Here is a 57,671-nt window from a genome sequence, read left to right on the forward strand (position 1 = left end):
ATTTCTTTTGGATAGTGGTAAAGTCTTTTAAAAATTGTTCTTTTGGAAGTAGAAAGAAAGAGGCAAAATCATTGGCTTCCTTTTCAATTTTTTTATGTTCATCCTTGTTTAGACTATCCATATCAATTTTGTAATGGAGTAGTAAATGACCTAATTCGTGAGCTAAATCAAAATTTCTGCGCACAGCAGATTTCTTTTTGTTTCCAAGGATAATAAAAGGTTTTTCTTGATTTGTCCAAGTACTATAAGCATCTATACTAGGGCCCATATTTTTTTCTAAAATGTATATTCCTGAAAGTTCAAGTTTGTAAAGAAGCTCTGAGTTTGTCTCTACATCTAATTTTTTTCTAGCATTTTCAGCAATATTTTCTAGCTGTAAAAGTTTGTCTCCTGAGCCTTCTGATTTGTTATAAAGCTGAATAGACTCATCTCTTAATTGAGTAATAAAAGTATTTGGTAAGTTCAATTTACTTTCAAATTTATTTAAAAAATAACTAATAAAATCAATGAAAGAAGTTTCCATCTTTGTTTTTTTTCTTGCATCTCGATCTTCAGCACGATAAGCAATACTTTCAACTTTTGAAATGTTGGTTATAAATGGTTCTGAATAAAAAAATTGAGCTTTTACATTAAAAATCTTTTTTAACTTATTAGCAATTTCGAATTTAGGTACAGTATATTGATTTTCATACTGCCAGATTGCTTGTTCACTCACATTTAATTTATCAGCCAGTTCCTTTCTGGAGAGACCATTTAATTCTCTGACACTTTGTAATTTCTCTCCGAAAAACATTGTAATCACATCCTTGCTTAATTATAAAAAAACTAATTACCAGATTCTTCTTTTTCTTCTTCTGGAACTGAATAACCAAATGCATTATTATCAGTCGAGAAAATAGTCTGGTCTGAGACTTTCTCGTTTATGATTGGCTCAACATCCTCAGTTGTAATCTCATAGTCACTTTCTTGAATAAGATAGCTTAAATCCTCAATTAATTCTAAATTCATCGTTTGGCGATTGGGCATGGTTAGTTTAATTGATTCAACAAATTTTGTTTCATCATCAATTTCATAAGTGACGATGTAAAAACGAGAGTATGCTTGAGAGACATTAAGCTGAGTTCCTTCTAAAACAGCTTTTACTTCTTCAGGATCACTTAATTCGAGTTGGATTTGTTCTGGTTGAACAATATAATTCTTATTGGTATCTTTCAAGGCATCTGTATTTATATCTGCTAGGTTGACCAAGTAATTATCTTCTTTTGTTTTCTTTTTCTGATTATCAAAGGATTTTTTTACTCTTCTAGAATTTTTTACAATGACCATGTAATTTTCAGCGTTTTCACTTACCGTAAATTGTAAATACTCCCAAGTGTAACCAGCTTTTTCGATTTTAAACTGAACATGATGATTTTGTCCAATTTTTGAGACCTGATCATCAATATGATTCCCTTTAGTCCAAGCATAGGCGCCGCTAACATTCATTGAGTCCTTTTTTTCTTTTCTTTCTTCAAGGTATTGTAAATAACCTTTTAAAGTACCATCAACAATTGCCTTACTAATTGATTTATCTAGTTTAAATTCATCCATACATAAGCCTCCAATCTATTTGACTCTGTTAGTATACAACAATTTTAAAGTAAAAACATTAATTTCCCTATTTTTTTAAAGTTAGCTATAATTCAATAGATTTTAAAGAGACTGTATTGAATGGGTATTTTTGTGGCTAAACTAAACTAGACAGAAAAAAAGTGTGTGAAAAAAAGAGGATACTTAGAGAGTCTGCTATGCAAAGATATGAACATCCTGTCTTTGCAAAAGAAAATGTGTTTCATGATAAGCGTTGCTCCAACAGGTCTTTCTTTTAAAAAGAGCTCACCGTCCCATTGATGAAAAAGATTGAGAAGAGCTTTTTTGAAGCTCCTCTTTTTTGCTAAAATTTAGTGTGAAATAATATGTTTTATTATATAATAAGCTTAGGAACCTTCCTATCTGTTACAATTACGTGTCTATTTTGGGCAACCTAATTGTAACGGATAGGGAGGTTCTTTTTTGTTCTTGAAAAATCTATATCAAGGGCTGATAATTATAAAATTAGTCCACTTAGGAATAGAGGAGATTTTAAGCCTTAAAGAAAAGGATTGGAATACCATTTTTTCATATGTTTTTTGGCCTTTTTTAACATTAAAGGGATTATAAAATTTTTAGTTAAACAAACTCAATAATAGCTGGGATAGAGCGAGTACTTCACAATTATTTTACAGAATGTATATATTTTTTTGATATTGCCTGAAAATCAAGAGTAAATGATGATATAATCATTTTGAGAATAGTTGTGTATAGTGGATGAGAGGGTTAAAGAAGCAGCTAATCTAGGAGGAAATAAGTTGGATAGTATCTCTTCTCATTCTTTTGAGCTAGTGGGCTATAAGTAACATTACTTGCTTGGAACAGATAAGGAAAATAGAGCCCAGTCACAAACCTTTTACAAGATTTGCAATAAATAGTTAATCTGCTTTTGGGAGGTTTTTCAGTATGAAGAAAATTATGCCTGTTAATTATTTGACGGTAGAAAATTTTGAACGTTATCGACGAATTATGCGTTGTTTTTATCAGCGTCATCGACAGATGCAGGGTTCCTTGTATCGACCAGAAGTCATTGCTATGATGCAGAGCGAGTATTCTAAAGACTATGGTGATTTAGAAGTGGATCAAGATTTAGAAAATTTGGTACTATGGGGGAATTTAGAAAAGCAGCAGGAAATGATTCAACCCCGATCAATTGAAGAATATAGAAATAAAAATTTTCGGTATCAAATTACGGAGACAGGGGTAGTCGTTGAAGAGATGGTATATCAACTAACTCATGTCAAACAGGTAGCAAAAGGAGCACTGGACGAAAACGCTTTCCGTAGATTATTGAAGCTGTTAACAGACTTGGTTAATGAAGCTGATAATCCAGTCGATTTATGGTTGGCTATTCGTTCTGAGTTTGGACAAATTCGTGAAGAAACAGCGAATTACATTCGTTATATTACAAGTCCTGAAGTTGATAGTCGAATGAAGACTGAAGCTTTTCTGGTTTATAAAGATAATTTCGTAAACTATCTGCGGGATTTTATTGTCAGTGTCCAAAATGTTTACTTCCAATTTCAATTAGTGGTCAAAAAAATTTCAACAATTGACCAACAAACGTTAATTACAGGCTTGTATTTAAAGGAACAAGAGGTGCCTATTTTAGATGGGAGAACTGAATCAGAAGTAGCAGAGCAGGTATCTGGTGAAATGGCTGCACTATATAGTTGGTTTATTGGTAGTGATCAGCATCCCAGTGAATACGATAACTTGATGGATCAAACGAATCAAATGATTGCCAAAATTACTAACTTAATTTACTATTTTGGTCAGGAAATTCGCCAGTATCAAAGCCGAAAAAAGGATTATCTACATTTAGCGAAGTGGTTTGCTCTAACCGATGATTTAGCAGAGTCCCAGAAAATGTATGCGGGAATTTTTGGCTTAGAGCATTCTCGTCATTTTTATGTCACGGAAGGGACAGATGCAACCAATAACCGTGAGAATAGTTGGGATTTAATGCCAGGTACTCTTTTTCTTAATAAACGTGGCCGCGGAGCTAGGCAGGAACGGAGAGCTTCCAGCTTCAAAATGAATGGAACAGCTCAACTTGAAGAGCAGGAAAAGTATCGTCAACAAGTTTTGAGACAACGTGAACGTATCGAGGGTTATTTTGAAGCTGGGCTGCTGGATTTTTCAAAAATTGATAGTTTGGATGCAGCGTCTCGTCAAATGTTTCTAAAATGGATTAGCGGAGCGATTGCAACACTGGTACCTAACCGGCAGACTGTAGGGGGAAAGCTACGGCAGAGTATTATGACCGAATTAGATTTTGAAGTTATGGTTCAGATTGACTTAAGTAAGCATATTATAGTGGAATGTGAGGATGGTCAACTGACAATGCCTTCTGTGATGATGGAAAGGGTGGAACGATGAAACCGGAAGAATTTGGGTTGGCGGTCAAGCTTTTAGTAGAAAACTTTTGGATTATTCGAGAAGATCAGCCGGAAAATTACAATTTTTTACGTCGCCACCAACAATACATACAGAGAGAGTTTCGGAGCCGCTTCGGATTAAGTATAACGATTCGTCCCCAGTATATTCAGCTGTTGAAACGTCCGTTTGAACTAGAAGCCTGGATGGGAAATAACGAGTTTAGTGCACCTATGGATTTTTCGTTATTTTGCTGCGGTATGGCTTTTGTGGAGGAGTTAGAAGTAGAAGCACCGTTTATGATGGAGGAGTTAATACAAACTATTCAATTGATGGTTCCTGTGGAATTGGTCGTGGATTGGAATAATTATAATCATCGTAAGAGCTTAGTGCGGGCGGTAAAAAAAATGGAACGTTTACGTATGATTAAGAAGATAGAAGGGGATGTTTCAGCTTTTGAACAATCGGAGCAAAATCTGGAAATTCTATTCACCACTACACCGATGGCTCGTGCATTTTTGGCAAGAGCCCCACAGTCTTATACTCAGTATGAGACATTTGATGCGTTCAAAGAAGATTTCGAGCAAAGTCGTAGCAGCTTAGAACGGAATCAGGTAATTTACCAACGCCTGTTAATGACGCCACAAATAAGAAGAACTCCTGAGAATGAGGATATTTTTGCATTGATGCGTAATTTTTATCGGTTTACACAAGATTATGTTGAAATTAATACGCCATTCCATTTCGAACTTTACCGAGATTATGCAGCATTTACATTGGAGCAGCGAGATAACTGGCAGGAGTTGTTCCCTAGTCGTCAAGTAATAGATGAAATACTAATTCAATTGGCTACAATTTTAAGGCAAGACGAATTGGAAGTGACGGCCTATGGAGAAATTCATTTGACAGAAAACCAATGGCATAAGCTTGTAAAAGAGTTGCAGGTTAACTACAGTGATTATTGGTCAAAGGAGTTTAAAGAGTTGTCTTTAAACCAGCTCTCTACTGCATTGCTTGTTCGAGGTTCCTATTGGAAGCTTATTGAGAGTGCTGGAAGTAAAATCATTATTCAAGCTGCTTTTGGTCGATTGGTAGCGGAAATGAGGAAAGAAAATGGCGAATAGATGGATAATCAATCGAGTCGGTTTATTGAATTTTTGGTATTACACGAAAGAAACATTTGAGTTAGCAGATGGCCGAATGCTATTGAGAGGAACCAATGGATCTGGAAAGTCGCTGACTATGCAAAGCCTATTTCCTGTATTATTTGATGGAGATACTAGTGCGTATCGTCTGGATTCTTTTGGCTCTCGAGATCGAAAGATGGAGGATTATCTGTTAGGCGAAAAGGGTGTTTCTGAGCGAAATGAAGGAATTGGTTATTTGTTTTTGGAAGTGAAACGAGAAGCGCGTGAAGAATACCTGACAGTAGGAGTTGGCATGCATGCCAATCGTGGAGGGACTTTAAAGAAGTGGTATTTTTCTATTGAAAATAATCAACGAGTGGATAAGGAGTTTGACCTTTATGAAGAACTTCGACAAGGCGAACTGACGCCCCTTACTAAAGCTAAATTAAAGAATCGCTTAGAAGGAAAAGGCCGAATCTTTGAAACTCAAAGAGAGTATAAATTGTTTGTCAATCAACGGATTTTTGGATTTGATAATCTAGATCAGTTTGATGAACTAATCACGTTGCTTTTGCAGCTGCGTTCACCAAAATTGTCTAAGGATTTTCGTCCATCAGTAATTTATGGTATTTTACGTAACTCTTTGCCGAAGATGAAAGAAGATGAATTATTAACATTATCGAAAACGATTGAACAATTGGATCTTCATCGGGAGCGGTTGGAAGACTTAAGTAACGAGATTAAAGAGCTAGATCGTTTCGCTAAAAACTATCATCGCTGGCATGGTGAGCTGGTATCCCAAGTTGGAGGAAAGTGGCAACAGCTCTTTGGCAAGGTCAAGCGAGTAGAGAGGCAAGTCGCTGATTTTAATCATCAATTAGAAAAAAACAATAGTGCTTTAATGGAAAATCGACAAGTCTACGAAGAAAATGAGCAGCGGTTGGAGGCCTTAACAGCTACGATTACACAGCTAAGCCAACATGAAGGAATGGATTTGGTCAATCATGGATTGGAATTAAAGAAGCGATTAAAGCAAACCGAAAACCGTTTAGAGCGAACTAAAGACCAGTTGTTGAGAAAACAACAGTCCCTTCAGGATCAGTTAACTGATTTGAAGAAACGGGAATTATTGGAGGAGAGTCTCTATCGTGATTTGGAAGAAATTATTCAAGATAATCAGCAATATCTTACCTATCTCCGTTTTGAAGAGCTTGACAGTGTCTACTCTGAAAAGTTACGGCAAACAATTACTGTTGCTGAACGCAAGTATTGGTTGGAACAGACGCATAAAAGACAGACTCATTTCCGTAAAATTCAGCAATTGCTTTTGGAAACGAAGCGATTGCAGGAGCAGTTGGCAGAGTTAGAGCGGATTGTGGGTAATTTGCAGCAGGAGTTCGATGAACTACAGCGCGATCTCCGTCAATGGCAGCAGACACGCGCCGATGAATTGGAAAGGTGGAAGCTAGCCATAGATGATTGGCTAAGTGCAGCTCCTTTTCAACTATCAGCTAAGCAATATAGTGAACTGCTTTATCGTATGGATAGCCTTTTGGAAGAGGAAGAACGTGAAGAAATCGTATTGTCATCCATAACCGTATCTTATCAAGAGGCGTTGAAGCAAGAACGAATAGCCTTAGTACCTTTAGAAGCTCGTCTAAAAGAAAATCAACACCAAATTTTAAATATACAGCAGGAAATTGAGGAGTGGCAGACACAGAAAATACCTGAGCCGCGCCGTAATGAAGATAGAAAAGCCAATCGAAATGCTTGGGCAGAAACAGCTGAACATGTCCTATTTTATCAAGGAGTTGATTTTCAAGCTGGGGTCACAGAAGAGGAAAAAAATAACATTGAGGGCGCTTTATTTTCATCCGGTATTTTAGATAGCGTTATTAGTCAAGAGGAACTGCAATTAGCAGATGATCTGATGATTAAACCGAACCCACAATTAATGGCGTCCACTTTATCTGACGTCTTGACCGTGAACTCAGAGTTATCCCAAAGCTTACAGAATCAGGTAGTGAATGTGTTGGACAGTATCTTCTATAATGAAGCAGACAGTACATTAAATTTGCCAGTTATCAATAAAGACGGCAGCTATCAGATAACGAATTTGAATGGTGAAATGCCCATAGAATACAAGGCTTCCTTTATAGGAATTGCCAGCCAGGAGCGATATCGCCAAGAAAAAATAGAGCAGTTAAAGGAAGCGATTCAGCTGCTGAAAAGTATTAATTTGGAGATAACCGCTCAAATTGTCAAGCAAGAACAACAGATTCAATTGATCGAGTCTGCCTATCAAAAGATGCCAAGAGGAACAGAGGTATATCAAACCTACGTGGAGACTAAAAATCTAGAGCTAATTTTGTTAACTAAAGAAAAGGAAATACGCATAAAGACAACTGAAGCTAATGCTTTACAACAACGCTTTTTAAAATTGAAGACATTAATTATGCAGGAAACAGCTGAGGATCAGCTGAGTCAAAGCTTAAAAACTTACGAGGACGCACTACAATATGCGATGAATTATGAACAGAACCTTCATGATGCTTTCAGTAAGTCAATTCAAATCGAGCAACAGCGGGAAATGCGTCAGGCGATTTCTACTCATGTTGCTAATTTTCAAGAGGAGGAGGCTGATTTATCGTACAATGTAAATGCATTAATCGGAGAGACAACAAAATTGGCGCGTTTAATCAAGGAGAATCAAGCTCAGCAGCAAATCATCAATATTGCTGAACTAACTGCTAAATTAACGAAGGCAACAGAAGAGCAGCTGCGGCTGCAGAAAAAAAATAAGCAGTTGAATAATGAGCAAATTGTTTTAGTAGAAGCTGTCACAAAAATCACTGGAGAGCTGAAGCATGAAGAGGAACACTTTGCTTCATTAATCAAGCAGGAAGAGAAATGGAGAGCCTTATTTGAAGTAGAATTACAAAGAGGGGGCACTCCAAGTAATGAACTGCTAACTCGTGCAAAGGAGCTTGGGAAAGAACTAAATATTAAAGAGCTAAAAAGACTGGAAGATCGTTTTTCCAATAATTTTAGCTTTATAGCAGACCAGCTACAAAGCTACCAGCCTAAATTGATTAGTGTCAGTGGTGTAGATTTGTCATCGGAAGAAGAACAAGAATTAGGGGAGTTTGCCTCTTTTAACAATCATAATGAACCGCAATTTTCAGAGGATGGTCAACGAACAACGACAGTTGATTTACTGGTCCATTTAAAAGAGCAGCGGTTGACATTAAGTGAATTATTAAAAAAAGACGATGAACGACTTTTCAAAAAGATTATTTTGGAATCTGTTGGTAAAGTACTTCGAGTAAGAATTCAGCAGGCACAGCAGTGGGTTGCTCAAATGAATGAATTGCTGCAAGAACAAAAAAATTCCTCTGGTTTATCTTTAAGTATCAGCTGGAAAGGTGTTTCTGCTGCTTCTGAACAAGACCTTAGTACGAATCAACTTGTCAGCTTATTGCAAAAGCCGACGGAGCTTCTTTCAGAACATGATCGAACAGCTATTTCTCGACATTTTCAGGAAAAAGTTCGCTTGGCTCAGGAGCAATTACAAAATGAACCAGATGATCGGAGTACATTATTTCAAGCAATTGCTAAGGTATTGGATTATCGAGATTGGTTTGAATTTGAACTGAAATATAAGCGGGCAAATGAGGGGTATCAGGCTCAACCATTAACAGATCGTCGTTTTAATCAATTCTCCGGCGGGGAAAAAGCTATTGCCATGTACCTGCCGCTATTTGCAGCAACCTACTCTCGCTATGAAGATGCTGGAGATCAATGTCCGCGAATCATTACATTGGATGAAGCCTTTGCGGGGATAGACGATCAAAATATCGCTGAGCTTTTTAAAGCGTGTGAACAGCTAGGATTTAATTATGTGATGAACTCACAGGCGCTATTTGGAGATTATCCTACGGTTTCTAAATTGGCGATTTATGAGTTGCTGCGGCCGCAGAATGTTAATTTTGTTACTACAATCCGTTATTACTGGGATGGGCATAAAAAGCACCTATTAATGGGGGGCGAAAATATTGTCTGAAGCTGAAGCATACATTAAGCAACCAGTCTTTCAAATTTTGGCCAAGGAATTATGGCGGCGGTATTGGCTGAAAGGAACATTTGGTAGTAGTATCGGGCTAAGTTTATTCAGTCAAACAGACACCGAGCCCTTGCGAAGCTTTCTGGGTATTACTGTATTTTCCTGGGATCGAAAGAAGAGAATTCGTGTTGTAGAACTAGATCATGCTTTTGTAGAAAGCAGCTTAAATTTGACATTAGCAGATTTTGTCGTGCTTGTTATGAAGAAGCCTTTGGTTCTAAAAATAGACTATGAAAGATTAGAAAAAGATGCTTTCGAACAGTTTAAAAAAGCTGTAGCTAAGGTTGATTCAACATTCACTTCATTATTAAGTGAGCGTCAGCTGAAAGAATGGTGGAAGAAGCAGCTGCCAAATCTGATTATTTTTGAACAAGTGTCAGTTGGATTACAGTGTTTACCTAAGAAAGAATTTGTCAGACTACCCGTGTTTGCTTATAAAGTCACTGGAAATCCACATGCGTTTGATGAAAACACAGAAGGAGGACAGCTCCTTTTACAAATGCTGGCAGCTCTGTCAAATCAGGAACCAAACAGTTTGACAGAGCTGGAAAAAACGGAACAACGTCATGGCTTGTTAAATGAATTTCACTTGTTGAAAGATGATATTATGAATTATGCTGCAATTAGAGGGCTAGCAGCACAGGATTTTGAAAAAAGAGAAAATCAAATGTGGCGACAGGCGTGTATTGAAGGAATTAGCTGGAATGTTCCTTTAAAAGAAATTCTGAGGACGGCTGTTATACGTCCCTATGTGGGTGAAAAGGTTTTGGTAGTGGAAAATTCTGGTATTTATTCTATTTTGGTGGAACTACTCCCAAAGGTGCCGATTCTTTGCTCCAGTGGGCATTTCACCTTTGCTATTTGGCAGCTATTACGCAAATTGGCAGATACCGGAACAATCATTTATTATAGTGGTGACTTAGATCCAGAAGGGCTAGGAATGGCTCAGAAATTGAAAAATACCTTTGGCTCTCAGTTGCAGTTCCTAGGAATGGAACAGCGGAATTTTCAGATAGCTAAAACCAAAGTAGCGCTTAGTTCCAGTCGTTTAAAGAAGCTGCAAGCTCTTGAAAATTATCAATTAGCTGAGTTAGGAAAGCTAATTGATGAAAGCAAGCAGGTTGCTTATCAAGAGGGCTTCTTACAAGAATTAATAAAGGAAATTGAATGCGAGTTTGTGATTGAAACAGTTGAACAAGACACGTAATACAAGTTAAAGAAGTATCAGATTCACTAATCTTCCAATGGGTTAGTGCTCTAATTTTTCTTTGAAAAGAACGAGATAACATTCTTTTGGTTCTATGTCAAATAGTGTTGGTAGGACAAAAACTGAAAAAGATAGAAGGACTTGGAACGAAAAAAATAGAGATTCTCTAACTTTGTTCCAAGTTTTTTTGAAAAAGGGAGAATAAAGCGAGTGATTTGGGCAGCTAAGCCTATAAATTTATTATGCTTTGCCTCGAGTAATCGCAGAGGCAGGCTCCACAAGGTATATTCGTAGCTGGACAGCTAGCTCTAATATAAGGTATGAATGTTACACATTCATCTATCATCGTACGCATACCATCCCACTAAATGTTCCTACACAAGTGGAACTGGTAATTCCCGATTTGCCTATAAAGCTGCGGAGATATTCGCTTGTTTCTCTTTTTCATATGGTGATGATGTTCTTCAATCAGCTCTGTATGAGCATGAAAGGTTTTTCCACATTCGCGACAAAGAAATCGGGAGCGCTTCAGTTTTAAGAAGGTCAAGCGCTCATTAAACACAGAAGTTGAGCGTTGGTTAGATGATGACCATTCTTAATTATTTGCCCTTGATTTTTTACCCCACATTTCTCACAATGTGTGGGTCGATAGGTAAGGGTTGCTTTGATTACCTGGGCCTGAACACTTTTCATTGATCTATATTCAAGCCAAGCTTCTCCAAAGGAGAGGTGTTTATCTGTTCGTCCAAGTAATTTTCTAGTATTCTTATCTATAGGGAACAACCATTCTGATGATTTGTGGTTTTGGACGATTTCATTTTATCAGTTTGTTGTTCCTTTTTTGTGTTTGAACACTCAAAAAAGTGTTGGCAGATTTTCCACCAATGTAGTGACCCCCAAAAGTTAGACTTTTTGTAGAGTGGATTTTTCCACTCTATTTTTTATGCAGCTCTATATTTTAACGATTTCACAGAAAAACAAATGCTGCTATTTTAGCAATCCAAATTTCGTCTCTCTTGCTCTGCTAAATCTTAAGTTTATATTAAGAGGTATTTCTTTCAAATAGAACTATTCTTGCTTCAAAAAAATCCGTTACTCATTATTTTTTAATCTAAATACGGTATGAAAAAACCGTGTTTATTTGTTGTTTATTTAGTTATTTTAATTTGATGAATTGTTTAATACAAGGCGTTTTCGATATTTTTTTCTGTTCTATTTTGTTTTTTGATAGATCCTCATTTCACTCTGTTTTCTGGCTCTCTTTATTAATTTAAACCATTTTCTAACATTAGAAAAAACTTATTTTTCTTTTTTATTGAATTTATATGAAATTCTAAAATGCATTCATGCAATTTTATCTAAAAGAATGCATATATGCAGAAGTTTTGCATAATGAGAAGAAATCTACATTTGTAATGAGTGAAAGCGACTTTGAAAGCGCTTTATTTTTTGTTAGCATGAGGGTGTACAAAAGAATAAAGGGAGGCTTTCATTTATGGAAAAGGCTATTAACGTTTTTTCAGAAATTGGCAAGCTGAAGCAGGTAATGCTTCACAGACCAGGTAAGGAGTTAGAAAATTTGATGCCTGATCATCTGGAACGTTTGCTTTTTGATGACATTCCATTTTTAGAACAGGCAAGAAAGGAGCATGACTTTTTCGCTGATACACTGCGGTCAAAAGGTGTTGATGTATTATATCTAGAGGATTTAGCAGCAGAGTCGCTGACGTCTGAGGAGATTAAAGACCAGTTCCTGACAGAATATTTGAATGAAGCGAATATTAAGGATGCCAATATTAAGCAGGCAATTAAAGAATATTTCCTGTCGCTTGATTCTAATCGTGAACTGATTGATCAATCGATGGCAGGCTTAAAGAAAAATCAGTTATCAAAAATTCAATCTACTTCATTAACAGGCCTTGTTGATGACCACTACCCATTCTTTATTGACCCGATGCCGAATCTCTACTTTACCAGAGATCCATTCGCAACCATCGGTCATAGTGTTTCCCTAAATAAGATGTATTCAGAAACGAGGCGGAGAGAAACCCTATACGGCAAATACATTTTCAAATATCATCCAATGTTTAAGGATAATCCAGTTGACTTGCTTTACAATCGTGAAGATAGTACACGGATTGAAGGCGGCGACGAGCTGGTTCTATCAAGCAAAGTATTAGCAGTGGGTATTTCACAAAGAACAGATGTGGTTTCCATTGAACGGCTGGCACGTAATATTTTTGAAAGTGAAACAAGCTTTGAGCATGTACTGGCTTTCAATATTGGTGAAGAAAGAAAGTTCATGCATTTGGATACGGTGTTTACAATGGTGGATTATGACAAGTTCACAATTCATCCGGAAATTGAAGGAGATTTAATCGTTTACTCGATTTCAAAGGAAAACGGCGAGATAAAAATCGTTGAGGAAAAAGACACATTGGAACATATTCTATGCCGCTATCTGGATTTGCCGGCTGTTGAACTGATTCGCTGCGGCGGCGGAGATATTACTGCAGCTGCCAGAGAACAGTGGAATGATGGTTCTAACACATTGACAATCGCTCCAGGAGAAGTAGTAGTTTATGACCGTAATGTGATCACCAATAAACGATTAGAAGAAGCTGGCGTGAAGTTGAATTATATCCCAGGTAGCGAGCTGGTTCGCGGTCGTGGCGGTCCACGTTGTATGAGTATGCCGTTTGTCAGAGAAGATATTTAAATTAGGAGGAAAAAAAATGACATCAATTTTTCAAGGAAGAAGCCTATTGGCAGAAAAAGATTTTACAAAAGAAGAGCTGGAATATTTAATTGACTTCTCTATTCATTTGAAAGACTTAAAAAAGAGAAATATTCCTCATAGGTATCTTGAAGGAAAAAATATTGCATTGCTTTTTGAAAAAACATCTACTCGTACAAGAGCAGCTTTTACAACAGCTTCAATAGATTTAGGCGCACATCCAGAATTTCTGGGAGCAAATGATATTCAGCTGGGTAAGAAAGAATCAGTTGAAGATACTGCGAAGGTTTTAGGCAGTATGTTTGATGGTATTGAATTCCGCGGATTCAGTCAGCAGGTCGTTGAAGACTTGGCAAAATATTCAGGAGTTCCTGTATGGAATGGTCTGACAGATGAATGGCATCCAACACAGATGATTGCGGATTTCATGACAATTAAAGAAAACTTCAAAACATTGGATGGAATTACCTTGGTATATGTTGGTGATGGCCGCAACAACATGGCAAACAGTTTGTTGGTTACAGGAGCAATCTTAGGCGTGAATGTTCGCATTTGTGCACCGAAAGAGCTTCATCCAGAAAAATCAGTGGTTGATTATGCAGAAAACTTTGCAGCAAAATCCGGCAGCAAGCTAATGATTACAGATGATGTTGCTGAAGGTGTGAAGGGTGCAAATGTTCTTTATACGGATGTATGGGTTTCAATGGGTGAAGAAGACAAGTTTGAAGAGCGTGTCAGCATGCTGAAGGATTACCAAATCAATATGGATATGGTAAAAGCAACTGGCAATACCGAAGGTGACTTGATTGTACTTCACTGCTTACCTGCATTCCATGATACGAATACAAGCTATGGAAAAATGATTAAAGAGAAATTCGGTATTGATGAAATGGAAATTACAGATGAAGTTTTCCGGAGTAAATATGGCAGACAGTTTGAAGAGGCTGAAAACCGGATGCACTCAATCAAAGCAATCATGGCAGCGACTTTAGGAAATCTGTTCATTCCAAAAGCGTAGGCAGAAAGGAGTACAAAGTGTGACTCAACAGAAAAAACGACTACTCGTAGCTTTGGGTGGTAACGCAATCCTTTCTAAGGACGCTAGCGCCAAAGCCCAACAGGAAGCATTGGAAATGACTTCTAAACACTTGGTTAAGCTGATTCAGTCAGATGTTCAGCTGATTATCTCACATGGGAATGGACCTCAGGTCGGCAATCTGCTGCTGCAACAACAGGCGTCTGACTCTGAAAAAAATCCCGCAATGCCATTAGACACTTGTGTCGCAATGACACAGGGAAGTATTGGCTTCTGGTTACAGAATGCATTAGAAAGAGAAATCAGAAACGCAAATCTGGAAAAAGAAGTTGCAACGATTATTACTCAGGTCATTGTCGATAAAGAAGATGACGCTTTCAAAAATCCAAGCAAACCAATTGGTCCATTCCTTACACATGAACAAGCTCAAGCGATGGAAAAAGAAACTGGAGCTGTTTATAAAGAGGATGCTGGTCGCGGCTGGCGCAAGGTTGTACCTAGTCCAAAACCAATATCCATCCAAGAGCAGTATAGCATAAATACACTGATAAATAATGACATAATTACAATTTGTGCAGGCGGCGGCGGTATTCCAATTGAACGGCAAACGTCGAGAGGAGTTGAGGCTGTTATTGATAAGGATTTTGCTTCTGAAAAATTAGCTGAACTAATTGATGCGGATGTGTTTATCATTTTGACAGGCGTCGATCAAATTGCCTTGAACTATGGGAAGGAAAATGAAAAGTGGCTGAATAAAGTTACCGTGGCTGAAGCAGAACAATATATGAAGGAAGGACACTTTGCTCCAGGAAGCATGCTGCCGAAGGTTGAAGCGGCTGTCCAATATGTGAAAGCGCGGCCAGGAGGCAAAGCAGTCATTACTTCTTTAGAAATGCTTGCAACTATTAATGAAGAGGGCGTGGGGACAGAAATCGTCTTTTGAGTCAATCAATAGACCAGCGTGAAAATAGTTTTTTGGAGTGATTCTTATGGAACAAAATGATCGGTCTTCTAAGATGTTAATAATTAATGAGTATCCTTATTTCTCAGCTTTAGACGAAGAAAATCATGAACTTCTGGTTGAGAATATGTATTGCCGCTCGTATAAAAAAGGTCAGGTTCTTTTTGATGCAGGTGATAGACGAGACAGAATCTTTTTCTTAAACAAAGGACTGGTTCGGATTGAACGATTAGACGACAGTGCTTCATACAATTTCCTGGAGATTATCAGTGAAAAGAAACTATTTCCATTGCTGGGTATGTTTGAATCAGAGAAATACTATTTTTCTGCTGTTGCCGCAACAGATATTGAGGTGTGCTACATTCCATCTAGTATTTTTGAAAAAGTCCTTCAAATGGATATCAGACAAATGCAGCTTTTCACTGTCGATTTAACAATCCTCCTTGAAAAACAGCTAAGAAGAATTCAGTACTGTATTACTTCTAAAGCAAAACAACGCGTGAAAAACACCTTATCTATTTTAGTCGAGGATCTGGGGAGATGGGAGGATGACAAACTGGTCATCCCCTATCCCATCCTGATTAATGATATTTCGAAATACAGCGGCACAACGAGAGAAACAGTTGGTCAAACCATTAGAGAATTAGTTAAGAAAAGAAAAATAACATATGAGTACAAACAATTTGTTTTTCTGGATAAAGACTATTTTACATTGGGAAAATGAGTTGACTGACTCAAATAGAAAGGAAAAGTATGAAAAGAGCTCTAATTCAAGTTTGAGGTTCGAAAGAATGTTTTTCTATAGAGCTCTTTTATATAGGAGCGAACTATGACAAAGAAGAAAGAAAAAAAATCCATTTCATCCTTTAGTATTCTGTTCATCATTCTTATTCTTTTAACCATTGCCTCATGGATTTTTTCCGGACAGTCATTTTCACCGACAATCCCCTCAGGAGGGACGGAAGAGGTTAGCAGTGTTGTGGGAGCAAAGCTTTCAGATTTAGTGATGTCTCCGTTTAACGGATTTAGAGATGCGATTGATATCTGTGTCTTCATTTTAATCTTAGGCGGATTTCTAAACATTATTAACAAAACAGGTGCTTTAGAAGCAGGAATTCAGCATATTGTCCGTAAGCTAAAGGGCAATGAGTTAATCTTGATTCCCATTTTAATGATTCTGTTTTCTATCGGCGGTTCAACTTATGGGATGGCGGAAGAAACGATTCCATTCTATACGCTTCTCGCAGTAACAATGGTCGCCTCGGGCTTTGATACGATTGTTTCAATAGGAACGGTTATGCTGGGAGCTGGCGCAGGGGTAATCGGGTCCACAGTGAATCCATTTGCCACAGGTGTTGCGATGGATGCCCTTAAAAGCGTGGGAATTACACCAAATACAGGAATTGTCTTAGGTATCGGATTTGTTTTATGGCTGGTAACGACGGCTTACTGTATCTATTGTGTGATGAGCTATGCTAAAAAGGTAAAAGCAGATAAGGGCTCCACTATACTGAGTCTGCAGGAACAAGAGGATATGGAAGAATCCTTCGCGAAAACTGGCTCACAGGAGTTGGAGTTTACTGGTAAGCATAAAGCCATTCTATCTGTTTTCGCTTTTTCATTCGCAGTGATGGTTATCTCTCTCATTCCATGGGGGTCATTCGGCATTACGATTTTTGACGGCTGGACTTCCTTCCTAACAGGAGAAAACTTTGGTGACTGGTATTTTGGAGATTTAGCTATGTGGTTCTTCATCATCAGTCTGGTTGTCGCGTTGATTCAGCGTTTCTCTGAAAGGGAAATTATTGCTACCTTTATTGATGGCGTGAAGGATATTTTATCTGTTGTTCTGATTATCGTCGTTGCCAGAGGAGCATCTGTTTTGATGCAGGTTACACATTTGGATCTGTTTATTCTGGATAAATCTGCAGGACTGCTGCAGGGATTGTCTCCAGTGCTGTTTGTAATTGGAGCCTACATTCTGTATCTGTTCCTGTCATTCCTGATTCCTTCTACTTCAGGACTGGCATATGTATCTATTCCGGTAATGGGTGCGTTAGCTCATAATATTGGGCTGAATCCAAACGTAATGATTATGATCTTTACAGCCGGCTGTGGATTAGTTAACTTAATTACACCGACTTCCGGAGTTGTAATGGGCGGACTTGAAATATCCAAGGTGAACTATTCTACCTGGACGAAGTTTATGTTTAAACCGCTCATTGTGATTGGGGTCAGCAACTTACTGATTTTAATTGCGGCAATGCTGCTTCTGTAAATAAGAAAAGCTCCGGGAGTTGGCCAATTGTTAATTTCCGGAGTGATTATGAAGATAAAGCAGGTGAACATTAATATGAGGAAAATTGATCGCCACAAAATTATTAAAAAAATAATTGTTGAAAATGAGATTGAAACACAGGACGAGCTGTTGGATTGTCTTAAAAGCAAGGGCTTTACCTTTACTCAGGCGACTATTTCAAGAGATATGAAGGAATTGAATATTGTAAAATCCTATACAAAGGATGGAAAGAAGAAGTTGACCCTTTTAGCTTTTGAAAAAGGCGATTCAGAATTGGATCAAAAGCTTAAAAAGAGCATGAAGGATTATACAAAATCAATTGAAAAAGTAAAATTCATTGTGATTATTCGCACGTATCCAAATGGCGCTGATATTATTGCCAATTATATGGATGAGATAAAATTTTCAGAGGTTGTTGCTACCGTTGCGGGCTACGATACCCTAATTGTCGTTACTCGCTCAGATGAAGATTCTGATACTTTTTGCTCTAAATTGAATAAGTATCTTAATAAGTAATAGTATAATAATAAGTATAAACATAAAAAAGAGCTTGATTTGTAGTGTTTCCGAACGTTAGATGTGTTTCTAATTTTGGGGAATAGTATGTTTCAAGGCTCTTTTTTATTATGAGAAAGTGCGGGGAGGTACTGCTGCAAATATGGGTACTTTTGAGCTTAGCCAATTAAAATTCGCTTCTTTGTTTATACACATGATTCAGAGGTTTTTAACTAGCAATGGTTGTGAGCACTCAGGTCAGGAGTGTATATTTGTCGTTTTTCAATAAAAATTGAAGGGGTACTAGCCAGTGGCAAGAATATTCAGAGTTCTGTAAGTCTCCAGTAAGTGTTTAGCAAGGTTTGCTTGATAGACTTTAAGTAGAGGATAAGAAAGAAATCCCATGTCAAAGTCAGAGCTATGTAGAACTATAATAGAGGGATTATAAAAAAATGTTGCATCTGGCTAAGAACTGAAAAATTGTTTCTATATAAATAGGAGGAATCATTATGGCTAAGAAAATCAAAAAAATCCTGCTGGCTATCCCAATTTTAATTGCCGCAGCAGTAGCACTACTGGCAATTTATGTATTCTGGATTCAACCAGTAACTACAAGAACTGCAGGCACAGATATTGATATTGCCAGAAGAGTTGAAGCAAATCAGCAGAATGTAGAAAAACTGACCAAGCTTCCTAGATACGATGAAACTGCTGCTGAACCTGTTCAGCTTGACTTTCGCTCAAAGGACCTATCAGATCTTAATCTAGAAGGAAAGCTACTTGAACTGGAGCATGGGATGTTTTCTAATGAAACTATCTGGCCGACTGTCTTGCCTCAGGAGTATAATCCAGATATTGTATTTGAAAATGGAAAAAATCCTGGATTGAGTATTCGAGCTCTTCATGAAGCAGGAATTACAGGTGCAGGTGTGTCAATAGGAATCATCGACCAGACATTGTATACAGAGCATAGTGAGTATAAAAGCAAGTTAAAACATTATGAAGAAATTCATGCACTGTCAAAAATACCTGAAATGCATGGCGCTGCAGTTGCTTCATTAGCAGTGGGAGAAACGACAGGAGTATCGCCAAGTTCAGACCTGTACTTTATTGCTTCTGCATTATCAGATAATCTTGGAACTATGTTATGGGCGCGGGGGCAAGATTCGAAGGGAATCGATTACTCTAGAGGAATTACTTATCGCTATTACGCTGAAGCTATCCAGCGATTTCTTGAACTGAATGAAACTCTTTCTGAGAAAGAAAAAATACGTGTAATTTCTATTTCTCGCGGTTTTAATAAACTAGATGATGGGTACAAAGAGTTTCACGCTGCGGTAAAGAAAGCCAAGGATAAAGGAATCTTTGTAGTGACGGCAACACTTCTAAATGATTATGACGTAGGACTGGCTGGGTTAGGAAAAACAGCAATGGGCGATCCTGATGAGCTTGCTAGCTACTCTGTTGGTTCGTGGATGAAAGAAGACGCGGAAGACTATCAAAACTATCTCTTTGTTCCCATGGATGGACGAACTTATGCAGGAACTAATGGGGCGGTTAACTATCAGTACGATCCTGTTGGGGGCTTGAGCTGGACGATTCCTTATCTAGCTGGTGTATATGCGTTAGCCTGTCAGGTTAATCCAGCTATAACGCCGGAATTGTTTTTAGAGACAGCAGTAGAAACCGCTGATTCACTGATAGTTGATAATAATGGAGCATCTTTTCAAATAAAATATCTGCTCAATCCCACCAAACTGATTGAAAAGCTGAAAGTACAGGATACAATCAGCAGATAGCTCAATTCAATGAGGCTTTACTGGCTGATAAGGATAAATAGTGCGTCACAAGCTGTAGCCTAAAAATCAAGCAGGTATTAATCAATAGCCACGCATAGCAGCCTGTACTTTTCAATACATGAAAGCTTGTAAGGACATTGCAATAGGAGTTTCAAGGGATGAGGCAAACTGATGCCTCATCTCTATTGCTTCTGCATACAGTACTTGAAAAAGAGAATAACGTCTTATTTGATTATTTAGTATAGTTGTTAAGCCTAACTTAGTAATTTTTTGCAGATTAAATAACTAAAATTAAAAAGTATTACAAGCAGTTTCTGCTTTTTTTTATTATTTCTTAAGTAAAACGCATTCATTTTTAAATTTGAAGCAATTGTGTTGACTTCGACTGCTATCTGCGTTAATATCAAACAGCATTAGTTACTAACAGTGTTAGCAATTGATAAATGAAGTAATTATTTTGGAAAGGGAGGAGACCTATGACATTCGCAGAAGAAGCCGAACAAGAGCTTGTTCGTTTGATGCTTCAAAATCGTGATGGTGCATTCAGTAAAATAGAAAAGAGTAATAAGGGTGAAAACATTGTGATCAAATTACTTGACCGTATTGGCGAGCCAACCAGTCCGAAGTTTATTGCTGAATCGCTGAATCTGTCTAGTGCTCGTATTGCAGTTGTCTTGGGCAGCTTAGAAAAGAAGAAACTGATTGTTCGGACGATGGATCCAGAAGACCGCCGTCGAATCAATGTGACGTTGACAGACTGTGGTAAAAAGGCAGCACATGCAGAGAAAAAAGAGATGCGCGATAAAATCATTAAAATATTTTTACAAATGGGAGAAGAAGATACGAAAAAGTTCATTGAGCTGACTGCAAAATTTGTCGAATACTCCCGAAAATTATCTCTGGAAGAGGAAGGTGACCAATAGTGAAGATTTTTAAGCATCTTACAAAATACTGGTATGCCGTCATCGCAGTCGTTGCGCTTTTAGTCGTACAGGCTTATAGTGATTTGAGCTTACCAAACCTAACATCAGAAATTGTTGATGTCGGTATTCAGCAAGGAGGGCTTGAATATTCTACCCCTGAAAAAATTAGAAAAACAACGCTTCAGGGAATCGAGATGTTCATGACCGAAGATGAAAAACAAACAATTGAAGACAACTATACGCTGACAAAGCAAAAGATTGACGGCAAAGAAGTTGAAGTCTACAAATTAAAGCTTCAAGATGGTATGACGAAAGAAAAGCTGGGCAATATTTTTAATCTGCCGATGATGATGCTTGCTTCAACACAAGCGAAGGACTCTTCAGAGGCTGCTGGAGCGAAATCAGTCATTGAAGCGTACACCGCAATCTCCGAGGATGCTGCCAAGGCAAAGACACTTGGTGAAGAGGCAGCTAGTTTAGGTGAACAAGCAAAGGCATCAGGAGAAGCAGCTGCGGCTGCAACAGATCCGGCGACTGCGGCTGCAAGTGCGGCTCAAGCACAAAGCTTAGCAGAACAGGCACAAGCAAAAGGAGCAGACGCACAAAGCTTAGCAGATTCAATCAAGACAGCAACAGACGAAATTCCTGCTAAAGTTGAAGCAGCTCGTCAAGAAACAAAGGACAGTCTTGGTGACTTAGGTGCAGATTCAATGAAAACAGTGGGGATTCAATTAACCTTAGCTGAATACAAAGCCTTGGATATGGACACACAACAGATTCAAACTGATTACATGATTAAGACCGGTTCAAAAATGATTGGCTTAACACTTATTTCAGCAGTTGCTGCGATTATTGTTGGTCTGATTGCTTCATTAGTTGCTGCTTCCGTAGGTCGAAATTTGCGTGTCGGTCAGTATGAACGTACACTGCAGTTTTCAAATACTGAAATGGAAAAATTCTCACCAGCCTCATTAATTACACGTAATACCAATGACATTCAGCAAATGCAGATGGGTATTGTAATGATTATGAGAATGGTCTTGTATGCACCAATTCTAGGGATTGGCGGGATTTATGAAGTGTACAAAACTGGAACTGGTATGGGCTGGATCGTCGGCGTCGCCGTCGTGGCTGTTTTAGTTCTGGTGCTGACTTTATTACTGTTTACTATGCCTAAGTTTAAAGCATTGCAGAATTTAGTTGATAGAGTCAACTTGGTCTCCCGTGAAATTATTACTGGACTACCGGTTATTCGTGCCTTTTCTCGTGAAAAATATGAAGAGAAACGGTTTGATGTTGCCAATACTGATTTGATGAAAACACAATTATTTGTTAACCGTTCTATGTCAATCATGATGCCGGTAATGATGCTGATGATGAATGGTATCTCCGTGCTGATTGTTTGGGTCGGCGGACATAATATGGATAATGGGCAGCTTCAGGTTGGTGACATGATGGCCTTTATCACGTATACAATGATGATTGTTATGGCGTTTATGATGCTGTCAATGGTTTCCATTATTCTACCTCGTGCCAATGTTGCCGCTGGCCGTGTGGAAGAAGTGCTTGAAACAGTTCCAACCATTAAAGATCCGGAAAAACCAAAAGATGATCATGACTTTAAAGGAGAAGTGAAATTTGAAGGCGTTCAGTTCCGTTACGGCGACGCTGATGAAGACGTTCTTCACCATATTAACTTTACGGCTAAGCCTGGTCAGACAACGGCCTTAATTGGCTCAACTGGTTCCGGTAAATCGACAATTGTTAATCTGATTCCACGTCTTTTTGATGTGACAGGCGGACGAATTACCATTGATGGTATTGATATTCGTGAGCTGAGCCTGCATAAGCTGCATGAAATTATGGGCTTTGTTCCCCAAAAAGGCATTCTGTTCTCAGGAGATATCGCCTCCAATATTAAATTCGGTGATGCTGACATTTCAGATGATCAGATGAGAAAAGCTGCTAAAATTGCACAGGCAGAAGAGTTTATTGACTCTAATGAAAAAGGCTACACGCGGGAAATTTCTCAGGGTGGAACGAATGTTTCCGGAGGACAAAAGCAACGTCTTTCAATTGCTCGTGCTTTAGCCAAAAATCCTAAGATCCTGATTTTTGATGATTCATTCTCTGCACTTGATAATAAAACAGATGTGGCATTGCGTAAGGCCTTGTCTGAAAACATTAAAGATGCGACACAAATCATTGTTGCCCAAAAGATTTCTACTATTCTTCATGCAGATAATATTATTGTGCTTGATGAAGGACGGGTTATGGATCAGGGAACGCATGATGAATTAATGAAGAAATCGAAAGTCTATCAGGAAATTGCCCAGTCACAATTAAGCAATGCTGAATTAGGCATCGAAGAAGCTGAGTAAGGAGGAGCAAGAATAATGGCAGAAGAAAAACAAAACCGCCCTCGTCGCGGCGGCGGTCCTGGACAGATTGCTCCAGTAGAAAAAGCAAAGGATTTCAAAGGAACAATAAAGAAACTGGTTTCCTATATTGGCGCCTATAAAATTCCTGTATTCTTTGTAATCATTTTTGCAATCGCCTCAACTGTTTTTAATATCTGGGGTCCAAAAATTTTATCAAAGGCCATCACTGAGCTGTTCAATGGTCTCATTAAGAAATATCAAGGTACTGGCGGTATTGACTTTGAAAAAATCGGCGGTATCCTGCTCTTTATGTTAGGTCTTTACCTCGTTGCAGCCCTTTTTGGAATTATTCAAGGATGGATCATGTCAACGATTTCGCAAAAAATTACGTACCGCATGCGTAAAGAAATTTCTGAAAAAATCGATCGTATGCCAATGAACTACTTTGAAAGCCGGACTACCGGTGAAGTATTGTCGCGGATTACGAATGACGTAGATACACTTGGTCAGTCACTGAACCAGTCAATCACGCAGTTGATTACCTCAACCTTTACTATTATCGGGGTTATCGTAATGATGCTGTCGATTTCTGTGCAGATGACAGGAATTTCTATTCTGATTGTACCTATCTCATTTATCCTGATTATGATTGTTGTGAAAAATTCTCAAAAATACTTTAAGACACAACAGGAATATCTTGGTGTTATCAACGGGAAAGTAGAAGAAACAATCGGCGGCTACAACATTGTACGTTTGTTTAACGATGAAGAAAATTCTTTGAATGAGTTCAAGGAACAAAACGATGTACTGTTTAAATCAGCGTGGAAATCTCAGTTTCTTTCTGGGTTAATGCAGCCGATTATGAACTTCGTCGGTAACTTGGGTTATGTAGCAGTTGCTATTTTTGGCGGAATTATGGCTTATAACGGCTCGATTACAGTAGGGGACATTCAGGCCTTTATCCAATACGTACGTAACCTGACACAGCCAATTGCTCAGCTGGCACAGGTCTCTAATATGCTGCAGTCAATGGCAGCAGCGGCAGAGCGTGTTTTCGAATTCCTTGGTGAGGATGAAGAAGCGCAGTTTGCTGAAAACCCTGTTAAGCTTGAGAAAGCCAAGGGTATGGTTGACTTTGAACATGTTCATTTTGGTTATACTGATGATAAAATCATCATTCATGATTTTACTTCTCATGTGGAACCGGGACAAACTGTTGCGATTGTGGGGCCAACAGGAGCAGGTAAGACAACTATGGTTAAGCTGCTGATGCGCTTTTACGATGTAAACTCCGGAGCGATTAAGATTGATGGTTACAATATTAAGGACTTCAATCGGGCTGACTTACGGAAAAATATCGGGATGGTGTTGCAGGATACTTGGTTATTTAAAGGAACCATTATGGAAAATCTTCGCTATGGTCGCTTAGACGCAACGGATGAAGAAGTGTATGCTGCAGCAAGAGCTGCCCATGTTCATCACTTTATTCAAACATTGCCTGGCGGTTATAATATGGAATTGAATGAAGAATCTTCCAATATTTCTCAAGGGCAAAAGCAGCTGCTGACGATTGCCCGGGCAATTTTAGCTGATAAGCCGATTCTGATTCTTGATGAAGCGACCTCCTCTGTTGATACTCGGACAGAAGGGCTGATTCAAGAAGCGATGAATAACTTGATGGCTGGTCGGACCTCCTTTGTTATTGCCCATCGTCTCTCAACAATTAAAGATGCTGATAAAATTCTTTACATGCAGGATGGGGATATTAAAGAACAAGGAACACATGATGAGCTATTAGCCGAAGGCGGCTACTACGCATCACTTTATAACTCACAGTTTGAAGAATTAGCTGAATAAATATAATGGGTTCATTATTTGAAGATAGGGCGTATGCCCTATCTTTTTTTATATATGCTCAAGTTCCTTTTGAGAATAAGCAAATAAACATGACATACAGAAGGGAAATTCTAGCATAATATTTTTATTATACTTAATGATTATAATAAATGCGCAAAGTATACGTTTTTTTAATGTTTTTTGTATGTAATAAATATTCATATGTTATAATAAATTTTAGATATTGATTAATATATTTGAAAAATAAGGAAGGATGAGCTAAGTGACAAGCGCTTTAGTGAATTATCAATTTAATGACGTAGAGATTGAAAAAAATTTTTGGACAGAATTGAACGTGAATTACGAGCAGATTATTTCTGAAAGTGATAAGAAAGAAAAACTAAAAAATAGTTTGTTAGTAATATGTAGTTTATCTGCAATTGATGAAATACTACAATTGAAAAAAATAGAAGCAGCAAAAGAAGAGGATACCAAAGAAAAAAAATTGAATATTATTGTTGAAAGTTTAACCGAAAAGGAAATTAATTATTGGTTATTATTAATTAATTTCTATGCAAGAAAGCAAAAGTCGATAGCACGAGTTTATAAGGCTGAGATTCAAGGAGATTACATTGCTGCTATTACTCAACTATTAGAAATATTTGAAAAAAGTGAGAAAAAAATTGTAAACATTTTCATAGATTATTTATGGACTCAAAAAGGTTCTGGAGATTTCTATCAGATAAACGGAGACAAAAAAATTCTAGAAAAAATATTTCAGACATTTAATGAAATCAAAGGGCTTGAAAAATTTACAGAAAAAATTAGCAATAAAAATAGGAACCTATTTTATAAAGTACATTCTATATCTATAGTAAACAAGATTATTATTTTGCATATTTATAGACAAAAAGGAGACTTAACAATTCCTGATTTTGATGAAGCAGTTAGAAATAAAGAAGTAGAATCCTTGCTGTTGTCGCTGGATATGAAAAAGAAATTGTTAGAAATAAAAAAAGCAACGCTTACTGATAAGGAAAGGTTAATAGAGTACTTTGAAAACGAGTTTGATGCAAAGATATCCAATATAGAAGAAGAGGTCTTCAATAATTATTGCGAGCATAAAGTACGAGAAGCTTTTTTACAAGGTAAACCTGTAAATAAAAATTTTGAACAAGCTTGTGAAGAATTTTATGTTAATGAAATTACATTTCATAATTCCAGTTTAGTAAATATGCCAGAAATTAGTCTTAAAAATGATTCAAGAAGCATTATAGAGGCTACAAAGGAATTAGATGATAAAGGAATTATTTCTTTTAAAAGTCTTAAAAATATAAAATCTCTTTCAGTCAATATAAATGGACATAAAAGGATTATTCGTCCAACGAGTACTAATGATGGTGATGTTATTTTTTTATATAATGATGGGAAATTTGATAGAAGAATCAAAGAGAAATTTGAAAATGTCTTTCAAAGTTATTTTGGAATTCCTTTGTTAAGAAGAATATCAAACACAGTTTTTGAAACTGGTAAAGCTGAAAAAATTGATTATTTAATGGGGATTTCAAGAGAAGAAGATATAGATAAAGCTGATAAACTAATGTTGGAAGAACTAAAAGCTTTAAAATTTTTATTTTCGGTTTTTAAGACTGAATATTTCTGTAATACTTGTAAGGAAGACTTTTCTGAACTTAATCCTTCAAAAGAATGTTTCTGTGGTTCCAGTGATTATATTACTAAAGAAACTAATGAAATCGAAATAGATAAAAAAAATGTTACTAAATCTGCCATTACGCAATTATGTAGTGCACTTAAGTTTCATGATGAAAAAACTGAGAGTAATATAAAAGTAGGAGAACGGCTCTTCAACTTTAAATTATTAAGACGGGTTGATTCTAATGAATTAATCCAATTATTAATAGTATATTCAAGTTTATCTCGTAAAGAAACTGAATATTTAGTGAAATCATTAACTCCAATAATAATAGTAACTGTGGGAGTTCAGCGTCGTGAAGTAGATAATTTAAAAGAGAAAGGATTGTTTGCACTTAGTTTTGGAGAACTGTTAACTATGAAACAGGAGGCTGAAGCTTCTGTAGAGATAAAAGAGTTACTAAATGATTTCTTTTTACAACAGAAAAAGAGATCTACGATAGCTGCAGACTATGCAATCAAATCTTTGAAGAAGGTATTTATTAATGATCAGAGAGAGGGGTATACAGAAGACGACTTTGAAGATGATGTATTCGCTATACTAAAGGATATGATGCCAAATAGCTTGAAGTGGGGGAAAGAAAAAAAAGGTAAAGCATACCCAGAAGGTATTTTTGCAATTTCAGCACGTGATACCGAAGGAATAAATGCAAGTGAAGCATTTTCTTTTGATTGCAAATTTAACAAAAAAGATGATGGATATAATTTGAATAGCAATGAAAAACGAAAAGCTAAAGATTATGTTGAAAAAATTAATAAGAATAAATATATCCATTCATTTTGCGATTCTAGGTATTTAAGTAAACATATTTTTATTTCAAATAATTTTAAAGAAGGTCAAAAGGTGACTCTAAATGAATACTTTAAAGATAACTTAGAAGATAAAATTCCTACAAGAGTTACTTTCTTAACAGTAGAGTGTCTAATCCACATATTTGATATATACAGGAGTAATTATGAAGAAATTGTAAAAGAACAAGAGCTCTTCTATAGTTGCTTATTAGGGATATTTAATTCAGACATATTAAATATAGAAACGATTGATGAGATATTTGATGATTTAGTTTCTAAATTGATACCAGTAAACAAATCGTTAAATGTGGATAAAATTGTTCTGATGAAAAAGGGAAAAAAATAAATAGAAATAGTGGTATGAACAATATTTCATGTTTGAGGATAGGGCGGTATGCCCTATCTTTTTTTATATACATTATTTATTAATTAAAATGATAATGATTATTTTTTCAAAAAAATATCATAAAATTACAATTTTTGGAATTTATTTCATGTAATAAGTGTGGTACGCTTATCTTAGATAAAAGAAAGGATTGATAAAATGAATATGAAAAAAGTGTTTTTCAGTAGTGCGGCAGCAGTTGCATTATTTACGGTTGGGCTTGGAGTAGCTGGTACAGCAAATGAGACGTATGTTTCTATTCCAAATGAGGATGTAAAGAACAGTGTATTGTCTGTTTTAGAAGCAGGAGATCCCGAAGGCAATGAAATAATTACTCAAGAAGAGGTGTACAATTTTTCTAATTATCACTATTTACCTAAACGACTACTAGAAACGTCGGATGTTTTTGATTCTTTTAGCATTGATGTCAATGAAGTCAAACCAAAAAGCTCAAGCTTAGAAGGAATTGAGTATATTTCAGCTGAAAGTCTTCAAATTAATGCTCCTCTAATTGATGTAACTCCCTTAAAAGAAATGCAAGGCGTGAAGTCTTTATCTTTAGAGGATCAATTTGCTGATTTAGGCTATACTCATGGGATTAAAGACTTGAATGTATTAAAGGGTTGGACAGAATTGAAAGACTTATATTACGTCAGCGGAAATATGAATGGCATAGAGGATGTGAAAGAGAAGCTTCCATTGCTTGATATATCAGCATTAGATGAAATTGCTTCATTGGAATCTATCTGCATTGAAACTGCTGGAAGCTTGCCAACCATCTATCTAAGTGAAGAGAATAATGACTATGAAACCACACTGCCTATTATACTTTCCCATCACTTTGATGGAGAAGAATGGAGCGGATATTCAAATAACCCATCTTTTGACCAAAATTCTGAAATGACGAAGAAATCAGATCGGATGAAATGGGAGAATATTGAGCCAGGCACAGAATATTTGGATATTTGGATTCAAATTCAGCCTCGTGGACACTATTATATTGCCGATTTAAGAATTCCAATTATTTGGGAGTAAAGCTGAAGTCGTGAGAAAAGTGTCAAGCTTAAAGATACAAGTTAGTTAATCTAGGTTTAATGCTTTGTGTTCAATAAGTGCTCTGGGACCTCCAAGTAAAAGGAACACAGCGGTAAAGTCTTGACGCAACTGGCTTATGAGAAAACTAGGATCTTTATCAAAGGCAGTTAAGCTTTATTTGTATAAAATAAGATTATTTTAAATAGCAGCAGGGATTTTGATTGTGCTTAATCAAAATCCCTGCTGCTATTTTCTCTAAAAAAGAAAACCAGTATTTGATGACCATTTTGTCAGGAACAGGCAAGATTTCTGCAAGAGTTTGGTAAGAATTAATTGATAAGCTTTAATTAGCCTAAAAGCTGATATAATCTGCAAATAGTATCAGCGGTGGTTGAGGCTTTAGAAAAAATCATTTTTTCACTTCTTTTCAGCTTGCTTTGTTTTTACTAGTAAAAGAGGTGAGTATGGGAACAGGAGCGGTTAGAGAATGTTTAATGTAGATCATGTAAAAATTTCAACAACGGAATTAAATACTTATTTTCAGCGGCAGTACCCGAAAACAAGTGAGAATCAAGGTAAATATTCAGATCTTTTTGAAGAAAATGAAATCATGGAAACAGATCAGGAAAAGCTTGATTTCCTTAAGACAGCTGGCTATCCAATTGAAAATATAACTATGCAAATTGGTTCTGCTTCAAGGGATAAAATCATGACTCGCATCTTCTTAATTTTATCCAAATTAGATTTGATTTATTTATTAAGGGAGGATATTTGAGGTGACAATTAAAATTGCGATGTTTTCAAAAGCGGACACTGTGCAGGGGCAAGGAGTCGGAAGTGCCTATGAAGATTTAATTCAAATGTGGAAAAAGCTATTTTCCGATGACTTTGATATACATATTAATAAATATTCCAAATCAGATATCTCTCATTATCATACAATTAATCCGCTGTTTTTTCTGGCGACCTTTCAAAAAAAGAAACGAGGTGTTCAGGTTGGGCATGTTCATTTTATTCCTGAAACCCTGGAGGGGAGCTTAAAATTGGTTTGGCCGCTAAAAGTATTGTTTGTACGCTACCTTCTGTGGTTCTATCGCAGAATGGATATTTTAGTCGTAGTCAATCCTGAGTTTATTCAAAAGCTGGAGGTACTGGGATTTAACGGGGATTCAATTAAATACATCCCTAATTTTGTTAATTCAAAAGAGTTTTACAAAATAGTAGACATAGAAGAACGTACAAAAATAAAAGCAGAGCTAGGCTTTACCGCAAAGGATTTCATCATACTTGGTGTGGGACAAATTCAATCCAGAAAAGGAATCGCTGACTTTATAAAGCTTGCTGAGGAAAATCCGACCCTTCAATTTGTTTGGACCGGCGGCTTTTCTTTTGGAAGAATGACGGATGGATATGGTGTCTACAAACAAATTGTAGAAAAACCACCTGCTAATTTATACTTCCCAGGCATTGTTCCTCGTACTGAAATGAACAGTTATTATAATAGCGCAGATCTTTTTTTACTGCCGTCTTATGCAGAATTATTTCCAATGAGTATTTTAGAAGCCTTCAACTGTGGGGTTCCTGTGATGTTAAGAGATTTGGAGCTGTATGCAGGGATTCTCGAGGGCTTCTACATGAAGGCTGCAGATTTTGATGATATGAATCGGCAATTAAAGGATCGAGTAGGCTTAGCCGAAAAAATTCAGATTTATCAGGAGAAATCAATAGAGGCTTCAAAAAAATATTCAGAAGTAAATATCGTCAAAGAATGGATGGAATTTTACAAGTATCTGGTTCGTTAAAATAACTCTATTTTTAAATAATGATAATCATTCTTACTGCGATCTTTTTGTGCTATACTTAGCAAAAGGACTGTTAGAAATGCATTATTTCTTAGTTGCTGTTTGTTAGCTGAACAGCAATGTTTCGCATACGAAGCTTTCTGTAGAAAACAGTCAGAGTCTCAACAGTTGCGATAAGCAGAGAGGATACGAAGAAATAAAATGAAAAAATATCTATTTATTGGGCTGGGAGCTATTTCTTTCGCCTTAGGAACACTGGGGATTTTTCTACCTTTTTTACCAACAACTGTTTTTTATCTTTTGACAGGTTTTTTATGGCTGAGGAGCTCGGAAAAGCTTTACAGCAAATTTATTCAGTCAGAGAAATACCGGAGATATGTGAAAGACCCGATTCTTGATAAGAATATCTCTACACCAAATATGATAAAAATGTTTTTAGTTATTTTTATTGTCTTTTTAATTCCTTGTCTTTTAGTTGATAATCTAATCATGCGAATGACAATGGCAGCAATTTATGTTATCCATGTGATTGGATTGAGCTGGTATCTAAAGGGAAAGAAACAGCGGCTGAATAGTTCTATTGAGATTGGTGATATTAATGATCGATAAACGTCTGTTTTGTTATACAGGATGAGCCAATCAGTAATTTGGATTACGTGAACAAACAGGCAATTTTGAGAACACTGCAGGCTGGAATGAAGAATAAAACCGTGTTGCTGGTTTTACATCGTGCAACAACCTTGGCCATTGCCAACCAACAATATGAGCTGAAGCAGGGCCGGTTGAATCTGATTGAGGAAGAGCTTGGAGCAGAAGGTGTCAGCTTCAAGCAATAAAACCAAACTTATGGAAATTGCTTCGTAATGATGTTATGGTGCCGATGTATAGAACAAAAGAAGCAGGTAATAGTAGGTGGAAATAATGTCTAAACGAATGAAAGCTGAAATAAACTATTCTTAGTTATTACTTATTCAGTAATAAAAGTGTGCGCTTGTCCATTCGACAGGCGCACACTTCTTTATTTTTTTAGTACTGTTCGTTTCAAGTAAACCGTTTGTAGTAATACAGCACTGATTAACGTTCCTAAAATAATCGGCACAATGCTATGAATAACTGTACTGATTATGGCCAAAGCTAATAGGATAAAGAAAATAAGCCCTAAAAGCTTCATAAAAGAAACTGTCATTTTCTTTAGATAGTTTTCAGCAATGTAATGTGTTACTAAAATGACTAGCATATATAGAAAATAATTCATAGCTTTTACTCCTTACACAGTAGGCTATTGCTCTTCAACAGCGCGCTCTTCAGCAGCCGTTTCCTGTTCCACCTGCATTTTTTCAAACGCTTTGAAAAACGGATAGTAAATTAAAAGGGAGACGATGAAGCAGACAAACACCATGACACAGGCGACCCAGTTCCAGTTGGAGGTGATTAATGCTCCGAGAGGGGCTGGGATTGAGAAAGGCGGCTTGACCATCATTTTTGGCATCCAGCCTAAAACGGTAACGATATAAACAAGAATCGTATTTGCAATCGGCACTAAGATAAAAGGAATTGCAAGCAGTGGATTCATTACAATTGGCGCACCGAAAATCACAGGCTCATTGATATTAAATATTCCCGGCAGGATAGACAGTCTTCCCAGCTGTTTTAAATATTTAGAGCGTGAGAAGAGGAATAAAACAACCAAGGCTAGCGTAGCGCCGGTACCACCCATTTGTGCATACCACTGATAAAACTGCTCGGTAAAAATGTTTGGCAAATGGAAAGCATCAGTACCATTTTGAAATAGCTCGGCATTTTCAATGATTGCTTGATCCCAGAATGGGCGAATGACTGGACCTAAAACTGCGTGACCGTGAATTCCCAATGCCCAGAAAAGACAAATCATAAATTGAGTAATAATTCCGCCGAATAAATTGTTTCCTGTTAAAAAGCCTTTCAGCGGTGAAATGGCTAAGCTTAGCAGCTCATTTAAATTGAAATTAAAGAAGTGTCTTGGAATCCAAAATAATAAAATAACTACTAGGGTTGGTAAAAGTGCCGCAAAGGATTCTCCAACAACTGGCGGTACGCCTGCCGGCATTTTGATTTCCAGATTTTTTTCTTTTGTAAACCGGTAGATTTCTACTGAAATAAGTGCTGCTACAATTGCACCAAAGAGTCCTTGAGAGCCCAAAGGCGTGATAGGGATATACCTGCCGGCGGTTACAGCATTTCCAACTGTATCGACCCCTTCTTGAAGATTTATCGGGACAACCATCAGTAAAGTTGCCAACATCGATAGAAAGCCGCTGGTGATTTTATCCAGCTTGTAAGTGCTGCCTAGAAATGCACCGATTGTAAACGAGGCATATAGAGACATCAGCCCCACGGTAAAGCGGAAAGGAACGTCCAGAGCCTGCAGATACGGAGCAACCATGTCCGAGTAGCCTTCAATTGGCAGATTCAGTAATATTGTAAAGAATGAGCCGACGATTGTTAATGGAAGAATTGAAATCAGTCCATTTCGAATCGCCTGCAGATGACGCTGATTGCCAATCGCGTTCGCAATTGGCAGCAGCCTTGTTGCAAGATTATCAAACATTTTCATCATTAGAAATCACTCCTTTTCTAATCAAACCCATGTTGTTCAGTCACTTGTTTAAACCAATAGCCGGATTTTTTACAGTTTTTCTCTCCGGTTTCTAAATCCAAACGGTAAAATCCATAGCGGTTTTTATAAGCATTTCCCCAAGACCAGCAGTCAGCAAAGGTCCACATATGATAGCCTAAACAGTTGGCACCTTCTGCCATTGCCTGATGGAGGTAGGTCAGGTGTTCCTTTAAAAAATTGATCCGGTAATCATCCTGAACAACACCATCCTCAATAAAAGCTTCTTCATCCTGAATGCCAATACCATTTTCTGAAACAAACCAGTCGATATTCCCGTATTCATTTTGAATTTTTTTTGCAATATCATAGATTCCCTTTGGATAAATCTCAATCCCGCGGGAGGTATTCATACGGCGTCCCGGCATTTCATAGTTATCAAAAAACCACTCAGGAGAAAAAACACCATCGGGATTCGGTAGACTTTCTCTGGCTTTGACTCTTCTCGGCCGATAATAATTAATTCCCAGCAAGTCAATAGTTGTTGCTGCAATCAGTGAAAGATCTTCCTTGGTAACATTCGGCAGCTGATCATAAGCGGTTAATACTTCTTTTAGCTTTTCCGGATACTTCCCTTTTAAAATAGCATCATTAATACTCTTGGTATAAAAAAGGTCTGCCATTTCCGCTGCCAGTAAATCAGCAGGATTCTGACTGCGTGGGTAAACAGGAATCACATCCATAATAATACCAATCTTTCCTGTCAAATCCATTTTTCGATACACATTGACTGCTTCGCAATGAGCAAGAACAATATGATGAAGAACTGTAGCTGCTCGCTTAAAGTCAACAATATAGGGATAATGCCGATCATGGAGATAACCAGCTTCAGCCGGAATCATTGGCTCGTTAAAGGTAAACCAGTACTTCACACGGTCGCCAAACAGCTGGAAACAGGTTTCAGCGTAAGCTTTGTAGGCTTCAATTACCAGCCGGTTTTCAAAACCGCCGATTTCCTGAAGCTTCATAGGCATATCGAAATGATAGAGATTGATAAATGGTTCAATTCCCTGCGACAGCATTTCATCAATCATGTGATTGTAAAAGGCAACAGCCTTTGGATTGACTTCTCCTGTACCTTCAGGAAAAAGTCTGGACCATGAGATAGAGGTTCTAAATGAGTTAAAGCCAATGTCTTTCATTTTTTGGATATCTTTCTGATAATCTCTGTAAAAATAAGAGGTATGCTCGGTAGTAACGCCGTCATAGAAACGGAAGTTGAATTCCTTTGAGGCGTAGTCCCAAATGTTTTCGCCCTTACCGTCGTTTGCTTCTCGTCCTTCAGCCTGTGTGGCACTACTGGCTGCTCCCCAGAAAAAAGTGGGGGGAAATTCTATATTCATATAGTTCCTCCTGTATATTGCAGATTTGATGCGCGCCATCTATAATGGAGTATACCACCATAAAATCACAATGTTATACGCTTTCATAGGGTTGTCACATCTATCGTTTTCTTGATATATTTGACAAATCTGTCACAGCCTGTGACCGAAAGGACGGAGATAGAGGGATGTTATTTTTAGATTATATTCCGGAGTTAAATCCTTTAGAATATGAAATTTATCACTACGTTGCTAATAATTTGAAAACAGTTTCCTATATGCGGATTAGAGATTTAGCTGAAGAAACCCATACAAGCACTGCCAGTATCCAGCGTTTTTGTCACAAATTTGAATGCAATGGTTTTTCTGAGTTTAAAGTAAAACTGCAGCTTTATACAGAATCTCTTCATAAGGCAAAGGTAGCTGACGTAGATGAACGGCAGTATATTCATTTTTTGGAACGGGTCAATGAACCTTTTTTGCAGGGAAAGATTGAGCGGGCAGTGGAGTTGTTGTCTGATAAGGGATTAGTTTTGTTTTTAGGTTCAGGTTCTTCTGAAATGATTGCAGGGTACGGTTCGTTATATTTTACTAATTTGTCTCAGACTGCCCTGCGGATTGAAGACCCGTCAAATTATCCCATTGAGTGGTTTCCTGATGATATTTTGCAGAATACTTGTGTGATTGCTTTATCTGTCACTGGAGAAACAAAGGAAATCATTCACTATATTAAGCGGCTGAATACAAAAAAATGTCCGATTATCTCCATTACCAATAGTGATAGCTCAACGATTGGCAGGCTGTCGGATTTAAATATTCCTTATGGGATCAATCGGGAAACTATCTATAAAACAAGTGATAATCATGACAAAACAATTGAGTTGACGTCCCAGCTGCCAGCCTTATTTTTGATAGAAAAAATTGCCAAACGTCTGCGCTTGAAGAAAAATATTTAAAAAGAAAGAACAGGTGACTATCTCCCCAGATTATTCTTTAACTAAAAGAACTTGAAATAGCATCATGGAATTCCTGCACTTGTTTCAAGCTTTGCGATTTTATTCAGTTTGTTTGTCTTACCAACAAAATTTGAAATAAAATCTTTTTTATCAGGATTTTAGCTTGTTTTACCCTAGTCTAATAAAGAAAGAGATGACCGATTTACCGGTCATCTCTTTCTTCTGTTTCATCATTATAATCATAGTATTGTGTTTGCTGGTTGTACAAGTTATCAGAAGGATTCTCAGGATGAGAATAGTAATCAGAGGAGTGATCCGGATACTGTTCGGAATTGGCAAACGAGTCATAGTGCTCACTACTATGACTATTTTCTTCAGTATAATCAGCTGGCTGATTTTGATTTTCATAGGAAGAATCAGTGTAATTATCCTCCTGACCGTAATCATCGCTGTAGTAGCTGTTTTGATAGTCATTTTCAGTTGTCTGATTCGGTTCATAATAGTTTTGCTTCTCTGGATAATCCTGATAGCTGTCTTCTGGATAATTTGTATAATAAGCATCCTGATTAGTATACTCAGGTGTCTGAACTGATTCATAGTCAGCTGGTTCATTATAGGGGTAGCCATAATTTTGTTCGGTAGAAGGAGCTGCTGAAGTTTCACCAAATCGATTGGCAATTTTTGCTCTCAGCTTCGCCTGTTTTTCTTTTCTTCCTCCAGTAAGCGTCAGATAAATAATTAAGACAATCATCAGAATGGTTAAAATAATTAATCCGATATACTGGCCAAATGAAATAAACATGATGACCTCTCCAGTCGTTGAATTTTCTTCTAGTGTACCAAATGTTTCTTTTTACGTCACTCTTTTTACAATGAAATTTTCAAAGTCTTAATCATTTATGTAAAAAACAAAGCAGCAAATCAATAGGAAGGTCCGGATTGATTTGCTGCCTGTTCTATCATGCTTAACGAACTCTAGTAAATTCCATCGTCGTATCAATTTCTAAAATATTGCCTTCTCTTAAAACATAATTTTTCAAGCTGTCGCCTTCTGGATCGTCTTCGTCAGCAGGGAAGAGCCATTCAAATTTGTAATCCCCTTCTTCACGAGCCGCTTCATCCTTATAAAGCTTAAAGGAATCGCTGCTGCTGCTGACTGGAATAATGTCATAAGCTCCTGCATCTAAATCTTCTCCGATAATAATTTCACCAGAAAATTGGCCAGTTTCACCAACGTCTAAAACAATAACATCGTCAGCAGATTTCTTGGAGGCTGTGTTGGAGCTTTCCTTAGTCGATGATTCTGTACTTGAACTAGACTCTTTTGAAGAACTCTTTGAACTGCTTTCATCTGTACTGCTTTCTTCTGGCTCACTTTCAGAGCTGCTTTCGTCACTCTCATCTACAAGAAGATTATCATCCCAACGGCTGCTTTTCTGCTCAAGCTTTTCAATCCGCTCTTCCAGTGCATTTATTTTTGCATCATCCGTCCGGCTGCACCCAGTAAGCATTACCCCACATAATGCTGCAAAACTTAAAATTATACCCTTTTTCATTTGAACTCCTCATTTCTATAAAATAATCGTTTTGAAGCTGACTACAGAAATGTGTAGTCAATCCAATCACTTCTAATTACTAAGTAACACTGTGGAATAAACAACAGTTTTATTTCTAGAATAATGATTAGAAATCAGTTGTATGAATGACAGGAGTTGTATCTGCCAGTGTTCAACTTCATATTATTATAACATGCTTCTTTCTTAAATAAACAGTTGTTTTATTATTTTCTCATAGATAAAAATAATAAAATATAACAAGCTATTGGATTTGATAAGTTGACTTTATGTTCGTATGGTGTAGAATTTACAAGAAGCTTTAATTATTTATAAATACAGATAATATGTTTGGTGAGTAAAGAGTGAATATGGTAAACTATAGAAAGTAAGTTTTTTGGAGGAATCATGTTGAAATCAAAAGAGATGTTAAAAACCATTGCGTTTTTTGTAGGCCTTGCAGCAGTTTTATTTCTGCTTAGGCAATTTGTATTTACCCCTGTTGTCGTAAAAGGACATTCAATGGATCCAACACTGGCTGATGGTGAACGGGTCATCGCCTTGAAAAATACAGGAATCGATCGTTTTGATATTGTGACGTTTCCGGCACCTGACAGCTCAAATAAGATTTATATAAAACGAGTTATCGGTTTGCCAGGAGAAACGATTGAGTATAAAAACGATACGTTGTATGTAAATGGTGAAGAAGTAAAGGAACCTTATTTGGATAAGTTTAAATCAGAACTGACTGACGGCGGACCGCTGACGTACGATTTTTCTCTTGAACAAATCGATGCTGAAAAGGTACCGGAAGGGGAATATTTTGTTATGGGAGACAATCGAAGAAACTCTAAGGATGGACGAATGATTGGCTTCGTAAATAAAAAAGATATACTTGGCAATGTAAAATTTGTCCTTTGGCCGTTTGACCGCTTCGGAACTATTTAAGTAGACAGACAGCAAATACTTTGAAATGAGAAGTGATTGATAGTTTGGAGAATAATTCTGCTTATCATGAATAAATAAGTTTTTTTGGCTGGGGCAGGTTAAGGTCCCAGCCAATTTTTATGATTTTTATCAATTTTAACTGAAAAAGCGTATACTTTTAATGAGGCTCTAGATAGATACGCAGAATCCCGTAAGCGCAGATTCATATGTGAAAAGGGTGCTAGGATAGAAGTACAGGCGTTTGTGCATCAAGTAGGTACTGAGTAACATCCAGATGTTTTTGTGGTGTGTTTCGGCAATAAGAAGGACTTTTTATCAGTAGGAAATGAGAGAGTAATTTATTCGGTGCCTACTACATCTTTCTAGTTGTTGGACAAACATTAAGGAACATTCTTCTTATTACCTCAAGCATTGTTTTTTAGTTATTCAAAACAATCGGGTATTGATGTATACCGATTTTTATTCAGATAATTAGTAAAAGAAGTATTTGGGCGTTACTTTATATCACAAGCTAAAATAAAGAGTAGAGCTTATAGAAGCTGATTTCATAATAATGAGGGGGAAATGGACAATGTCGCTGCAGTTTATTCGTGGAACCGGAGAAAAGAATCTTGAAGCCCCCTTAGTCGATAAGGCGCTGGAATGGTTGGCGGTTCATCCGGACAATGAAGTTTTTTATATAGTACCCAACCATATAAAGTTTGAAAAAGAAGTTGCTATCTTAAAAGAAATGAGAACTAAATCGGCTCATCCAATAGGAACGACTGCCTCTATGCGTTTACAGGTTTTTAGTTTTCAGCGCTTAGCCTGGTATTATCTTCAGCATACGCAGTATTATCAGCAGGAGATACTTTCCGACGTGGGTGCAGCAATGATTTTTAGAAAAATTTTATCTGAGAAGGAAGATCAGTTAACCGTTTTTCGCGGAGAAGTGAATAAAGCTGGTTTTATTCAACAGTTGTTTTCTTTGTATCAGGAGATGCAGGATGGAAATGTAGCACTGATGGATTTAGAAACATTTCTGAATGACAAACAAGCCTTTGAGGATTTGGATGTTGAACAAAAACTTGCAGACATCCGCTGCCTGTTTGAAGCGTTCGAAAAACAGCTGGAGCAACATGGTATTGAGGATATTGAATTTCTAAGCGTATTGTCCAGTTATTTAGAAACGAAAGATTTAAGTAACGTTCTTTTCATCCTTAGCGGTTATGATCGTTTCACTGCTAAGGAACACCTGCTTATTCGTACGCTGATGAAGCAGGGAGCAGAGCTCAAAGCATCCTTGATTTTGGATAAGCCTTATCCAGGAGAAAAACCACAGTCGGGAGATTTGTTCTTTGGTACAGGAACGACCTATTTTCAGCTTTATCAAACCGCAAGAGAGCTACAGATACCTGTGCTTTCTGACTATATTGAAAACAGTCGAGAACTCGTTCAGTCGAAGGAAATTCAGCTAAGTGCAGCTTATTGGCAGCAAGCCCAAACAAGTGTCAGTCAGGAAAAGAAACGATTGAAAGCTGAAAAGGATATTGAGATTTGGTGCGCAGAAACACCTAAAGAAGAGTTGGGGGCCGTTGCCAAAGAGATTCGGCGATTAGTTGTGGAGGACGGGTACCGCTTTAAAGATATTCAGCTTGTAACTAGAGACTTTGAAGCCTACGCATCTATTTTGAAGCCAACACTGCAGCTTCATGATATTCCATTTTATATTGACAGAGATATGTCTATGGAGCAGCATCCTTTAGTTGAATTTATCCAATCCTTGTTTGCTGTATATAATTACCATTACCGTTATAGGGATGTTCTGCGGTTTCTGCGGACTGAGCTGTTTTTCCCACAAGCCTCAACAGATGAAGACTGGTTATTGCTCCGCAATGACTGGCGTAGAAAAATTGATATCGCGGAAAATGTTGTATTGGCTTATGGATATGAGGGGAGCCGCTGGACTCGTAAAGAAGATTGGACATTCCTCCAGTACAACTATGAAGAAGAAAAGCCTGATGATACTAATTCGTTGGAAAAAGAATCAAATGAGGTCAGAAATGCTGTCCGTAGTTTGCTTCCTGATTTTTTTAAGGCTTTTGAAAAAACGAAAACAGGGGAAACTGCTGGTTTGCTGTTTTACCGCTTCCTAATCAACTGCGGTGTAGAAGAACAGATGAAGAGGTGGCGTAATCAGGCGATTGCCAATGGGGCTTTAGAAGAAGCCCGCAACCATGAACAAACATGGGATGCACTAATGACGCTGATCGATGAATATGTCATGATTTATAAAGAAGAGCCGTTTGAATTCTCCGCTTTTCAGGAAATCTTCTCCAGCGGTTTGGAGGGACTGACTTACAGCAAAATTCCAACAGCAATCGATCAGGTACAGATTAGAAATATTGATACTCTCCATCCAGGTCAAGGAAAGATTACATTTGCCATTGGTTTGACTGATCAGGTTTTTCCTAAAAAGATTGAAAACAAGACACTTTTGTCCGATGAAGAACGAAGTCGTATGAATGAAACATTAGCTGATGGAAAATACTTTATGCAGGATACCCGGCAAAAGCTGGCCCGAGAACCATATGTGGCGTATATTATGCTGCTGTCTGGAACTGAAAAAATCTATTTATCCTATCCGCGAATGATTGATACAGCTCATGATGTTCGACCGACAACCTACCTATCTATTCTTCAAAAAGGATTAAAGATTGATACTATTTATAAAAATGCATTAGCGATTTCCGATGACGAAGAAATCAGTCTCAGCCATGTGGGTACCTATCGCACGCTAATTAGCGATTTAACCAATCTAAAGCGGCAGAAAGCAGAGAACCGGCTGGGACTTTCAGGTTTTTGGCAGATGCTTGAACGTTCTTTAAGCAATCAGCCGCTGGCTCCCTTAGCTGCTAGAATATTTGAAAGTATCAGCCACGCGAATAGACCGGAAAATCTGGGTGCTGAGCTGGCGGAAGAAGTTTATGGAAAACATATCCATACTTCTGTATCAAGAATTGAAAGTTTTTATCGCTGTCAATATCAGTACTTTTCCAGATATGGTTTAAAGCTGAGAGAAAGAGACCGATTTGGGTTGTCTCCGGCAGCAACAGGAGAATTCTTTCACGAAGCATTAGATCAGCTGTTTAAGGTGCTGATAAAAAACAATCAGCAAATTTCTGATTTAACAGATAGAGAGCTAAATGAGGTAGCAGAAGAAGTTCTGACAAGTGTTTTAGGTGATCGGAAATTTGACATTCTGACGTCCTCAAATCGAATGAATTTTATTCGATATCAGCTGCAGCAGACAATTAAAAAGGTAAGCTGGGCATTGAAAAAGCAAGGAGAACGCAGCGGCCTTTCAACCGTTCAAACGGAGGTTCTATTTGGTCAGCTCGCAGGTAAAAAAGGAATTCGCGGCTTAGAGCTTCCGTTACAGAATAATGGTCGTATTAGTGTGCGGGGGAAAATTGACCGTGTTGATCAGCTGGAGCTTGATGGAGAAACTTATTTGGGCGTCATTGATTATAAATCCAGTCACCGTAAGTTTAATTTAACTGAGGCGTATTATGGTTTAGCGATGCAGATGCTTACTTATCTCGATGTGGCTCTGATGGACGCTGTTGATTTAGTGGGTAAAGAAGCCAAAGCTGCTGGTTCCCTCTATCTTCATGTTCATAATCCAATTCTTAATTTTGATGGGAACAATGAGCTGGATAATCAGATATTGAAAAAATTTCAATTTGATGGTCTATTGCTGAATGACCAAAACCTTTTAGAGCATCTGGACCGTTCACTTGAACCAAAGCAGAGCTCGCTTATCTTTCCAATTGAAGAGTCGGCTAAAGAAGTGATTAAGCCTGGCAGAAGACAAGAGGAAAAATTTGTGACAAACGAGGAGTTCGATTTGCTACGGGCACACAATCGAGAGAAGTTCGTTGAAGCCGGCAATAAAATGACTAGCGGCGAGGTAAATTTGGATCCTGCCTATCAGGGGAAGGAAAGAATAGCTTGTAAGTATTGTCCGTTTCGCAGTGTCTGCAGCTTTGATGTGATGCTGAAGGAGAACAATTACCATCGAATAGAAACGATGAACAGACAGGAAATCATTGATCGCATGAAAAATGAAGTAGGAAAGGAGGGACTGAGGGATGAGTAAAATGATTCCTTTACGTTCAGAAAACGAACAGTTTACGGATAACCAGTGGCAGGCAGTTTTTGACGGGGATGAAAACATCCTAGTCTCTGCTTCTGCTGGTTCTGGAAAAACCACAGTGCTTGTCCGGCGGGTGATTGAAAAGATTAAAGCTGGGACAGATATCGACCGTCTGCTAGTTGTTACTTATACGGAAGCGGCGGCAAAGGAAATGAAGGAGCGGATCCAAACTGAACTGCAAAAAGCAATGAATCAGGAAACAGATTCAGAGCGAAAGCAACATTTTATCAAGCAGATTTCTTTACTGCCGACGGCTGCTATCAGTACCCTTCATTCCTTTTGCTTGTCCGTTATCCGTAGGTTTTATTACTTAATCGATATGGATCCGGTGTTTCGTCTATTAACAGATGAAACAGAGATGCTTTTGCTGAAGGAGGACGTATGGGATGAGCTGAGAGAGTCATTATATACAGCGGATGATGAATCATTTTATCGTTTGACCAGCAATTTTTCCAATGACCGAACAGACGATGGTCTAACTAAACTTATTTTTTCTCTCTATGAATTTGCTAAAGCTAATCCAGATCCGGAGGAATGGTTAAAGAAACTTCCCAGTGTTTACCAAGTAGCAGAGGATATCGGCGAATCTCCTCTGTATCAGGAAACCTTGAAGCCTAAGGCTGTGGAGAGCATGCTGTTGACCAGCGCAAGATATGAGCAAATGTACGAACTATCTGCTGGGCAGGAAAAACTGGAAAAAATTACAGAACTAGCTCAAAAAGAAAAAAATTGGGTAGAGCAGTTTGTTGGGTATCTGGAAGAGAATCAATTAGAAGCTGCTTATCAGCTGACGGAAGCCCTAGCCTTTGACCGGTTTCCGACTGTTAGAGTCGCTGAATTAAAAGAAATTGTAGAAGAAATTAAACAATTAAGAGAAACAAACAAAAAAACAATAAAAGAGCTGGTGGCTTCGCTGTTCACTCTATCACCAGAAAGAATGAAGCAAGTAATGGATCAATCTGCGGAAGTCGTTAAGAAAATGGCGGAGGTCGGCGCAGGTTTTATGTCAGCCTATAGTACGGAAAAACTGCGTAAAGGACTAGTAGATTTTAATGATTTAGAGCATTTTACCTTGAGGATTTTAGCTAACAAGTACGATGGAGAATGGCAGCCAACCGAGGCTTCAGTTTATTATCGAAGTAAATTTGATGAGGTGTTAGTTGATGAGTATCAGGATATCAACCGGCTGCAGGAAAGTATCCTTTATTGGCTGTATCGCGCGGATGCTGAGCAGGGAAATCTTTTCATGGTGGGGGATGTAAAGCAGTCCATTTATTCTTTTCGACTTGCTGATCCAAGTCTTTTTATTGAAAAGTATGTTAATTACGGCAAACAAGACGGTGGTAAACGAATTGTACTTGCTGAAAATTTTCGTTCTCGGGCAAATGTACTGGATTTTACTAATCTAGTCTTTGAACAGCTGATGGATGAACAGGTTGGACAAATTGCTTATGATGAAGATGCACAGCTAGTCAACGGTTTTCAGCAATTTTCTGAAGAAGGAAACTATAATACGGAATTGCTGATTTATGAAAAGAAAAAAGAAGCGACTGAAGAAAAAGCATCTACTTTTCTTTCCGAAGACTTTATGATTGAAGATAAAACAGAAGGCGAGCTTCACATGACTGCCTTGAAGATTCGTGAATTAGTCGATCAAGGGTTCCAGATTTATGATAAAAAGCTTAAGGAAAACCGGGCAGTTACTTATCGGGATATTGTTTTGCTAACGCCAACAAAAAAGAATAACTTAACAATTTTGGAGATTTTCAAATCTGCCGGCATCCCGCTGCAGGTTAATGACGCTCAAAACTATTTTCAGGCTACTGAGATTCGCACAATGGTTGCACTGTTGCAGCTGATTGATAATCCTTATCAGGATATCCCATTGGCTGCTGTCCTGCGTTCGCCAATTGTTGGTTTGAAAGAGCAGGAGCTGATTAAAGTACGGCTGGCTCAGAAGGAAGGGTTGTATTACGAGGCCTTTCTCGCTTTCAACAAGCGTCATGGGGCTACGTCAGAAGAACGAGAGCTTGCAGAGAAAACACGTCTATTTGCTGAAAATCTGGATGTCTGGCGGGAAATGGCCCGAAGAACCCATCTATCTGAGCTTATCTGGAAAATATTTGAAGATACAGCTTATCTAGATTATGCAGGAGGAATGCCGGCTGGAAAACAGCGGCAGGCGAATCTCTATGCCTTAGTTGACCGGGCAGCCAATTACGAAAAAACCAGTTTTCGTGGGCTATTTCAATTTATACGTTTCATCGAAAAAATGCAGGAGAAAGATAAAGATTTAGCGGAGCCTGTTATTTTAGAAGATGAAAATGCTGTGCGGGTAATGACTATCCATGCTAGTAAAGGGTTGGAGTTCCCTGTTGTTTTTGTTTTAGATATGACAAAGGAGTTTAATTTGTCTGATTTGAAAGAACGTTATATATTTGATGATCGATTAGGCGCAGGTATTCGCTTCCTCGAAGCAGATACACGAACCTTATACGATACACTGCCGTTTCTTGCACTGAAGCAGATAAAAATGAATAAGCTGTTGTCAGAAGAAATGCGTAAACTATATGTAGCATTGACGCGAGCTGAACAAAAACTTTTTCTTGTGGGGTCTTATAACGATCAGGAAGCTGCTTGGAAAGAATGGGGAAAGGTCAAAGATGTTGCCACTCTAGTTCTGCCTCAGGAGAATCGGCTTCAAAGTAAGAGCAGTTTGATGAACTGGATTGGTATGACGCTTGTTCGCCATGTTGATGGTCAAAACCCATTTTTCTCAACTGCTTCATTGAAAGAAATTAGGGAACACTCTGGCCGGTTTACCGTTTCTTTTATGGATGAACCAATGATACAGGAAGCATTTTCCAAGCTTCAAAGTTTTGAGAAGATGCCTGTAGAGAAGTCAGTCTCCGGCAAAGATAATCAAGTGTTGCTGACAAGAGGATTAAAACGTCTAAACTACAATTATCCATATGCTATCTCAACCCAGACAACCAATTATCAGTCTGTGTCTGAAATTAAGCGGCTGTTTGAAGATCCTGATGAAAAATCGATTGGTAAGCTGGATATTTCAGAACAGCAGGCAAAAATGAATGAACGAATTGTTAACCGATTGACAACAGAGGAGTTCAGTAGACCTCGGTTCATGGAAGAGATTCAACAGCCGTCAGCGGCGGATGTAGGAACGGCTACTCATTATCTACTGCAGCTGATTGATTTAACTGAAACACCTGAAAGAGCAACCTTAGAGCAGCTGTTGAAAAGACTAATAGAACAGGGCCTAATCACAGAACAAATTGGTCAGCGGATAGATATTTCCCAAATGGTAAGCTTCTTTCACTCAGAGCTTGGAAAGCTCCTGCTGGCTCATCCGGATAAGGTAAAAAGAGAGCAGCCCTTTTCGATGTTGATGAAAGCCGAGGATGTCATTAAGGATTACCCTGAGCAGACAGCGGATGATTTGCTTGTTCACGGAATCATCGATGGCTATCTGGAGCTGGATGACCGCTGTATTCTTTTTGACTACAAAACAGATTACATCAAAAAGGCAGATGATGCTGCAGAGCTTAACCGGATGCTGCAGCGCTATCAAGGACAGCTAAGGATGTACCAGCAAGCGCTTGAATTATCTACGAATAAGCCAGTTAGTCATGTTTATATGGTTCTGTTGAACGGTGGAGTAATTATTGATTTACTAAGTAGACAAGTAACTAAGATAGAAGCTTTTGAATAAAAGAAAAGCAGATGAACTTACAAATAGTAAGTTCTGTGCTATACTCTTTTCATGAGGTGAGGAAAAATGGAGCAAGTAAAAACAACCAGCTTTTCTTTATGTCCTAAATTCGAGAAGGCTTTTGGGATTTTAGGAAAGAAATGGAACGGTTTAATCATTGATGTTTTGCTGGAAAATGGACCTCAACGTTTTGGTGAACTGAAAAATAAGATCCCGATGCTGAGTGACCGCCTGCTTGTTGAACGATTGAGAGAGCTGGAACGTGAACAGATTGTCAGTAAAGCTGCTCGCTGTGATGATTCTGGAAGATTAGAATATTTTCTGACGGACAAGGGTGAAGATTTGGAGAAGTCGATGAAGCAGCTGCAGGTTTGGGCAGAAAAATGGGTCACTGATGAAGAATGCAGTTGACCAATTGAAAATTTTCTTGTAAACTGATAGTCAATTAAATAATAAAGAACGCTGATGGAAGCAAGTAGTTTGGTTGATTCGTAAAAGGGAAGATTTGTCATAGACTGAAAGCAGATCACGAAATCGAAAAATGAACATTTCACTTCCGGAGTTTGTTTTGTCTTGATTGACTTAACCGGCAGAAACCGTTAAAAAATAGAGTGCACAGCATATTTTTGTTGTGAATGAGGATGGTACCACGAGAGCTCGTTCCTTTTTTAAGGAACGAGCTTTTTTTATTTTTACCAATTTTAACAAGGATTTCTAGCTGTTATCCGTCTGGATAAAGAAACAAGCAGCGGCTGAATATAAAAGGGAAAGGAAGAATATTATGTCATTAAAGACACAACTAGAAGTGTTGAAGGATGAAACATTGCTGAAAATTAGTCAAAGCAGTGATTTAAAAGAACTGAATCAAATCCGAGTAGAAACACTTGGAAAGAAAGGACCGATTACTGAAGTCCTGCGAGGAATGAAGGATTTATCTCAGGAAGAGCGTCCAGTTGTTGGAAGCTTTGCCAACGAAATTAGAGATTTACTGAGTGAAGCGGTTGAAGAACGGAAAGCAGTTCTTGAAGAAGCAGCAATGAACGAGGCATTGGCACAAGAAACGATTGACGTGACGCTTCCGGGAACACAAACTAGCCGTGGAGGCAGACATGTTCTTTCTCAAATTATGGAAGAAATTGAAGATATTTTTATTGGAATGGGCTATCAGATTGTTGAAGGGTATGAGGTAGAATCCGATCACTATAATTTTGAACGAATGAACCTGCCGAAGGATCATCCGGCCAGAGATATGCAGGACACCTTTTACATTTCAGATGAAATTTTAATTCGTACCCACACCTCTCCTGTTCAGGCACGGACTATGGAAAAACACGATTTTTCTAAAGGTGCTCTGCGAATGATTTCGCCAGGGAAGGTTTTCCGCCGGGATACAGATGATGCAACACATAGCCATCAATTCCATCAAATTGAAGGGTTAGTAATTGATAAGAATATTACAATGGGCGATTTAAAGGGGACATTGGAAGTTGTCATTCGAAAAATGTTCGGTGAAGATCGGACGATTCGTCTGCGTCCAAGCTACTTTCCGTTTACAGAGCCTTCTGTAGAGGTGGATGTAAGCTGCTTCAAATGCGGCGGCGAGGGCTGTAATGTTTGTAAGCATACTGGCTGGATTGAAATTCTGGGGGCTGGTATGGTTCATCCCAACGTTTTGGAGATGTCAGGAATCGATCCTCAGGAATACTCCGGGTTTGCTTTCGGCTTAGGACCAGATCGGGTAGCGATGCTGCGTTATGGTGTGAATGATATCCGCAGTTTCTATCAGAATGATTTGCGCTTTTTAAATCAATTCAAGGAAAAGGAGTAGAAATCTATGTTAGTTTCATATAAATGGCTGAGTAAATATCTGGATTTATCAAAAGTAACACCAAAAGAGCTTGCAGATAAAATGTCGGTCACCGGCATTGAAGTTGAAGGTATTGAAATTCCCGAAGAGGGATTGAAAAAGATTGTGGTTGGAGAAGTGAAGGAATGCATTCCTCACCCTAATTCTGATCATTTGTCCATTTGTCAGGTAGATATCGGGGAAGAAGAGCTTTCGCAAATTGTTTGCGGCGCTCCTAACGTGAAAACTGGAATTAAAGTTATCGTTGCTTTACCTGGTGCACGAATTACCGGCAATCAAAAAATCAAAAAAGGTAAAATGCGGGGAGAAGTTTCCAATGGAATGATTTGCTCTCTGCAAGAGCTTGGCTACTCAGAAAATGTTATTCCTAAAGCTTATGCGGAAGGAATCTACTACTTGCCTCAAGAGGCTGTTAACGGTACGGCTGTCTTTCTTTATCTCGATATGGATGATGCGATTATTGAGCTGTCTATTACACCGAACCGGGCGGATGCACTGAGCATGCGCGGGGTTGCTTATGAAGCCGGTGCGATTTATCGTCAAACACCTGTTTTTGAAGAATTTGCTTTGAAAGAAGATACAAGTGAAACTGCGGCAGATTATGTTTCAGTTGAAGTAGCCGATAAAGCAGATACGCCAGCTTATCAAATTCGAATTATTAAAGATGTGAAAATTCAGGAAAGCCCATTGTGGCTTCAAACCTGCTTGATGAATGAAGGGATTCGTCCAATCAATAATGTGGTTGATGTAACAAACTACATTTTACTCTTATTTGGTCAGCCGCTTCATGCGTTTGATTATGATAAGCTAAACAGTAAAAAAATTCTGGTTCGACGTGCCAAGGAACAGGAAAAAATGACTACTCTCGATGGAGGCGAGCGTCAGCTTTCATCAGAAAATCTGGTTATTACAAATGGTGAAGTTCCGGTTGCGTTAGCTGGAGTTATGGGCGGTGCTAATTCTGAAATTACAGGAGAAACAACAACTGTAGCCTTGGAATCCGCTTTGTTTGATTCTTTGTCCATTCGAAAAACTTCCAAACAGTTCAATCTGCGTAGTGAATCATCCAGCCGCTTTGAAAAAGGGATTAATAAAGGCACTGTTGGAGCAGCAGGCGATGCCGCTGCAGCGATGATTGCTGAGCTTTCTGGAGGAACTGTAGTTTCTGGGAAAAGTATTGGTAGTGAGGTAACTGTTGAAGAACCCGTAGTCAGTGTTTCTGTTGAACGGGCCAATCAGTACTTAGGTACAGCGTTGACTGAGAAAGAGATTGAAGAAATTTTTGAAGCGTTGGCTTTTGAATATACTTCTGAAAATGAGGTATTTTATGTAACTGTTCCTTCCCGGAGATGGGATATTACGATTGAAGCTGATTTAATCGAAGAAATTGCTCGAATCTATGGGTATGACAAACTGCCGTCTACCTTGCCAAAAGGAGAGACTGTTGCAGCCGGTTTGACTGAAGATCAGCGTTTTGTCCGTAAGCTAAAGGGAATGCTGGAGGGCTATGGTGTAAGTGAAGCCATCAGCTACGCGTTAACTACAGAAGAGAAAGCGAGACAGTTTTCATTAAAAGAAAGCCAGCCAACAAAGCTGAACTGGCCGATGAGCGAAGAACGTTCAGTTTTGCGTATGAATCTGATTTCTGGTTTGTTAGATGATATAAATTATAACGTTGCCCGCAAAAATAGTAACGTCTCACTATATGAGGTAGGCAGAGTGTTCTATCAGGAAAATGATCCGTTAAAAAACCTGCCTGATGAAGAAAATCATTTAGCCATTGCAGTGACTGGAAATCGTTTGGATAAGGATTGGCAGACAACTGCTTCAGCAGTAGATTTTTATACATTGAAGGGGATGCTGGATAACTTGTTTGAAACAACTGGTTATCAATCTGGAATAACGTTTGAAGGAACAGCTGAACTGCCTGAAATGCACCCGGGGAGAACAGCTTATATCAAGCTAAATGAAAAAACTATTGGTTTTATCGGTCAGATTCATCCTTTAACCGCTAAAGCGTATGATATTCCAGAAACATATGTTGCTGAGCTGAATCTGCGCGGACTGCTTGCTGCTGAAAAAGAAGAATTTGTCTTTCAAGCTGTTTCTAAATTCCCGGAAGTAAGTCGGGATGTAGCTCTGCTAGTTGTGGAGACCGTGACAAATCAGGAATTGACAAGCTGTATTTGGGAAAATGCTGGCCGTTTCCTAAAAAATGTTCATCTTTTCGATGTATATCAGGGAGCTAATATTGATTCTGGCATGAAATCAATGGCATACAGTCTGACATTTGCCAACTCTGAGGCAACCTTGGTTGAGGAAGAAGTGAATAGTGCAATGAAGAAAATTGAGAAAGCATTAACTGAGAAGTTCAGTGTAACTATTCGCTAGGTCTATTAGCTAGAAGTTATCTATGAGGGCTTCTGCGGCTTGATTTGCCGCTATTTAATACAGATAAGTACTTTGTCTCACGAGTCATGTAGAAATGATTAAAAGAAGCGTTTGAGCATTTAATTATGTCTCAAGCGCTTTTTTTCTTGAATTTCTTATAAAAATCGTGTAAGCTAAATACGAATGAACCATTCATTCATATTTAGTAAGGAGGACTATATTATGAAGAAGCATGTATTAGAACAAGTAACAGCAGCTGCTGTTTCATTATTTATCAGACAGGGATTTCGTCAGACAAAAATTAGTAATATTGCTGAAAACGCAGGGATAGCAACTGGAACGGTTTATAATTATTTTACTAGCAAAGAAGCGATTTGGAATTACCTATTTTTCGTTCATTTAAAAATAGCAGAGGAACCAACCTTTCCCATCGTAGAAATGGAGCAATCGAGTTTGCATAAAATGATTGAAAAAACCTTTGAAGAACAGGACACAGAGTTAAAAAAGAATATTTTGAGGGAAGAATGCCGATTTGAAGAGCTAATTGATCGTTTGATTGACCGAATGACTGAATATAGGGCTGTTTTTCTAATGATTGAGAAAAATAAAGAAGTAGATCCCCTACTTACAGAAATCTATAGAAAGTATCGTTATCAGCTGTTTTCTTACGTAGAGCTATTTTTTGATAGAGAAATGAAAGCAGGCAGGATTCGACAACTGACACACCAAACTTACCATGTGGAGCTAGTGATTGAAAGTATCGCGCGAATGGTTATCTACAAGAAGTACGAGGCTTTTGTTGAAGAGGATTATGAGATTTCGTCCATCCGTCAGGTTTTAAAAGACATGCTGACACACGCGTATCTTTTATACTAACGAAGGATTGTTTGAAAGGAGGAAGCAGCATGAAAAAAATTTTAATGTCAGAGGGAGCCAGCTTAACATCTAGAGAAACATTGACTGTGTTAAAAAAAGCAGGAGTGATTGTAGATGTAATGGGGGCATCAAAGTGGTCAATTAGCCGTTTTTCCAAGTGGCGTAGACATTATTTTTCAGGATATCGGGTAAACGAGCCGAAAGCATTTTTAAAAGAAATCAGTACACGACATGAACAGAACCACTATACCTGTCTTTTACCTACTCATGAAGAAATCTGGCTTTTTGCCTGGACTAAGAACTATTTAAAAGGTCTTCCAGTTTACACTGCTTCAAAGGATGCTTTTGAAAAGGTTGAAGGAAAGCGTCAGTTTGCTCAATTAAGTGAGCAGATTCATTTTCCTCAACCACAATGGTGTCTGGCTGAAAACCGAGCTAGCTGGTCAGAATTCCCCTGTTGGCTGAAAGCTGATTTCAGCACTGCAGGCAGAGGTGTGGTGAAGATTCATAACCCTCAAGAGCTTGAAGAAGAGATGCAGGTTTTTGCGGAAAAGGGAATCAAAGTGAGCGATTTAATGATTCAAAAAAATGTAAGCGGTACCTACGGACAAGTACAGGCCTTGTTTGAAGAAGGGAAGCTGATTGCTGTTCATAGTTCACAACAAACCGGTATTGGTCCCGGCGGCTCGGCAGCAGCTCGAATCAGCTGTGATAGTACAGAAGCTATTCAGCAGTTAATTGCTTTTGGCCGGCATACAGGCTGGAATGGTGGAATTACATTTGATTTTATTAAGAATAAGCATCAATTATTATTTATTGAATGCAATCCGCGGATGGTTGAGCCAGGCAATGCGGCAGCAGCTGGTGTAAATTTTCCTGAGCTATTGATTGGGTTAAATGAAAAGCAGGAATTTACTGACCAGCCATTAAGAATAGGAAAAGCCGGCGTTAAAACACATAGCACCCTTGCATTACTTATGGGCACTGCTGAAAAGACGGAAAGCAGGTTGGAAATACTTAAAATATTTTTCAGTTGTTTATTCCATAAAGGGATGTTTAAAGAGAGTAGAGAGGTTTTAACTCCATTGAATGATCTGCCGAGCTTGCTGCCTTTAATGGTTGCTTTTATCATTTTTCTGATGAATCCGAAGGTGCATAGAAAGATGACAGCACAGGCGGTTAACAACTATAGTCTGTCGCCAGAGATAATTCAGAAAATCGCTGAAGGAGATTGTGACAAAAGTGTTTAGCTCCGAGAACCAAGTAGGCACTGTTTAACATCAGCTCTTCTCTCACTGTGTTTCATAGCAATAAGAAGGTAATCTGAAAATTGTCAAGAAACACTACGAGGAAACCAAGTAGCTGCTGATTGATACCTACCTGGTGCTTGAAGCAACCCGTCTTTACCTCAACCTCAAATAAAAAAGAAAAGCCAACGGCTGAAAAGCAGAGAAATCTGACTTTCACTCGTTGGCTATTTATCTCAATTTTTTATTAACCTTTAACCCAGTTTCGGGAAAGCCATCTTGAAAATTGTGAGATTGAAAAATTAATGGCAAAGTAGATTAGTGCGACCAGTCCATAAATCGCAAAAACCTGAGACGTTTGCGCATAGCGTCCCATAAGTATATAGGATTTACCGAAAAGTTCTTGTAAGGCAATAACTGAATAGAGGAAGCTAGTATCCTTAATCACTGTAACAAACTGTGAAATAATTGCCGGCAATACATTACGAATCGCCTGCGGCAATACAATGTAAAGAAGGATTTGAAACTTACTGAATCCTTGAGAACGAGCGGCTTCCTTTTGACCATTATCAACGCCATTCAATCCGCCGCGAATGATTTCTGCAAGAGCTGCTGTGGTGAAAACAGTAAAGCTGACGATTCCAGCGGGTGTTGATTTTATTTTGAAAATCAGGAAAATAACATAAATCCAAAGCAGGTTGGGGATATTTCGGACAATTTCAATATAGAGACTTGCCAGAAATTTTAATGGTCCCCGTTTTTGATTTCGACATACAGCAAGGACTGTGCCGAAAATTGTACTCAGGAGAATGGCAACAAAGGAAATATAAAGCGTCAGTTGTAAACCATTCCATAAAAATTTCAAATTATTAGCGGTAAAAATTTGACTAATTTGTTCTGACATATGTCCCCTCCTATCTGCTGTATGCTTTCTTATTATTTTCTTCCAGTCTTCTTGCTAGTGTTGCTAATGGGAAGCAAAGAATAAAATAGAGAAGACCAGCAACTGCAAAGGCAGGAATATAATTCAGATTGACCGAGGACCAGCTATTAGCGGTAAACATGACATCTGCACCGGAAATAATAGCCACTGTCGACGTATTCTTAATCAAGTTAACTACCTGATTTGTTAAAGGAGGCAGCATAATTTTCCAAGCTTGAGGTAAGATAACATACCGCATCGCTTCGCTATATGAAAAGCCCTGCGAATAGGCTGCTTCGAACTGTCCTTTTGGAACGGCTCCGATACCAGAACGAACAACTTCTGAAATGTAGGCGCCGTGATAAAGTCCCACACAGAGAATAGCCGTAGTTGTGGCTGAAAAGGTGAAGACAGGATTACCGTTAATCATAATCATTGGCAAACCATAGTATACCACCACAAATTGAATCAGCAGTGGTGTGTTTTGAAAGAACTCAACATAGACGCGGGTGATTCCTTTCAACACTCGGCTGTTAGTTGCTGATAGGCTTCCGAAGAAAATCCCTAAAAACAAAGCCAAAGCGAGGGCGCCTAATGAAATTAAAATAGTATACAGGAAGGCGTCTGCAAACAAACGCCAATCTGTTAAAACAGCCTGCCAGCGATGAAGAGCAAATGGCCCTTCAGTCATCCATGAGGCGGTAGCTATAAAAGATGGCATATAATTTCCCTCCTACATCCATACAAAACGCTGGTGAAGTAGAAGCTTACTTCAGGTTCCATGCCTTGTAGATTTCTTCTAATGATCCGTCATCCTGCCATTTTGTAATCAAATCATTTAATTTATCATTTAGTTCAGTGTTGGATTTTTTCGTTGCGATACCGTATTCCTGCGGAGAAAAACCATCTGCTAAAATTTCTGTACTGTCATCAACATAACCAGACAGAATAGATTTATCAACAGAGAAAGCATCAATGCGTTTAGAAGTTAATGCTGTTTTCAGTTCGGGATAAGAACCTAGCTCTTGGAAGTTAAAAGAGACACCCAGCTTTTCACCTTCTGCAATAATCGCTTCTTTAGTTGTTGCAGATTGTGCTACACCAATTGTTTTACCGTCAAGGCTCGCTGTATCAGTTAATCCATCCGCTTTTCTGACTAAAAAGCCAACCTCGTCCTGATAGTAAGGTGTAGTGAAATTGTAGGTTTCTTTCCGTTCATCTGTAATCGTAAAAGTTGCAATAACCATATCAATTTCGCCATTATCCAATAACGGACCTCTCGTTTTTGCGGTTACTCCGACAAATTCGACATTATCTTCACTACCAGTTAGTTCTTTCGCAATTTTGCGTGCAATGTCAGGTTCCATTCCTTCATTTTTGTTTGTATCTGGGTTCATATAGCCAAAGTTAGGTACATCTTCTTTAATTCCAACTTTTATTACGCCGGCATCCTTAATTTTATCTAGCGCTGAAGCACCTGAGTTTGACGCAGCATCTTCACCGCCGCCGCAGGCTGTAACTAATCCCAGTAAAAGAAGAAGTGATAAGCCGCCCAGTATTTTTTTAGTTTTTTTCATAATAAACTACCTCCTAATTTTTTAACAATAAACTAATGTAAAGTGATTAAAAACTAATTTCTGTAAATTACTCCAATTACATTGAAAAGAGCAGCCTTTAGGAATTATGAATAATTTTACTCAAAAATTCTTTTGCCCGCTCATTCTGGGTGTTTGTAAAGAAGTGTTCTGGAGTGCCGGTTTCAACAATTTGTCCGTCATCCATAAAAATGACTTTATCTGCCACCTGACGGGCAAAGCCCATTTCGTGTGTAACACAAATCATCGTAATATTCTGTTTTGAAAGATCAACCATTACATCTAGAACTTCCTGAATCATTTCCGGATCAAGGGCAGAAGTTGGTTCATCAAATAAGATAACTTCAGGATGCATGTTTAGTACGCGGGCAATTGCCACACGCTGCTGCTGTCCCCCAGATAGCTGGGCAGGAAAGGCTTTTGCTTTATCCGCCAAACCAACACGCTCTAAATATTCCATCCCTGTTCTAGTGGCTTCTTCTTTACTGATGCCCTTAACTTTGATTGGCGCTAAGGTAAGATTGTCAATAATTGTTTTATGGGCATATAAATTGAAGTTCTGAAAGACCATAGCGACCTTTTGCCGAATTTCTTGAATAGGTGCTTTTGGTTCAGTTATGTCTGTACCGTTGATTAGGATATGTCCATCAGTTACTTTTTCCAGACGATTGATACAGCGGATTAATGTACTTTTTCCAGAGCCGGAAGGACCAATAATAACAATTTTTTCACCCTCTGCAACTGAAAAGGAAATATCCTTTAGCACATGATGGTCCCCAAAGTATTTGTTAACATGTTCTAATGAAATCATAAACGTTCTCCTTTATGTATAATAGTATCTATTCTGAGGTATGAAATGTGATGAAAAATAACGAAAAGAAAGAGAAGGAAGGAAAAATCAGAGGAGCATTTCATTCAGAATAGTTGCTTTGACTAGTCGGATACTGGCTATTTTAATGATAATTTAATAAAAACAGATTGTTTTCACTAATGTAAAAACATTTATACTTAAAAGTTAATGCTTTTATCATAATTCTTTTCTTTTGTTAATGTTAGAAATTATAACATAAGTTTTTAAGGAATACTAGTTTTTTTGTGAAAACTGAACGAAGAAAAATCTGCTTATAGTATGGTAGGATAAAATGAGAATAGAGGATTAATGCTTGAAAAAGTCTTTGAAAAAGTAGAGAATAAGGGTATTGAAAAAAATGATAAAGGTTTGATATAGATGAATAATGGAGCAATTGGATTTATTGATTCCGGTGTGGGCGGATTAACGGTTATGAAAGAGGCAATGAAACAGCTGCCGAATGAACGGTTGATTTATTTAGGTGATACAGCACGTTGTCCCTATGGTCCTCGTCCAGCAGAACAGGTGGTTCAGTTTACTTGGGAAATGACTTCTTTTCTATTGAAGAAAAATATTAAGATGCTGGTTATTGCCTGTAATACAGCAACAGCTGTTGCCTTGGAAGAAATAAAAGAAAAGCTGGATATACCTGTTGTAGGTGTGATACTTCCAGGATCAAGAGCTGCACTAAAAGCCACTAAAATCAATAAGGTTGGTGTAATAGGCACTGTAGGTACTATTAAGAGCGGTTCCTATAAGTTTACCATGCAGGGAAAAGTACCTGCTGTTCAAGTTACAAGTTTGGCTTGTCCAAAGTTTGTGCCGATTGTAGAAAGTAGTGAATATCACTCTTCTGTAGCAAAAAAAGTTGTGTCTGAAACACTAAGGCCACTAAAAAATAAAGGGTTGGATACATTAATATTAGGCTGTACTCATTATCCCTTACTGCGGCCCTTAATCCAAAATTTTATGGGCAGTCAAATGAAGCTGATTGATTCTGGAGCAGAAACAGTAAGTGAAGTCAGCGTGCTGTTGGATTACTTTAACTTATCCGCTGCACCTCAGTCCGTTCAGCCGCTAAATGAATTTTATACAACTGGTTCAGCAGCCATGTTTAAAAAGATTGCCAATGACTGGCTTGAACTGGAAACGATTGATGCATACCATGTAAAACTGGAGGAGAGATAGAAATATGATTAGACATGACGGAAGAAATGAACGCCAGCTGCGGAAAATAACGATTGAAACAAATGTCTTCAAACATCCTGAAGGCTCTGTACTTATTTCATTTGGCGATACAAAAGTGATTTGCTCGGCAACCGTTGAGGAGAAAGTTCCGCCCTTTTTGAGAGGACAAGGAACCGGCTGGGTGACTGCAGAATACAGCATGCTTCCTAGAGCAACAAATACTAGAAACATACGAGAAAGTGCGAAAGGTAAGCTCTCTGGAAGAACAATGGAAATTCAGCGGCTAATTGGCCGTTCGTTACGCTCTGTCATTCATTTGGAAGCGTTAGGCGAACGTAGTATTATTGTTGACTGTGATGTTGTTCAGGCGGACGGCGGTACGCGTACTGCAAGTATTACTGGTGCGTTTGTGGCTATGCGTTTAGCTGTAGATAAGCTGCTCCATACTGGTGTATTGGCGGAAGATCCAATCAAGGAGCACTTAGCTGCTGTCAGCGTAGGAATTCTACCAGATGGTCACTGTGTACTTGATTTAGATTATGAAGAAGATTTTTCAGCAAAAGTTGATATGAATTTAGTAATGACTGAATCAGGAGAATTTGTGGAGATTCAGGGAACAGGGGAAGAAGCAACTTTTTCTGGTGAAGAGCTGAACAGCATGCTCTTTTATGGAAAAACGGGAATCAGTGAACTAATAGGGGAGCAAAAAAATG

At 38.1% G+C, this 57,671-nt stretch carries 42 protein-coding genes (2 of these 42 cut by a window edge); 31 read left to right on the forward strand and 11 right to left on the reverse strand.

Annotated elements, in window-relative coordinates; translation table 11 throughout:
* On the reverse strand, positions 1-793 hold the 5' portion of the coding sequence (locus ACYSNQ_RS09930; protein ID WP_426082935.1) for a spr1629 family repressor/antitoxin. Its footprint begins 392 nt before the window's first position; the window shows 793 of its 1,185 coding nt (coding positions 1-793); the start codon lies at positions 791-793; its stop codon lies off the left edge, out of view.
* 32 nt (positions 794-825) lie between these two features.
* Positions 826-1,590, reverse strand: coding sequence for a spr1630 family ClpXP-sensitive toxin (locus tag ACYSNQ_RS09935; protein ID WP_426082936.1), 765 nt, complete (start codon positions 1,588-1,590; stop codon positions 826-828).
* A 945-nt stretch (positions 1,591-2,535) separates the two neighbouring features.
* Here ACYSNQ_RS09935 and ACYSNQ_RS09940 point away from each other — a divergent pair.
* From ACYSNQ_RS09940 to ACYSNQ_RS10035, 20 genes are all read left to right on the forward strand, one after another.
* Complete coding sequence (locus ACYSNQ_RS09940) at positions 2,536-4,011, forward strand: TIGR02677 family protein (protein ID WP_426082938.1); 1,476 nt, start codon at positions 2,536-2,538, stop codon at positions 4,009-4,011.
* On the forward strand, positions 4,008-5,132 hold the full coding sequence (locus tag ACYSNQ_RS09945; protein ID WP_426082940.1) for a TIGR02678 family protein: 1,125 nt from the start codon (positions 4,008-4,010) through the stop codon (positions 5,130-5,132). Before ACYSNQ_RS09940 ends, ACYSNQ_RS09945 begins: the two co-directional genes overlap by 4 nt.
* The gene (locus ACYSNQ_RS09950; protein ID WP_426082942.1) at positions 5,122-9,198 is read left to right on the forward strand and encodes a TIGR02680 family protein; all 4,077 of its coding nucleotides are present in this window, start codon (positions 5,122-5,124) and stop codon (positions 9,196-9,198) included. Before ACYSNQ_RS09945 ends, ACYSNQ_RS09950 begins: the two co-directional genes overlap by 11 nt.
* The gene (locus ACYSNQ_RS09955) at positions 9,191-10,465 is read left to right on the forward strand and encodes a TIGR02679 domain-containing protein (RefSeq protein ID WP_426082944.1); all 1,275 of its coding nucleotides are present in this window, start codon (positions 9,191-9,193) and stop codon (positions 10,463-10,465) included. The genes ACYSNQ_RS09950 and ACYSNQ_RS09955 overlap by 8 nt, the downstream gene beginning before the upstream one ends.
* Before the next feature lie 1,495 nt (positions 10,466-11,960).
* A complete protein-coding gene (gene arcA / locus ACYSNQ_RS09960) occupies positions 11,961-13,184 on the forward strand; it encodes an arginine deiminase (protein WP_426082946.1) in 1,224 nt (407 codons plus the stop codon).
* 16 nt (positions 13,185-13,200) lie between these two features.
* Positions 13,201-14,220, forward strand: coding sequence for an ornithine carbamoyltransferase (gene argF, locus ACYSNQ_RS09965; protein WP_426082948.1), 1,020 nt, complete (start codon positions 13,201-13,203; stop codon positions 14,218-14,220).
* Positions 14,221-14,239: 19 nt separating this feature from the next.
* The gene (arcC, locus tag ACYSNQ_RS09970; RefSeq protein WP_426082949.1) at positions 14,240-15,181 is read left to right on the forward strand and encodes a carbamate kinase; all 942 of its coding nucleotides are present in this window, start codon (positions 14,240-14,242) and stop codon (positions 15,179-15,181) included.
* Between the two features lie 46 nt (positions 15,182-15,227).
* The gene (locus ACYSNQ_RS09975) at positions 15,228-15,923 is read left to right on the forward strand and encodes a Crp/Fnr family transcriptional regulator (RefSeq protein WP_426082951.1); all 696 of its coding nucleotides are present in this window, start codon (positions 15,228-15,230) and stop codon (positions 15,921-15,923) included.
* Positions 15,924-16,028: 105 nt separating this feature from the next.
* Positions 16,029-17,477: a YfcC family protein gene (locus ACYSNQ_RS09980; protein WP_426082953.1), complete on the forward strand. Its 1,449-nt coding sequence runs from the start codon at positions 16,029-16,031 to the stop codon at positions 17,475-17,477.
* A 48-nt stretch (positions 17,478-17,525) separates the two neighbouring features.
* The gene (locus tag ACYSNQ_RS09985; RefSeq protein ID WP_426082954.1) at positions 17,526-18,014 is read left to right on the forward strand and encodes an arginine repressor; all 489 of its coding nucleotides are present in this window, start codon (positions 17,526-17,528) and stop codon (positions 18,012-18,014) included.
* Positions 18,015-18,502: 488 nt separating this feature from the next.
* A complete protein-coding gene (locus ACYSNQ_RS09990) occupies positions 18,503-19,792 on the forward strand; it encodes a S8 family serine peptidase (RefSeq protein ID WP_426082956.1) in 1,290 nt (429 codons plus the stop codon).
* A 476-nt stretch (positions 19,793-20,268) separates the two neighbouring features.
* Positions 20,269-20,715, forward strand: coding sequence for a MarR family winged helix-turn-helix transcriptional regulator (locus tag ACYSNQ_RS09995; protein ID WP_426082958.1), 447 nt, complete (start codon positions 20,269-20,271; stop codon positions 20,713-20,715).
* On the forward strand, positions 20,715-23,096 hold the full coding sequence (locus ACYSNQ_RS10000; protein ID WP_426082960.1) for an ABC transporter ATP-binding protein: 2,382 nt from the start codon (positions 20,715-20,717) through the stop codon (positions 23,094-23,096). Before ACYSNQ_RS09995 ends, ACYSNQ_RS10000 begins: the two co-directional genes overlap by 1 nt.
* A gap of 15 nt (positions 23,097-23,111) precedes the next feature.
* A complete protein-coding gene (locus ACYSNQ_RS10005) occupies positions 23,112-24,953 on the forward strand; it encodes an ABC transporter ATP-binding protein (RefSeq protein ID WP_426082961.1) in 1,842 nt (613 codons plus the stop codon).
* 262 nt (positions 24,954-25,215) lie between these two features.
* On the forward strand, positions 25,216-27,783 hold the full coding sequence (locus tag ACYSNQ_RS10010) for a hypothetical protein (RefSeq protein WP_426082962.1): 2,568 nt from the start codon (positions 25,216-25,218) through the stop codon (positions 27,781-27,783).
* A gap of 198 nt (positions 27,784-27,981) precedes the next feature.
* The gene (locus tag ACYSNQ_RS10015; protein WP_426082964.1) at positions 27,982-28,857 is read left to right on the forward strand and encodes a hypothetical protein; all 876 of its coding nucleotides are present in this window, start codon (positions 27,982-27,984) and stop codon (positions 28,855-28,857) included.
* Positions 28,858-29,344: 487 nt separating this feature from the next.
* A complete protein-coding gene (locus ACYSNQ_RS10020; protein WP_426082966.1) occupies positions 29,345-29,632 on the forward strand; it encodes a hypothetical protein in 288 nt (95 codons plus the stop codon).
* A gap of 19 nt (positions 29,633-29,651) precedes the next feature.
* Positions 29,652-30,659: a glycosyltransferase family 4 protein gene (locus tag ACYSNQ_RS10025; protein WP_426083019.1), complete on the forward strand. Its 1,008-nt coding sequence runs from the start codon at positions 29,652-29,654 to the stop codon at positions 30,657-30,659.
* Positions 30,660-30,860: 201 nt separating this feature from the next.
* A complete protein-coding gene (locus tag ACYSNQ_RS10030) occupies positions 30,861-31,268 on the forward strand; it encodes a YbaN family protein (protein WP_426082967.1) in 408 nt (135 codons plus the stop codon).
* 86 nt (positions 31,269-31,354) lie between these two features.
* The gene (locus ACYSNQ_RS10035; protein WP_426082969.1) at positions 31,355-31,495 is read left to right on the forward strand and encodes a hypothetical protein; all 141 of its coding nucleotides are present in this window, start codon (positions 31,355-31,357) and stop codon (positions 31,493-31,495) included.
* Between the two features lie 182 nt (positions 31,496-31,677).
* On the opposite strand, the gene ACYSNQ_RS10040 is transcribed toward ACYSNQ_RS10035, so the two are convergent.
* The 3 genes from ACYSNQ_RS10040 to ACYSNQ_RS10050 are packed head-to-tail and all read right to left on the reverse strand — an operon-like array spanning position 31,678 to position 34,655.
* On the reverse strand, positions 31,678-31,914 hold the full coding sequence (locus tag ACYSNQ_RS10040) for a hypothetical protein (RefSeq protein ID WP_426082971.1): 237 nt from the start codon (positions 31,912-31,914) through the stop codon (positions 31,678-31,680).
* A gap of 24 nt (positions 31,915-31,938) precedes the next feature.
* Positions 31,939-33,255 carry a PTS sugar transporter subunit IIC gene (locus ACYSNQ_RS10045; protein WP_426082973.1) on the reverse strand — a complete coding sequence of 439 codons (1,317 nt, stop codon included), beginning with the start codon at positions 33,253-33,255 and terminating at the stop codon, positions 31,939-31,941.
* A gap of 17 nt (positions 33,256-33,272) precedes the next feature.
* Positions 33,273-34,655, reverse strand: a complete 1,383-nt coding sequence (locus tag ACYSNQ_RS10050) for a glycoside hydrolase family 1 protein (RefSeq protein ID WP_426082975.1) — start codon at positions 34,653-34,655, stop codon at positions 33,273-33,275.
* A 167-nt stretch (positions 34,656-34,822) separates the two neighbouring features.
* Between ACYSNQ_RS10050 and ACYSNQ_RS10055 the strand changes: the two genes are divergently transcribed.
* Positions 34,823-35,590, forward strand: coding sequence for a MurR/RpiR family transcriptional regulator (locus ACYSNQ_RS10055; protein ID WP_426082977.1), 768 nt, complete (start codon positions 34,823-34,825; stop codon positions 35,588-35,590).
* A 202-nt stretch (positions 35,591-35,792) separates the two neighbouring features.
* Here the strand turns inward: ACYSNQ_RS10055 and ACYSNQ_RS10060 are convergent, their stop codons facing one another.
* Both ACYSNQ_RS10060 and ACYSNQ_RS10065 read right to left on the reverse strand, forming a co-directional pair.
* On the reverse strand, positions 35,793-36,392 hold the full coding sequence (locus ACYSNQ_RS10060; protein WP_426082978.1) for a hypothetical protein: 600 nt from the start codon (positions 36,390-36,392) through the stop codon (positions 35,793-35,795).
* Between the two features lie 163 nt (positions 36,393-36,555).
* A complete protein-coding gene (locus ACYSNQ_RS10065; RefSeq protein ID WP_426082980.1) occupies positions 36,556-37,146 on the reverse strand; it encodes a hypothetical protein in 591 nt (196 codons plus the stop codon).
* 402 nt (positions 37,147-37,548) lie between these two features.
* On the opposite strand from ACYSNQ_RS10065, the gene lepB reads away from it, so the two are divergent.
* From lepB to ACYSNQ_RS10105, 8 genes are all read left to right on the forward strand, one after another.
* Positions 37,549-38,091 (forward strand): signal peptidase I, encoded by a 543-nt coding sequence (gene lepB / locus ACYSNQ_RS10070; RefSeq protein WP_426083020.1) that lies wholly within the window; start codon positions 37,549-37,551, stop codon positions 38,089-38,091.
* Positions 38,092-38,662: 571 nt separating this feature from the next.
* Entirely contained in the window at positions 38,663-42,232 is a 3,570-nt protein-coding gene (locus ACYSNQ_RS10075; protein WP_426082982.1) for a PD-(D/E)XK nuclease family protein, read from the forward strand.
* On the forward strand, positions 42,225-46,022 hold the full coding sequence (gene addA / locus ACYSNQ_RS10080) for a helicase-exonuclease AddAB subunit AddA (RefSeq protein ID WP_426082984.1): 3,798 nt from the start codon (positions 42,225-42,227) through the stop codon (positions 46,020-46,022). Before ACYSNQ_RS10075 ends, addA begins: the two co-directional genes overlap by 8 nt.
* A 66-nt stretch (positions 46,023-46,088) precedes the next feature.
* Positions 46,089-46,433, forward strand: a complete 345-nt coding sequence (locus tag ACYSNQ_RS10085; RefSeq protein ID WP_426082986.1) for a winged helix-turn-helix transcriptional regulator — start codon at positions 46,089-46,091, stop codon at positions 46,431-46,433.
* Between the two features lie 370 nt (positions 46,434-46,803).
* Positions 46,804-47,850 carry a phenylalanine--tRNA ligase subunit alpha gene (gene pheS, locus ACYSNQ_RS10090; RefSeq protein WP_426082988.1) on the forward strand — a complete coding sequence of 349 codons (1,047 nt, stop codon included), beginning with the start codon at positions 46,804-46,806 and terminating at the stop codon, positions 47,848-47,850.
* A gap of 6 nt (positions 47,851-47,856) precedes the next feature.
* Complete coding sequence (pheT, locus tag ACYSNQ_RS10095; protein ID WP_426082990.1) at positions 47,857-50,280, forward strand: phenylalanine--tRNA ligase subunit beta; 2,424 nt, start codon at positions 47,857-47,859, stop codon at positions 50,278-50,280.
* Between the two features lie 222 nt (positions 50,281-50,502).
* Positions 50,503-51,156 carry a TetR/AcrR family transcriptional regulator gene (locus ACYSNQ_RS10100; RefSeq protein WP_426082992.1) on the forward strand — a complete coding sequence of 218 codons (654 nt, stop codon included), beginning with the start codon at positions 50,503-50,505 and terminating at the stop codon, positions 51,154-51,156.
* Between the two features lie 29 nt (positions 51,157-51,185).
* Positions 51,186-52,406 (forward strand): carboxylate--amine ligase, encoded by a 1,221-nt coding sequence (locus tag ACYSNQ_RS10105; protein ID WP_426082994.1) that lies wholly within the window; start codon positions 51,186-51,188, stop codon positions 52,404-52,406.
* Between the two features lie 244 nt (positions 52,407-52,650).
* On the opposite strand, the gene ACYSNQ_RS10110 is transcribed toward ACYSNQ_RS10105, so the two are convergent.
* From ACYSNQ_RS10110 to ACYSNQ_RS10125, 4 genes are all read right to left on the reverse strand, one after another.
* Positions 52,651-53,307: an amino acid ABC transporter permease gene (locus ACYSNQ_RS10110; RefSeq protein WP_426082996.1), complete on the reverse strand. Its 657-nt coding sequence runs from the start codon at positions 53,305-53,307 to the stop codon at positions 52,651-52,653.
* A gap of 10 nt (positions 53,308-53,317) precedes the next feature.
* Entirely contained in the window at positions 53,318-54,046 is a 729-nt protein-coding gene (locus ACYSNQ_RS10115) for an amino acid ABC transporter permease (protein WP_426082998.1), read from the reverse strand.
* Positions 54,047-54,092: 46 nt separating this feature from the next.
* The gene (locus tag ACYSNQ_RS10120) at positions 54,093-54,902 is read right to left on the reverse strand and encodes a transporter substrate-binding domain-containing protein (protein WP_426082999.1); all 810 of its coding nucleotides are present in this window, start codon (positions 54,900-54,902) and stop codon (positions 54,093-54,095) included.
* A gap of 97 nt (positions 54,903-54,999) precedes the next feature.
* Complete coding sequence (locus tag ACYSNQ_RS10125) at positions 55,000-55,731, reverse strand: amino acid ABC transporter ATP-binding protein (RefSeq protein ID WP_426083001.1); 732 nt, start codon at positions 55,729-55,731, stop codon at positions 55,000-55,002.
* Between the two features lie 417 nt (positions 55,732-56,148).
* Between ACYSNQ_RS10125 and racE the strand changes: the two genes are divergently transcribed.
* Both racE and rph read left to right on the forward strand, forming a co-directional pair.
* A complete protein-coding gene (racE, locus tag ACYSNQ_RS10130; RefSeq protein WP_426083003.1) occupies positions 56,149-56,958 on the forward strand; it encodes a glutamate racemase in 810 nt (269 codons plus the stop codon).
* 4 nt (positions 56,959-56,962) lie between these two features.
* On the forward strand, positions 56,963-57,671 hold the 5' portion of the coding sequence (gene rph / locus ACYSNQ_RS10135) for a ribonuclease PH (protein WP_426083004.1). Its footprint extends 638 nt past the window's final position; 709 of the gene's 1,347 nt are visible here — the first part of the coding sequence; it begins with the start codon at positions 56,963-56,965; the stop codon falls past the right edge of the window.

The sequence above is a fragment of the Enterococcus sp. LJL51 genome, assembly GCF_054871795.1.

Coding starts and splice junctions, on each gene's coding strand:
- ACYSNQ_RS10110 (WP_426082996.1), bottom strand. CDS start 53,307: ATGTCAGAACAAATTAGTCAAATTTTTACCGCTAATAATTTGAAATTT.
- ACYSNQ_RS10035 (WP_426082969.1), top strand. CDS start 31,355: ATGAAGAATAAAACCGTGTTGCTGGTTTTACATCGTGCAACAACCTTG.
- ACYSNQ_RS10050 (WP_426082975.1), bottom strand. CDS start 34,655: ATGAATATAGAATTTCCCCCCACTTTTTTCTGGGGAGCAGCCAGTAGT.
- pheT (WP_426082990.1), top strand. CDS start 47,857: ATGTTAGTTTCATATAAATGGCTGAGTAAATATCTGGATTTATCAAAA.
- ACYSNQ_RS09975 (WP_426082951.1), top strand. CDS start 15,228: ATGGAACAAAATGATCGGTCTTCTAAGATGTTAATAATTAATGAGTAT.
- ACYSNQ_RS10105 (WP_426082994.1), top strand. CDS start 51,186: ATGAAAAAAATTTTAATGTCAGAGGGAGCCAGCTTAACATCTAGAGAA.
- argF (WP_426082948.1), top strand. CDS start 13,201: ATGACATCAATTTTTCAAGGAAGAAGCCTATTGGCAGAAAAAGATTTT.
- addA (WP_426082984.1), top strand. CDS start 42,225: ATGAGTAAAATGATTCCTTTACGTTCAGAAAACGAACAGTTTACGGAT.
- ACYSNQ_RS10065 (WP_426082980.1), bottom strand. CDS start 37,146: ATGAAAAAGGGTATAATTTTAAGTTTTGCAGCATTATGTGGGGTAATG.
- ACYSNQ_RS10005 (WP_426082961.1), top strand. CDS start 23,112: ATGGCAGAAGAAAAACAAAACCGCCCTCGTCGCGGCGGCGGTCCTGGA.
- pheS (WP_426082988.1), top strand. CDS start 46,804: ATGTCATTAAAGACACAACTAGAAGTGTTGAAGGATGAAACATTGCTG.
- ACYSNQ_RS09935 (WP_426082936.1), bottom strand. CDS start 1,590: ATGGATGAATTTAAACTAGATAAATCAATTAGTAAGGCAATTGTTGAT.
- ACYSNQ_RS10055 (WP_426082977.1), top strand. CDS start 34,823: ATGTTATTTTTAGATTATATTCCGGAGTTAAATCCTTTAGAATATGAA.
- ACYSNQ_RS10100 (WP_426082992.1), top strand. CDS start 50,503: ATGAAGAAGCATGTATTAGAACAAGTAACAGCAGCTGCTGTTTCATTA.
- ACYSNQ_RS10045 (WP_426082973.1), bottom strand. CDS start 33,255: ATGATGAAAATGTTTGATAATCTTGCAACAAGGCTGCTGCCAATTGCG.
- ACYSNQ_RS09945 (WP_426082940.1), top strand. CDS start 4,008: ATGAAACCGGAAGAATTTGGGTTGGCGGTCAAGCTTTTAGTAGAAAAC.
- ACYSNQ_RS10015 (WP_426082964.1), top strand. CDS start 27,982: ATGAATATGAAAAAAGTGTTTTTCAGTAGTGCGGCAGCAGTTGCATTA.
- ACYSNQ_RS09940 (WP_426082938.1), top strand. CDS start 2,536: ATGAAGAAAATTATGCCTGTTAATTATTTGACGGTAGAAAATTTTGAA.
- ACYSNQ_RS09980 (WP_426082953.1), top strand. CDS start 16,029: ATGACAAAGAAGAAAGAAAAAAAATCCATTTCATCCTTTAGTATTCTG.
- ACYSNQ_RS09950 (WP_426082942.1), top strand. CDS start 5,122: ATGGCGAATAGATGGATAATCAATCGAGTCGGTTTATTGAATTTTTGG.
- arcA (WP_426082946.1), top strand. CDS start 11,961: ATGGAAAAGGCTATTAACGTTTTTTCAGAAATTGGCAAGCTGAAGCAG.
- ACYSNQ_RS10075 (WP_426082982.1), top strand. CDS start 38,663: ATGTCGCTGCAGTTTATTCGTGGAACCGGAGAAAAGAATCTTGAAGCC.
- ACYSNQ_RS10040 (WP_426082971.1), bottom strand. CDS start 31,914: ATGAATTATTTTCTATATATGCTAGTCATTTTAGTAACACATTACATT.
- ACYSNQ_RS10120 (WP_426082999.1), bottom strand. CDS start 54,902: ATGAAAAAAACTAAAAAAATACTGGGCGGCTTATCACTTCTTCTTTTA.
- ACYSNQ_RS10115 (WP_426082998.1), bottom strand. CDS start 54,046: ATGCCATCTTTTATAGCTACCGCCTCATGGATGACTGAAGGGCCATTT.
- ACYSNQ_RS09985 (WP_426082954.1), top strand. CDS start 17,526: ATGAAGATAAAGCAGGTGAACATTAATATGAGGAAAATTGATCGCCAC.
- racE (WP_426083003.1), top strand. CDS start 56,149: ATGAATAATGGAGCAATTGGATTTATTGATTCCGGTGTGGGCGGATTA.
- ACYSNQ_RS09990 (WP_426082956.1), top strand. CDS start 18,503: ATGGCTAAGAAAATCAAAAAAATCCTGCTGGCTATCCCAATTTTAATT.
- ACYSNQ_RS10025 (WP_426083019.1), top strand. CDS start 29,652: ATGTTTTCAAAAGCGGACACTGTGCAGGGGCAAGGAGTCGGAAGTGCC.
- ACYSNQ_RS10020 (WP_426082966.1), top strand. CDS start 29,345: ATGTTTAATGTAGATCATGTAAAAATTTCAACAACGGAATTAAATACT.
- ACYSNQ_RS10085 (WP_426082986.1), top strand. CDS start 46,089: ATGGAGCAAGTAAAAACAACCAGCTTTTCTTTATGTCCTAAATTCGAG.
- ACYSNQ_RS09995 (WP_426082958.1), top strand. CDS start 20,269: ATGACATTCGCAGAAGAAGCCGAACAAGAGCTTGTTCGTTTGATGCTT.
- ACYSNQ_RS10125 (WP_426083001.1), bottom strand. CDS start 55,731: ATGATTTCATTAGAACATGTTAACAAATACTTTGGGGACCATCATGTG.
- ACYSNQ_RS10060 (WP_426082978.1), bottom strand. CDS start 36,392: ATGTTTATTTCATTTGGCCAGTATATCGGATTAATTATTTTAACCATT.
- ACYSNQ_RS10030 (WP_426082967.1), top strand. CDS start 30,861: ATGAAAAAATATCTATTTATTGGGCTGGGAGCTATTTCTTTCGCCTTA.